53 protein-coding genes and 1 pseudogene (2 of these 54 only partly in view) are annotated in these 57,671 nt (G+C 72.8%); 24 read left to right on the top strand and 30 right to left on the bottom strand.

The annotated features are described in order from the left end of the window. Positions 1–902 carry the 3' portion of a lytic polysaccharide monooxygenase auxiliary activity family 9 protein gene (locus ACX27O_RS14300; protein ID WP_458939545.1) on the top strand. It extends 199 nt beyond the left edge of the window, so 902 of the gene's 1,101 nt are visible here — the last part of the coding sequence; its start codon lies beyond the left edge, outside the window; its stop codon occupies positions 900–902. Positions 903–953: 51 nt separating this feature from the next. Here ACX27O_RS14300 and hemQ read toward each other — a convergent pair whose 3' ends face one another. The 3 genes from hemQ to hemE are packed head-to-tail and all read right to left on the bottom strand — an operon-like array spanning position 954 to position 4,167. Further along, a complete protein-coding gene (hemQ, locus tag ACX27O_RS14295) occupies positions 954–1,655 on the bottom strand; it encodes a hydrogen peroxide-dependent heme synthase (RefSeq protein WP_030336238.1) in 702 nt (233 codons plus the stop codon). Further along, positions 1,652–3,064, bottom strand: coding sequence for a protoporphyrinogen oxidase (gene hemG / locus ACX27O_RS14290; protein WP_030336240.1), 1,413 nt, complete (start codon positions 3,062–3,064; stop codon positions 1,652–1,654). The genes hemQ and hemG overlap by 4 nt, the downstream gene beginning before the upstream one ends. A gap of 5 nt (positions 3,065–3,069) precedes the next feature. Continuing rightward, entirely contained in the window at positions 3,070–4,167 is a 1,098-nt protein-coding gene (gene hemE, locus ACX27O_RS14285) for a uroporphyrinogen decarboxylase (RefSeq protein WP_210862286.1), read from the bottom strand. Positions 4,168–4,315: 148 nt separating this feature from the next. Between hemE and ACX27O_RS14280 the strand changes: the two genes are divergently transcribed. The 5 genes from ACX27O_RS14280 (at position 4,316) to ACX27O_RS14260 (ending at position 10,875) form a co-directional block, all read left to right on the top strand. Continuing rightward, on the top strand, positions 4,316–4,888 hold the full coding sequence (locus ACX27O_RS14280; protein WP_030336243.1) for a DUF3000 domain-containing protein: 573 nt from the start codon (positions 4,316–4,318) through the stop codon (positions 4,886–4,888). Positions 4,889–4,983: 95 nt separating this feature from the next. Further along, a complete protein-coding gene (locus ACX27O_RS14275) occupies positions 4,984–6,303 on the top strand; it encodes a ribonuclease D (protein ID WP_357633751.1) in 1,320 nt (439 codons plus the stop codon). Positions 6,304–6,596: 293 nt separating this feature from the next. After that, positions 6,597–7,793, top strand: coding sequence for a thiolase family protein (locus tag ACX27O_RS14270; protein WP_030338108.1), 1,197 nt, complete (start codon positions 6,597–6,599; stop codon positions 7,791–7,793). Further along, on the top strand, positions 7,790–9,859 hold the full coding sequence (locus ACX27O_RS14265; RefSeq protein WP_210859902.1) for a 3-hydroxyacyl-CoA dehydrogenase NAD-binding domain-containing protein: 2,070 nt from the start codon (positions 7,790–7,792) through the stop codon (positions 9,857–9,859). Before ACX27O_RS14270 ends, ACX27O_RS14265 begins: the two co-directional genes overlap by 4 nt. 170 nt (positions 9,860–10,029) lie before the next feature. Continuing rightward, positions 10,030–10,875, top strand: coding sequence for a hypothetical protein (locus tag ACX27O_RS14260; protein ID WP_358128400.1), 846 nt, complete (start codon positions 10,030–10,032; stop codon positions 10,873–10,875). A 65-nt stretch (positions 10,876–10,940) separates the two neighbouring features. On the opposite strand, the gene ACX27O_RS14255 is transcribed toward ACX27O_RS14260, so the two are convergent. From ACX27O_RS14255 to ACX27O_RS14240, 4 genes are all read right to left on the bottom strand, one after another. Beyond that, positions 10,941–11,378, bottom strand: a complete 438-nt coding sequence (locus ACX27O_RS14255; protein ID WP_051708917.1) for a VOC family protein — start codon at positions 11,376–11,378, stop codon at positions 10,941–10,943. Further along, positions 11,375–11,782 carry a VOC family protein gene (locus ACX27O_RS14250; RefSeq protein ID WP_285793700.1) on the bottom strand — a complete coding sequence of 136 codons (408 nt, stop codon included), beginning with the start codon at positions 11,780–11,782 and terminating at the stop codon, positions 11,375–11,377. The genes ACX27O_RS14255 and ACX27O_RS14250 overlap by 4 nt, the downstream gene beginning before the upstream one ends. Before the next feature lie 162 nt (positions 11,783–11,944). Beyond that, positions 11,945–13,108, bottom strand: coding sequence for a sensor histidine kinase (locus ACX27O_RS14245; protein WP_051708918.1), 1,164 nt, complete (start codon positions 13,106–13,108; stop codon positions 11,945–11,947). Positions 13,109–13,163: 55 nt separating this feature from the next. After that, positions 13,164–13,832 (bottom strand): response regulator transcription factor, encoded by a 669-nt coding sequence (locus ACX27O_RS14240; RefSeq protein ID WP_030338119.1) that lies wholly within the window; start codon positions 13,830–13,832, stop codon positions 13,164–13,166. A gap of 142 nt (positions 13,833–13,974) precedes the next feature. On the opposite strand from ACX27O_RS14240, the gene ACX27O_RS14235 reads away from it, so the two are divergent. Beyond that, positions 13,975–15,126 (top strand): peptidase C39 family protein, encoded by a 1,152-nt coding sequence (locus ACX27O_RS14235; RefSeq protein WP_458939544.1) that lies wholly within the window; start codon positions 13,975–13,977, stop codon positions 15,124–15,126. Here ACX27O_RS14235 and ACX27O_RS14230 read toward each other — a convergent pair whose 3' ends face one another. Then, positions 15,127–16,404, bottom strand: coding sequence for an outer membrane protein assembly factor BamB family protein (locus ACX27O_RS14230; protein WP_156058035.1), 1,278 nt, complete (start codon positions 16,402–16,404; stop codon positions 15,127–15,129). After that, the gene (locus tag ACX27O_RS14225; RefSeq protein WP_210867075.1) at positions 16,401–17,699 is read right to left on the bottom strand and encodes an outer membrane protein assembly factor BamB family protein; all 1,299 of its coding nucleotides are present in this window, start codon (positions 17,697–17,699) and stop codon (positions 16,401–16,403) included. The genes ACX27O_RS14230 and ACX27O_RS14225 overlap by 4 nt, the downstream gene beginning before the upstream one ends. Positions 17,700–17,802: 103 nt before the next feature. Here ACX27O_RS14225 and ACX27O_RS14220 point away from each other — a divergent pair, with 103 nt between their 5' ends. Beyond that, positions 17,803–19,695 (top strand): hypothetical protein, encoded by a 1,893-nt coding sequence (locus ACX27O_RS14220; RefSeq protein WP_285794366.1) that lies wholly within the window; start codon positions 17,803–17,805, stop codon positions 19,693–19,695. Here ACX27O_RS14220 and ACX27O_RS14215 read toward each other — a convergent pair. Further along, complete coding sequence (locus ACX27O_RS14215; protein WP_285793696.1) at positions 19,692–21,482, bottom strand: hypothetical protein; 1,791 nt, start codon at positions 21,480–21,482, stop codon at positions 19,692–19,694. The two genes, ACX27O_RS14220 and ACX27O_RS14215, sit on opposite strands and share 4 nt — an antisense overlap. After that, positions 21,482–23,236 carry a glycosyltransferase family protein gene (locus tag ACX27O_RS14210; RefSeq protein ID WP_285794365.1) on the bottom strand — a complete coding sequence of 585 codons (1,755 nt, stop codon included), beginning with the start codon at positions 23,234–23,236 and terminating at the stop codon, positions 21,482–21,484. Before ACX27O_RS14210 ends, ACX27O_RS14215 begins: the two co-directional genes overlap by 1 nt. 443 nt (positions 23,237–23,679) lie before the next feature. Between ACX27O_RS14210 and ACX27O_RS14205 the strand changes: the two genes are divergently transcribed. Then, positions 23,680–24,873, top strand: coding sequence for a hypothetical protein (locus tag ACX27O_RS14205; protein WP_458939543.1), 1,194 nt, complete (start codon positions 23,680–23,682; stop codon positions 24,871–24,873). A gap of 229 nt (positions 24,874–25,102) precedes the next feature. Here ACX27O_RS14205 and dxs read toward each other — a convergent pair whose 3' ends face one another. The 3 genes from dxs to ACX27O_RS14190 form a co-directional block, all read right to left on the bottom strand. Next, entirely contained in the window at positions 25,103–27,049 is a 1,947-nt protein-coding gene (dxs, locus tag ACX27O_RS14200) for a 1-deoxy-D-xylulose-5-phosphate synthase (RefSeq protein ID WP_210866650.1), read from the bottom strand. Positions 27,050–27,187: 138 nt separating this feature from the next. Continuing rightward, positions 27,188–28,414, bottom strand: a complete 1,227-nt coding sequence (locus ACX27O_RS14195) for a class I SAM-dependent RNA methyltransferase (protein WP_458939665.1) — start codon at positions 28,412–28,414, stop codon at positions 27,188–27,190. 55 nt (positions 28,415–28,469) lie between these two features. Continuing rightward, positions 28,470–30,557 (bottom strand): APC family permease, encoded by a 2,088-nt coding sequence (locus ACX27O_RS14190; RefSeq protein WP_051708850.1) that lies wholly within the window; start codon positions 30,555–30,557, stop codon positions 28,470–28,472. A 164-nt stretch (positions 30,558–30,721) separates the two neighbouring features. Between ACX27O_RS14190 and ACX27O_RS14185 the strand changes: the two genes are divergently transcribed. Both ACX27O_RS14185 and ACX27O_RS14180 read left to right on the top strand, forming a co-directional pair. Next, positions 30,722–31,387 (top strand): potassium channel family protein, encoded by a 666-nt coding sequence (locus tag ACX27O_RS14185; protein WP_030337451.1) that lies wholly within the window; start codon positions 30,722–30,724, stop codon positions 31,385–31,387. 2 nt (positions 31,388–31,389) lie between these two features. Further along, positions 31,390–32,079 carry a potassium channel family protein gene (locus ACX27O_RS14180; protein WP_030337449.1) on the top strand — a complete coding sequence of 230 codons (690 nt, stop codon included), beginning with the start codon at positions 31,390–31,392 and terminating at the stop codon, positions 32,077–32,079. Positions 32,080–32,119: 40 nt separating this feature from the next. On the opposite strand, the gene ACX27O_RS14175 is transcribed toward ACX27O_RS14180, so the two are convergent. The 4 genes from ACX27O_RS14175 to dut all read right to left on the bottom strand — a co-directional run bounded on the left by ACX27O_RS14175 (position 32,120) and on the right by dut (position 34,548). After that, complete coding sequence (locus tag ACX27O_RS14175) at positions 32,120–32,803, bottom strand: DUF3159 domain-containing protein (protein ID WP_458939542.1); 684 nt, start codon at positions 32,801–32,803, stop codon at positions 32,120–32,122. Between the two features lie 25 nt (positions 32,804–32,828). Beyond that, entirely contained in the window at positions 32,829–33,209 is a 381-nt protein-coding gene (locus ACX27O_RS14170; protein WP_030337446.1) for an OB-fold nucleic acid binding domain-containing protein, read from the bottom strand. Positions 33,210–33,323: 114 nt separating this feature from the next. Then, positions 33,324–33,986: a DUF3710 domain-containing protein gene (locus ACX27O_RS14165; protein ID WP_030337444.1), complete on the bottom strand. Its 663-nt coding sequence runs from the start codon at positions 33,984–33,986 to the stop codon at positions 33,324–33,326. A gap of 25 nt (positions 33,987–34,011) precedes the next feature. Continuing rightward, positions 34,012–34,548, bottom strand: coding sequence for a dUTP diphosphatase (dut, locus tag ACX27O_RS14160; RefSeq protein ID WP_036412536.1), 537 nt, complete (start codon positions 34,546–34,548; stop codon positions 34,012–34,014). 84 nt (positions 34,549–34,632) lie between these two features. On the opposite strand from dut, the gene ACX27O_RS14155 reads away from it, so the two are divergent. Next, on the top strand, positions 34,633–35,166 hold the full coding sequence (locus ACX27O_RS14155; RefSeq protein WP_374224331.1) for a DUF3093 domain-containing protein: 534 nt from the start codon (positions 34,633–34,635) through the stop codon (positions 35,164–35,166). 75 nt (positions 35,167–35,241) lie between these two features. On the opposite strand, the gene ACX27O_RS14150 is transcribed toward ACX27O_RS14155, so the two are convergent. After that, positions 35,242–36,147, bottom strand: a complete 906-nt coding sequence (locus ACX27O_RS14150; RefSeq protein WP_358128393.1) for a hypothetical protein — start codon at positions 36,145–36,147, stop codon at positions 35,242–35,244. 115 nt (positions 36,148–36,262) lie between these two features. Further along, entirely contained in the window at positions 36,263–36,559 is a 297-nt protein-coding gene (locus ACX27O_RS14145; RefSeq protein WP_007075406.1) for a DUF4193 domain-containing protein, read from the bottom strand. Positions 36,560–36,992: 433 nt separating this feature from the next. On the opposite strand from ACX27O_RS14145, the gene ACX27O_RS14140 reads away from it, so the two are divergent. Beyond that, positions 36,993–37,505 carry a LytR C-terminal domain-containing protein gene (locus ACX27O_RS14140; RefSeq protein ID WP_030337437.1) on the top strand — a complete coding sequence of 171 codons (513 nt, stop codon included), beginning with the start codon at positions 36,993–36,995 and terminating at the stop codon, positions 37,503–37,505. A 19-nt stretch (positions 37,506–37,524) separates the two neighbouring features. On the opposite strand, the gene ACX27O_RS14135 is transcribed toward ACX27O_RS14140, so the two are convergent. Continuing rightward, the gene (locus ACX27O_RS14135; protein WP_210861505.1) at positions 37,525–38,343 is read right to left on the bottom strand and encodes an inositol monophosphatase family protein; all 819 of its coding nucleotides are present in this window, start codon (positions 38,341–38,343) and stop codon (positions 37,525–37,527) included. A 659-nt stretch (positions 38,344–39,002) separates the two neighbouring features. Here ACX27O_RS14135 and ACX27O_RS14130 point away from each other — a divergent pair. Then, entirely contained in the window at positions 39,003–40,613 is a 1,611-nt protein-coding gene (locus tag ACX27O_RS14130; RefSeq protein ID WP_030337433.1) for an RNA polymerase sigma factor, read from the top strand. Positions 40,614–40,858: 245 nt separating this feature from the next. After that, entirely contained in the window at positions 40,859–41,092 is a 234-nt protein-coding gene (locus ACX27O_RS14125) for a DUF7455 domain-containing protein (protein ID WP_030337431.1), read from the top strand. 285 nt (positions 41,093–41,377) lie between these two features. Here ACX27O_RS14125 and ACX27O_RS14120 read toward each other — a convergent pair whose 3' ends face one another. The 3 genes from ACX27O_RS14120 to ACX27O_RS14110 all read right to left on the bottom strand — a co-directional run bounded on the left by ACX27O_RS14120 (position 41,378) and on the right by ACX27O_RS14110 (position 44,202). After that, positions 41,378–43,111, bottom strand: coding sequence for a DEAD/DEAH box helicase (locus ACX27O_RS14120; protein ID WP_279519397.1), 1,734 nt, complete (start codon positions 43,109–43,111; stop codon positions 41,378–41,380). 169 nt (positions 43,112–43,280) lie between these two features. Continuing rightward, positions 43,281–43,943, bottom strand: a complete 663-nt coding sequence (locus ACX27O_RS14115; RefSeq protein WP_030337428.1) for a trimeric intracellular cation channel family protein — start codon at positions 43,941–43,943, stop codon at positions 43,281–43,283. A 40-nt stretch (positions 43,944–43,983) separates the two neighbouring features. Beyond that, a complete protein-coding gene (locus ACX27O_RS14110) occupies positions 43,984–44,202 on the bottom strand; it encodes a DUF3039 domain-containing protein (RefSeq protein ID WP_007456912.1) in 219 nt (72 codons plus the stop codon). A gap of 88 nt (positions 44,203–44,290) precedes the next feature. Between ACX27O_RS14110 and ACX27O_RS14105 the strand changes: the two genes are divergently transcribed. Next, the gene (locus ACX27O_RS14105; protein WP_030337427.1) at positions 44,291–45,226 is read left to right on the top strand and encodes a pseudouridine-5'-phosphate glycosidase; all 936 of its coding nucleotides are present in this window, start codon (positions 44,291–44,293) and stop codon (positions 45,224–45,226) included. Further along, a complete protein-coding gene (locus ACX27O_RS14100; protein WP_030337425.1) occupies positions 45,223–46,122 on the top strand; it encodes a carbohydrate kinase family protein in 900 nt (299 codons plus the stop codon). The genes ACX27O_RS14105 and ACX27O_RS14100 overlap by 4 nt, the downstream gene beginning before the upstream one ends. Positions 46,123–46,186: 64 nt before the next feature. Here ACX27O_RS14100 and ACX27O_RS14095 read toward each other — a convergent pair whose 3' ends face one another. Next, the gene (locus ACX27O_RS14095) at positions 46,187–46,546 is read right to left on the bottom strand and encodes a DUF3099 domain-containing protein (protein WP_458939541.1); all 360 of its coding nucleotides are present in this window, start codon (positions 46,544–46,546) and stop codon (positions 46,187–46,189) included. A 103-nt stretch (positions 46,547–46,649) separates the two neighbouring features. On the opposite strand from ACX27O_RS14095, the gene ACX27O_RS14090 reads away from it, so the two are divergent. Both ACX27O_RS14090 and ACX27O_RS14085 read left to right on the top strand, forming a co-directional pair. Continuing rightward, a complete protein-coding gene (locus ACX27O_RS14090) occupies positions 46,650–46,937 on the top strand; it encodes a hypothetical protein (RefSeq protein ID WP_124771959.1) in 288 nt (95 codons plus the stop codon). A 14-nt stretch (positions 46,938–46,951) separates the two neighbouring features. Next, positions 46,952–47,263, top strand: coding sequence for a hypothetical protein (locus ACX27O_RS14085; RefSeq protein ID WP_030337420.1), 312 nt, complete (start codon positions 46,952–46,954; stop codon positions 47,261–47,263). 3 nt (positions 47,264–47,266) lie between these two features. On the opposite strand, the gene ACX27O_RS14080 is transcribed toward ACX27O_RS14085, so the two are convergent. After that, positions 47,267–47,851, bottom strand: a complete 585-nt coding sequence (locus ACX27O_RS14080; RefSeq protein ID WP_358128416.1) for an HhH-GPD-type base excision DNA repair protein — start codon at positions 47,849–47,851, stop codon at positions 47,267–47,269. A gap of 95 nt (positions 47,852–47,946) precedes the next feature. Between ACX27O_RS14080 and ACX27O_RS14075 the strand changes: the two genes are divergently transcribed. Both ACX27O_RS14075 and dtd read left to right on the top strand, forming a co-directional pair. After that, complete coding sequence (locus tag ACX27O_RS14075; protein WP_458939540.1) at positions 47,947–49,431, top strand: DUF7782 domain-containing protein; 1,485 nt, start codon at positions 47,947–47,949, stop codon at positions 49,429–49,431. Next, positions 49,431–49,853: a D-aminoacyl-tRNA deacylase gene (dtd, locus tag ACX27O_RS14070; protein WP_030337416.1), complete on the top strand. Its 423-nt coding sequence runs from the start codon at positions 49,431–49,433 to the stop codon at positions 49,851–49,853. Before ACX27O_RS14075 ends, dtd begins: the two co-directional genes overlap by 1 nt. Before the next feature lie 123 nt (positions 49,854–49,976). Here the strand turns inward: dtd and ACX27O_RS14065 are convergent, their stop codons facing one another. Next, a complete protein-coding gene (locus tag ACX27O_RS14065) occupies positions 49,977–50,765 on the bottom strand; it encodes a sporulation protein (RefSeq protein ID WP_030337414.1) in 789 nt (262 codons plus the stop codon). A gap of 229 nt (positions 50,766–50,994) precedes the next feature. On the opposite strand from ACX27O_RS14065, the gene sigB reads away from it, so the two are divergent. Together sigB and ACX27O_RS14055 are read left to right on the top strand one after the other, a co-directional pair. After that, a complete protein-coding gene (gene sigB / locus ACX27O_RS14060; protein ID WP_030337412.1) occupies positions 50,995–52,011 on the top strand; it encodes an RNA polymerase sigma factor SigB in 1,017 nt (338 codons plus the stop codon). A 108-nt stretch (positions 52,012–52,119) separates the two neighbouring features. After that, entirely contained in the window at positions 52,120–52,527 is a 408-nt protein-coding gene (locus ACX27O_RS14055) for a VOC family protein (protein WP_210860333.1), read from the top strand. A 10-nt stretch (positions 52,528–52,537) separates the two neighbouring features. On the opposite strand, the pseudogene ACX27O_RS14050 reads toward ACX27O_RS14055, so the two are convergent. The 3 genes and pseudogenes from ACX27O_RS14050 to ACX27O_RS14040 all read right to left on the bottom strand — a co-directional run bounded on the left by ACX27O_RS14050 (position 52,538) and on the right by ACX27O_RS14040 (position 57,209). Further along, positions 52,538–55,122 (bottom strand): annotated as a pseudogene (locus ACX27O_RS14050) (bifunctional acetate--CoA ligase family protein/GNAT family N-acetyltransferase). Further along, a complete protein-coding gene (locus ACX27O_RS14045; protein ID WP_358128390.1) occupies positions 55,119–56,300 on the bottom strand; it encodes an acetoin utilization protein AcuC in 1,182 nt (393 codons plus the stop codon). The pseudogene ACX27O_RS14050 and the gene ACX27O_RS14045 overlap by 4 nt, the downstream one beginning before the upstream one ends. Before the next feature lie 48 nt (positions 56,301–56,348). Then, positions 56,349–57,209 (bottom strand): sulfurtransferase, encoded by an 861-nt coding sequence (locus tag ACX27O_RS14040; protein WP_458939539.1) that lies wholly within the window; start codon positions 57,207–57,209, stop codon positions 56,349–56,351. Between the two features lie 100 nt (positions 57,210–57,309). Here ACX27O_RS14040 and ACX27O_RS14035 point away from each other — a divergent pair, with 100 nt between their 5' ends. Next, positions 57,310–57,671 carry the 5' portion of a metal-dependent transcriptional regulator gene (locus ACX27O_RS14035; RefSeq protein WP_030337404.1) on the top strand. It continues 328 nt past the right edge of the window, so the window shows 362 of its 690 coding nt (coding positions 1–362); it begins with the start codon at positions 57,310–57,312; its stop codon lies off the right edge, out of view.

Here is a 57,671-nt window from a genome sequence, read left to right as displayed (position 1 = left end):
CCGAGGACCCGATGTGCTGGCAGGCCTGGCAGGCCGACCCGGCCGCCATGTGGAACTGGAACGGCCTGTTCCGCGAGGGCGTGGGGGGCAACCACCAGGCCGCCGTCCCCGACGGCCAGCTGTGCAGCGGCGGACGCACCCAGAGCCCCCGCTACAACGCGCTGGACACCGTCGGCGCCTGGAAGACCACGGCGGTGTCGAACAACTTCCGGCTGCGCTTCTTCGACCAGGCCAGTCACGGAGCCGACTACATCCGGGTGTACGTGACCAAGCAGGGCTTCAACTCCGCCACCCAACCGCTGGGCTGGGGCAACCTGGAGTTGGCGGGCCAGATCGGCAACACCCCGGCCTCGCAGTGGGACCCGGACACCGGTGGCGTCTCGATCCAGATCCCGGTCAGCGCGCCCGGACGCACCGGGCGGCACATCGTCTACACCGTCTGGCAGGCCAGCCACTTCGACCAGTCGTACTACCTGTGCAGCGACGTCGACTTCGGCGGCGGCTCGACCACCCCGCCGACGACCACTCCCCCGCCGACGACCCCGCCGCCCACCACCCCGCCGCCGACGACACCCCCGCCGACGACCCCGCCGCCGGCCGGTGCCTGCACGGCGACGTACCAGGTCACCGGTCAGTGGTCCGGTGGCTTCCAGGCCGACGTGAAGGTGACCGCTGGCGGTTCACCCACCCGGGGCTGGTCGGTCACCTGGAACTACGCCAACGGCCAGCAGGTCACGTCTTCGTGGAACGCGACGGTCAGCAGCAGCGGCACGCAGGTCACCGCGCGCAACGCCGCGCACAACGGCACCCTCGCCGCCGGAGCGAGCACCACGTTCGGATTCCTCGGCTCGTGGAACGGCAGCAACCCGGTTCCGCTGGTCTCCTGTACGACGACCAGTTGACCCCCGTCCGGCGCCGCACCCGGGCGGGGGTGCGGCGCCGGCCGGCGGGCGTCAGACCAGGCAGTTGACGATCTCGGCCACCGAGCGGCGGCGGCCGGTGTAGAACGGGACCTCTTCGCGGACGTGCCGGCGGGCGCCGGAGGCGCGCAGGTCCCGCATCAGGTCGACGATCCGGTGCAGTTCGTCGGCCTCGAAGGCGAGCATCCACTCGTAGTCACCGAGCGCGAACGAGGCGACAGTGTTGGCCCGCACGTCCGGGTAGCCGCGGGCCATCTTCCCGTGCTCGGCCAGCATCTCGCGCCGCTCGGCGTCGGGCAGCAGGTACCACTCGTACGAGCGGACGAACGGGTACACACAGATGTAGGCGCGGGCCTCCTCGCCGGCCAGGAACGCCGGGATGTGGCTCTTGTTGAACTCCGCCGGCCGGTGCAGTGCCATCTGCGACCACACCGGCGTCAGCGCCCGCCCCAGCGTGGTGCGACGCAACCGCAGGTACGCGTCCTGCAACGCGTCACTGGACGCGGAGTGCCACCAGATCATCACGTCCGCGTCGGCGCGCAGCCCGGAGACGTCGTACACGCCCCGGACCACCACGTCCTTGCCGGCCAACTCCTCGAAGAGGGACTCGACCTCGCCGGTGACGTTGTCCCGCAGCGACGGCAGCGGGGCGCTGGCCCGGAACACGGACCACATGGTGTAGCGGATGCTGTCGTTCAGCTCCCGCAACCGGGCCGCGTTGGTCTGCTCGGTCATCTCGCCGATCCTCCCAGTGCTGTGATGATCTCCTCGGCCGCCGTCTCGCCGGAGCGGACGCAGACCGGGATACCGACGCCGTCGTAGCCGGCGCCGGCGAGGGCCACTGTGGGGTGCGCGGCCCGCAACGCCGTCCGCGCGGCGGCGAGCCGGTCGGCGTGCCCCGGCGCGTACTGCGGCAGGGCCCCGCCCCACCGCTGCACGTGCCCGTCGACCGGGGCGGGTAGCGGGGTGCCGAGCACCGCCGACAGCTCGCGGTGCACGGTGGCCGCCAGGTCCGCGTCCGGGCGCTGAAGCTGCGACTCCTCGCCGTACCGGCCCACCGAGGCGCGCACCACCGCCAACCCGTCCGGCCGGCGCAGGTGCCCCCACTTGGTGGTGAAGAACGTCGCCGCCTTGATCAGCAACCCCTCGGTGCTCGGCACCAGGAAGCCGGACAGCTCGGGCAGGCGCGGCTGCGGCAACGCCATGGTGACCAGCGCGACGCTCGCGTAGTCCAACGCGCCGACGCCCGCCGCCACCGCCGGCGCCGCGCCGGCGAGCAGCCGGGCGGCCGGTCGCGCCGGCACCGCCAGCACCACGGCGTCCACGTCCACCAGCTCCGGGTCCCGGGTCGGGCCGACGGTGAGCCGCCAACCGGTGCCGGTCGCTGTCAGTTCACGCACTGCGGCGTCGCGCCGTACCGTCGCGCCGCTGGCCGTCACCGCTGCCTCGACCAGGGTGCTCAGCCCGCCGACCAGGGTGCCGAAGACCGGGGCGCCGGGCACCCGCGGCGCGGCGGCCTGCGCGGCCCGGACCGCGCCGACCAGGGTGTGCTCCACCCGGGCCGTCCGGGCCAGCGCCGGCATCGTGGTGACCAGGGACAGATCGTCGGCGCGGCCCGCGTACACGCCGCCCAGCATCGGGTCGACCAGCCGATCGACCACCTCGTCCCCGAAGCGGGACCGGACCAGCGCACCGACCGAGACGTCCTCGTCCGGCCCGACCAGCGGCCGGCCACCGTCGGTGTCGGCGTCCGCGGCCGGGCGGGCGACGGTGGCCACCCGATCCAGATCCCCGGGTACGCCCACCAGGGTGCCGCCCGGGATGGGGCGCAGCCCTCCGTCGACGACCAGCGCGGCCTGCCCCACCGTGGGGTGCACGATCCTCTCGGCCAGCCCGAGCCGGCGGGCCAACGCCACCGCCGCGCTCTCGGCGCCCGTCGGGTCGCGCATCAGGAACGACTCCGCGCCGAACTCCACCGGCTGACCGGCCAGTTCCCCGGTACGCAGCTTGCCGCCCAGCGCGCCGGACTGCTCGTACACGGTGATCTCGGTGCCGGCCGGTGCGCGGTCGCGCAAGCGGACCGCGGCGGCCAGCCCGGCGATCCCGCCGCCGACCACCGCCACCCGCCAGGGCTGCCGCGTCACGTTTCTCAGCCCTGGTCGGCTCGGCGGCTGGACAGTTCGTGCACCAGCGCGACCACCCGGGTCAGCACCTCCGGATCGGTCTCCGGCAGCACCCCGTGGCCGAGGTTGAAGACGTGCCCGGGGGCCGCCCGGCCCTGCTCCAGGATGCGGCGCACCTCGGCCTCCACGACCGGCCACGGCGCGAGCAGCACGCACGGGTCCAGGTTGCCCTGCACCGCCTTGTCCGGGCCGATGCGGCCGGTGGCCACGTCCAGCGGCGTCCGCCAGTCGACGCCGACCACGTCCGCGCCGGCCTCGCCCATCGCGCCGAGCAGCTCGGCGGTGCCCACCCCGAAGTGGATCCGCGGCACCCCGGCGGACGCCAACCCGCTCAGCACGGCTGTCGAGTGCGGCAACACGAAACGGCGGTAGTCGGCCTCGGAGAGCGCGCCGGCCCACGAGTCGAACAGCTGCACGGCGGACACCCCGGCCTCGATCTGCACCCGCAGGAACGCCAGCGTCACCTCGGCCAGCCGGGCGCAGAGCGCGTGCCACAGCTCGGGGTCGCCGTACATCAGAGCCTTGGTTTTCGCGTGGGTGCGCGACGGCCCGCCCTCGACCAGGTAGCTGGCCAGCGTGAACGGCGCACCGGCGAACCCGATCAGCGGGGTGTCGCCCAGCTCGACCACCAACTGCCGGACGGCCTCGTCCACGTACGGGACGTCGTCGCGGGTGATCGGGCGGATCCGCTCCACGTCGGCGGCGGTGCGGATCGGCTCGGCGACGACCGGGCCGGTGCCCGGCACGATGTCCAGGTCGATCCCGGCCGCGGCGACGGGCACCACGATGTCGCTGAACAGGATGGCCGCGTCCACCCCGTGCCGGCGCACCGGCTGGAGGGTGATCTCGGTGACCAGCTCCGGCCGGCGGCAGGACTCCAGCATCGGCACGCTCGCCCGGATCTCCCGGTACTCCGGGAGGGAGCGGCCGGCCTGGCGCATGAACCAGACGGGCGTGTGCGGGCCGGGGCGGCGACGACAGGCCCGGATGAAGGGCGAGTCGGCTGGTCCGCCGGGGCGTGGGTCTCCGTCTCGGGCGACAGTGCCCGTGGTGTCCGTGCTCATCGCCGCAATCGTGCCACGCCCACCAGCCCCAACCGGGTGGGGGTGAGAGGAAGGGCACCGTTCCTTACCCCCGAACCGGCGTGGGGGCCCTCGGTGAGCGTCGGCGCGCCGTCGAAGCGGCGGGCGGACGTCGGCATAGGCTGCCACCATGGCCCCCCCGATCGCGCTCCCGGAGACGTTCGCCCGCGCGGTCGCCGGGCTGCGGTCGGCCGCCCCCCGGCCGGAGATCACCCTGGAGGAGGTCGGCGCTCCCCAGCGGCTGGCCCCGTACGCGTTCGCGCTCTCCGCGACGGTGCTGCGCGACGACGACGAGGTGGCGACCGGTCGGCTGATCCTGCTGCACAACCCGGCCGGGCACGAGGCGTGGCAGGGCACCCTGCGGCTGGTCACCTACGTGACCGCCGAGTTGGAGGTCGACCTGGCCGCCGACCCGCTGCTGCCCGGGGTCGGCTGGACGTGGCTGACCGACGCGTTGGACGCCCAGGACGCCGGCCACCGCGCGATCGGCGGGACGGTGACGCAGACCATGTCGACCCGGTTCGGCGATCTTGCCGGGCCACCGACCATCGGTGACATCGAGATCCGCGCGTCCTGGACGCCGGTCGACGACGACCTGACCCCGCATCTGCTCGGCTGGTGCGCGCTGCTCGCCTCCACCGCCGGCCTCCCCCCGCCCGGTGTCACCGCCCTCTCCGACCGGCGTCCGGCCGGCGCGGCCTGATGGTCGGCATGCGGCTGGCAACTTTGCGGACACCTGGCCGACACACGCCGGACCGGCTGCACCCACCGGATCTCCGCGCGCACTAGGGTTGTCAGGTGACCGACGAACCACCCCTGCGCCGTCGGCCCACCGAGGAACTTCCGGGAAACGCGCCCCAGCACCCGCCGTCGGCCCAGCCGCAGCCGGCGGGCGAGGGGGCTGACCCGGCCGACGGTGGGCCAGTTCCGCTGACCGCCCCGCGTGACGGCACCCCCGATCCGGTGGCCGCCCCGGCCCAGCTCGCCGAGGTCGTGGCCCGCTTCGCGGCGGGCACCGGCCCGGTCGCCCTGGACGCCGAACGCGCTTCCGGCTACCGCTACAGCCAACGCGCGTACCTGGTGCAGCTGCGCCGGGCCGGTTCGGGCACGGCGCTGATCGACCCGCTGCCGCTGCCCGACCTCAGCGCGCTGGACGCGGTGATCGGTGAGGCCGAGTGGGTTCTGCACGCGGCCAGCCAGGATCTTCCCTGCCTGGCCGAGGTGGGGCTGCGCCCGCGCCGACTGTTCGACACCGAACTGGCGGCCCGGCTGGCCGGTTTCGAACGCGTCGGGCTGGCCGCGCTCACCGAGCAGCTGCTCGGGTTCACCCTGGAGAAGCACCACTCGGCGGCCGACTGGTCGAGCCGACCGCTGCCCGAGTCGTGGCTGACGTACGCCGCCCTCGACGTGGAGCTGCTCACCGACCTGCGGGACGCGCTCGACGCGGAGTTGACCCGGCAGGGCAAGTCGGCCTGGGCCGCGGAGGAGTTCGCCGCGCTGGTCCGCACCGGGGCCCGCCCGCCCCGGGTGCGCGCGGAGCCGTGGCGGCGCACCTCGGGCATCCACCGGCTGCGGGGGGCGCGGGCCCAGGCCCGGGTCCGCTCGATGTGGTACGCCCGGGACCAGATCGCGGCCCGGCGGGACGCCGCTCCCGGGCGGGTGTTGCCCGACTCGGCGATCATCGCCGCGGCGGAGCTGGACCCGAAGGACGAGAAGGCCCTGCTGACCCTGCCCGGCTTCGGTGGTCGGTCGGTCCGTCGGCTGGCCCGCACCTGGCTGGCCGCGCTCGACGACGCCCGGCAGCTGCCGGAGGATTCCCTGCCGGTCTCGCCGGCGGTGGAGGGCCCGCCTCCGCCGCACCGGTGGGCCGAACGGGACCCGGTGGCGGCGGGTCGGCTGGCCCGTTGCCGGGAGGTCGTGATCCGCATCGCCGGTGAGCACAACCTGCCGCCGGAGAACCTGATCACTCCGGACTCGATCCGCCGGTTGGCCTGGACCCCACCGGAGGAGATCACCCCGGAGTCGGTGGCGGAGACCCTGCGCGGCCTCAACGCCCGAGAGTGGCAGATCAACCTCCTCACCCCCGACCTGACCGAAGCCCTGACCCCCACCCCCTAACCCCACCCCCACACCCACCCCCCGAGCCCGGGTGATCATGAGGTTGACGGGCCTTTGGGAGATCCACAGCCCCGTCAAGCTCATGATCGCCGGAGGCTGGACGGGCGGGGGTGGGGTGGGGGGTTGGGGGGTTCAGGGGTGAGGGATGTGGGGTGGGCCACAGGTGGGGGTGGCGACGGGTTGGTTACTGGCGAGTAGCATTCGAGGGAAACGTGCCCGTGTCGGCGACCCTTGTTCGGTCCGGCGCGCCCTCCCGGCGCGACGGCCGGATCATGGTCGATTAGGAGGCTCAAGTGCCCCGTGAAGTTCGCGATGTCGTCTTCGTCGACGGCGTCCGTACCCCGTTCGGCAAGGCGGGTGGCATGTACGCCAACACCCGCGCCGACGACCTGGTGATCCGCTGCATCCGGGAACTGCTGCGTCGCAACCCGCAGCTGCCCCCGGAGCGGGTCGAGGAGGTCGCCATCGCGGCCACCACCCAGATCGGCGACCAGGGCCTCACCATCGGCCGCACCGCCGCCCTGCTGGCCGGGCTGCCCAAGACCGTCCCCGGCTTCGCCATCGACCGGATGTGCGCCGGCGCGATGACCGCCGTCACGACCGTGGCCAGCGGCATCGCCATGGGCGCGTACGACGTCGCCATCGCCGGTGGCGTGGAGCACATGGGCCGCCACCCGATGGGTGAGGGCGTCGACCCCAACCCGCGCATCGTCGCGGAGAAGCTCGTCGACCCGTCCGCGCTCGTCATGGGTGCCACCGCGGAGAACCTGCACGACCTGGTCCCGCACATCACCAAGGCACGCACCGACGCGTTCGCGCTCGCCTCGCAGCAGAAGACCGCCAAGGCGTACGCCAACGGCAAGCTCCAGGACGACCTGGTCCCGATGTCGATCCGCGACGCCGAGGGCGGCTGGGGTCTGGCCACCGTTGACGAGGCGCCCCGGGACACCTCGCTGGAGAAGCTGGGCACCCTGAAGACCCCGTTCCGCCCGCACGGCAAGGTCACCGCGGGCAACGCGGCCGGCCTCAACGACGGCGCCACCGCGAGTCTGCTGGCCGACGAGGCCACCGCCCGCGAGCTGGGGCTGCCGGTCGCCATGCGGCTGGTGTCGTTCGGGTTCGTCGGCGTCGAGCCCGAGGTGATGGGCGTCGGCCCGATCCCGTCGACGGAGAAGGCGCTGCGCCTGGCCGGGCTCAGCATCGACGACATCGGCCTGTTCGAGCTGAACGAGGCGTTCGCCGTGCAGGTGCTCGCCTTCCTCGACCACTTCGGCATCGCCGACGACGACGCGCGGGTCAACCAGTGGGGCGGCGCGATCGCCATCGGCCACCCCCTCGCCTCCTCCGGCGTGCGGCTGATGACGCAGCTGGCCCGCCAGTTCGCCGAGCACCCCGAGGTCCGCTACGGCCTCACCGCGATGTGCATCGGCATCGGCATGGGCGGCACTGTCATCTGGGAGAACCCGCACTGGACGGAGGGCAACAAGTGAGCACGCTCGCCGCATCGAACGAGGTCGTCACCCGGGCGCTGCTGCGCCAGGTGAACGTACCGGGGCTGGACCGGCCGGCCGCCCTGATCACGCTCGACAACGGCTTCGACCACACCAAGCCGAACACCTTCGGGCCGGGTGGGCTGGCCAGCCTGGACGAGGCGATCACCGCCGCGCTCGCCGCCGACCCGGCGTTCATCGCGGTCACCGGCAAGCCGTACATCTTCTGCGTGGGCGCGGACATCGTCGGCCTGCCGCAGCTCGCCGACCGCGCGCAGGCGCTGGAGATCGGCCGGCTCGGCCACCGGGTCTTCGCCCGGCTCAAGGACAGCACGGTGCCCACGTTCGCGTTCGTCAACGGCGCGGCGATGGGCGGCGGCCTGGAGCTGGCGTTGCACTGCCATTACCGGACGCTCTCCGGTGGGGCGGCGGCCCTGGCCCTGCCCGAGGTCTCCCTCGGCCTGGTGCCCGGCTGGGGCGGCACCCAGCTGCTGCCGAACCTGATCGGCATCCCCGCCGCCACCCAGGTGATCATCCAGAACCCGCTGATGCAGAACAAGATGCTCAAGCCGAAGCAGGCTGCCGAGCTGGGCATCGCGGACGTGCTGCTGGAGCCGGCCGACTTCCTGGAGCGGTCCCTCGAATGGGCCTCCGGTGTGGTGCGCGGCCAGGTCACGGTGACCCGGCCCGAGGTCGACAAGGACATGTGGGCGGGCGTGCTCTACTTCGCCCGGGAGACGCTGAACCAGCGGCTGCACGGCGCGGTTCCGGCCGCGTACAAGGCGCTGGACCTGCTGGAGACGGCGAAGGACGGCGACTTCGCCGCCGGCACCGCCGCCGAGGACGAGGCCCTCGCGGACCTGGTCTTCTCCGAGGAGCTGCGCAGCGGCCTGTACGCCTTCGACCTGGTGCAGCGGCGGGCCAAGCGCCCGGCCGGTGCACCGGACAAGGGCCTGGCCCGCACGGTCACCAAGGTCGGCATCGTCGGTGCCGGCCTGATGGCCAGCCAGCTGGCGTTGCTGTTCGCCCGCCGCCTCCAGGTGCCGGTGGTGATGACCGACCTCGACCAGTCCCGGGTGGACAAGGGCGTCGGCTACGTGCACACGCAGATCGAGAAGGCCGTCACCAAGGGCCGGATGGACAAGAACACCGCCGCCAAGCTGTACGGCCTGGTCAGCGGCACTGTCGACAAGAGCGCCTTCGCGGACGCCGACTTCGTCATCGAGGCGGTCTTCGAGGACCTGGGCGTCAAGAAGCAGGTCTGGGCCGAGCTGGAGAAGATCGTCTCTCCGGAGGCGGTGCTCGCCACCAACACCAGCTCGCTGTCGATCACCGAGATGGCCGCCGAGCTGGAGCACCCGGAACGGGTGGTCGGCTTCCACTTCTTCAACCCGGTGGCGGTGCTGCCGCTGCTGGAGATCGTCCGGGGTGAGCGCACCGACGACGCCACCCTCGCCACCGCGTTCGCGGTCGGCAAGCAGCTGAAGAAGTCCAGCGTGCTGGTCAAGGACGCCCCGGCGTTCGTGGTCAACCGGCTGCTCACCCGCTTCCTGGGCACCGTCTTCGCCGCCGTGGACGCCGGCACCCCGCTGGACGTGGCGAACAGCGCACTCGACCCGCTGGGCCTGCCGATGCGCCCGCTCGCCCTGCTCCAGCTGGTCGGGCCGGCCGTCGCGTACCACGTGGGCGGCACCCTGCACGCCGCGTACCCGGACCGGTTCGGGGTCAGCGAGAACCTCAAGCGGATCGCCGACTCGGGTCAGCCGATCGTCGTCGACGACCAGGTCAACGAGGACGTCGCCAAGCTGCTCGTGGTCGGTGACCAGCCGCTGACCGCAGAGCAGGTACGGCAGAACGCGCTCGACGCGCTCGCGCAGGAGATCCGGCTGATGCTGGACGAGGGTGTGGTCGCCGAGGCGCAGGACATCGACCTGTGCATGATCCTGGGCGCCGGTTGGCCGTTCCACCTGGGCGGCGTCACGCCGTACCTGGACCGGACCGGCACCTCCGAGCGGGTCACCGGGCAGCGGTTCCTGCCGCGCGGCGCGGCGAGCCTGCCGGCCTGACCGATCGCAGTACCACCATCGCGGTGGTCGGACCGTCCCTCGTGGACGGGCCGGCCACCGCGACCGTTTGTGATCAGCGGACCGTCGGACGGGGGTCTGCGCAGGGTCAACGGCGGGCTCCGCAGCGGGTTAAGATCACGCGTTTTGCACCCCCATCTTGGAGCTGACTGATGTCTCAGCCGCCGGCCAATCCCTACGGCCCGCCGCACGATTCCCCCGACCCGTCGCAGCAGCCGGGCCAGCAGTCTGGCGGTTGGCCGCCGCCGCAGCAGCAGGGACAGCCGCAGCAGCCCGGTGGGTTCCCGCCCGCGCAGCCCGGTGGGTTCCCGCCCGCACAGCCGGGCGGCTTCCCGCCCGCACAGCCCGGTTTCCCGCCCGCGCAGCCGGGCCAGCCGTACGGTGACCCGAACCTGGCCGGCGGCCCGCCCCCGGCGAAAAAGTCCAACGTCGGCAAGATCGTGCTGATCGTGCTGGCCGTGGTGCTGGTGCTCTGCCTGGGCGGCGCGGCGATCATCTGGTTCGTCGCCAAGGGGCCGGTGAACGACGTGCTCGACGCCAGCAAGACCCGGGTGGTCGCGCCGGCCACGCTCGCCGGCCGGCCGAAGCTCACCAACCCGGAGCTGGAGGCGGCCGCCGAGCAGGCGGTCAGCGGGATGAAGACGGCGGCGGGGAACGAGACGAGCACTGTCGCGGCCTTCTACGGCGACCCGACGAAGCAGGACCTCGTGATGATCGCGGGCATGTCCGGGCTGGTGGCGGACCCGAAGAAGGAACTCGACGCCTACGTCGACGGGCTGTCCAAGCAGCTGACCGTCAACGAGATGACGGCCGTCGACGCCGGCCCGCTCGGCGGTGAGGCGCGCTGCGGCGACGGGAACGCCGAGACCGTGCCGTTGGGCATCTGCGTCTGGGCCGACCGGGGCAGCCTGGGCCTGATGGTGATGTACTTCAAGTCCGCCGACCAGGCCAAGGCCGAGTTCACCGCGATCCGGGGCCAGGTCGAGCAACAGTCCTGAGCCGTACGAGACAGTGGGCCCCGGCCACCCCTGCGGTGACCGGGGCCCACGCCGTACGTCGACTGTCAGGCCGGTTCGGCGACCTCCGACGCGGCCAGCGCTGCCGCCGCGGCCCGCGCCGCTGCCGCCGCCGCCCGCTCGGCCGCGTTGCCGAGCACACAGAACTCGTTGCCCTCCGGGTCGGCGAGCACCACCCAGCCACCGCCGGTCGGGCTGACCCGGTCGGCGACGAGCGTCGCGCCGATGCCGAGCAGTCGCTCGACCTCCTCGGCGCGGGTCCGGTCGGCGGGTTGCAGGTCAAGGTGCAGCCGGTTCTTCACCGTCTTGCCCTCGGGCACGGCGATGAACAGCACCTCCGGGCCGCCCGGCGGCAGGAGCATCGCCTCCGGGTCACCGGGGAAGTCGTCGGGCTGCCGGGGGCAGTCGAACACCTGCGCCCAGAAGCCGGCCAGCGCGTACGTGTCGGAACAGTCGATGCTGATGTTGTGGATCGTCGAGCTCACTGGTGGTCCTCCACGGTGGTGATGGCGACACGTTCGCCGGCGCTGCGGAGCACGCAGAACTCGTTCCCCTCCGGGTCGGCGAGCACCGCCCAGCCCGTTCCGTCGGCAAGCCGTCGGTCGGCGACCATCGTGGCCCCGAGGCCGAGCACCCGCTCGACTTCCTCGTCCCGGGTCCGGTCGACCGGTTCCAGGCAGATGTGGACCCGGTTCTTGGTCACCTTCTCCTCCGGCACCTCCTGGAAGAACAGGTGGGGGGTGGTGCCGCCCGGCGGCACCACTGCCGCCTCCGGATCACCGGGGGCGTCCTCGTCGTGCCGGGCGTAACCGAGCACCGCCGACCAGAAGCCGGCCAGGGCGTACGTGTCGTGACAATCGAAACTGATGTTGCGGATCCGTGGATACACGGGTGGTCCTCCATGTTCGGATGAGGACGCTCCGCCGCCCGGAGTCAGCCTGCGAAGACCAGGGGTGCGGAGCCTTGACTGGTGGACATCGACGCACCCCCCTTCACTCTCTGAGCTGACTCGGTGATCTTGCCAGCGGGTGAGCGTCGCGCGCAACCCCGTTCAGCCGGCGGCGGGCACCGCCGGGGTGTCCGCCGACGGCAACGTCACCGTCACCTCCAGACCACCGCCGGGCTGCGCGACCACCCGTACGGTGCCGCCGTGCGCGTCGCAGACCGCCCGGACGATGGACAGCCCCAGACCGGACCCGCGAGCGCCGGTGCGTTCCCGGCCACCGCGCCGGAACGGCTCGAACAGCCCCGGAACGTCGGCCTGGTCCACCTCGAAGCCGGTGTTGCCCACCACCAGCCAGGACCGTTCGCCGTCGGTGCCGGTGCGCACCCACAGCCGGCCGTGCAGGTGGTTGTAGCGGACCGCGTTCTCGATGAGGTTGCCGGCCAACCGGTCCAGCAGGCCGGGGTCGCCGACGACCGGCGCCGGCTTCAGCGACGTCTGCACCCGCAGGCCGATCCGTTCCACCTCGCGGCGCATCGCCGACAGGGCGTTGGCGGTGCCGGCGGCGAGGTCGCACTCCGTCCGCCGACCCAGCCGCCGACCGGCCTGTGCCTCGCTGCGCGCCAGCACCAGCAGCGCGTCCACCAGGCTGTTGGCCCGCTCGGAGGCGTCCCGGACCACAGTCGCCATCCGCCGGTACTCGGCGGCGTCCGCCTCGTCGTCACTGAGCGTCACGTCGATCTCGGTGCGCATCACGGCGAGCGGGGTACGCAGCTCGTGCGAGGCGTTCGCCACGAAACGTTTCTGCGCCTCGAACGCGGACGCGATCCGGTCCAGCATGTCGTCGAACGTCTTCGCCAGCTCGGCCACCTCGTCGTCGGCGCCCGAGTAGCCGATCCGCTGGTCCAGGGTCGCCTCACCGAGCCGCTGCGCGGTCGCGGTGACCTGGTGCAGGGGGCGCAGCGCCCGACCCGCCACCGCGTACGCCCCGGCCACCCCGACCACGCTGATCGCCAACAGCGCCACCAGGCCCTTGGCCAGCAGCTCCCCCGAGGCGGCGTCGACCAACTGCCGCTGCCACTCGCCGGCGTCCAACTCCCGGCCGTCGGAGAGCAGCACTGTCGTGCCGGGCACCAACTCGTCGGTGGGGCGCAGCGCGTCGCGGACCAGCAGCCACGCCAACAGCACCAGGATCGCTCCGGCGCCGATCAGCAGCACCCCGTTGAGCACTGTCAACCGCAACCGCAGGGTGGGCCGCAACCGGCGACTCACCGTGCCACCTCGGTTCGCGACTGCGGGGCTCGCACACCCGGCTCACTCCTCGCGCTCACAGATTTACCTCGGCGGTGCGGTAGCCAGCGCCGACCACCGTCTCGATCAGCGGCGGGTCGCCGAGCTTCTTGCGCAGGGTCATCACGGTGACCCGGACGATGGTGGTGAACGGGTCGGTGTTGGCGTCCCAGACCCGTTCCAGCAACTCCTCACTGGAGACCACCGCGCCGCGCGCCTTGAGCAGCTCACTGAGCACCCCGAACTCCTTGTTGGTGAGGTCCACCGGCACTCCGGCGCGGGTGGCCACCCGGCGGGCCGGGTCGAGCACCAGGTCGGCCAGTTCGAGCACCGGCGGCGCCGCCGGGGTCGCCCGCCGGCCCAGCGCCTGCACCCGGGCGACCAACTCGTCGAAGGCGAACGGCTTGGGCAGGTAGTCGTCCGCGCCGAGCTGCAACCCCTCCACCCGGTCGGCCACCGTGCCGCTCGCGGTGAGCATCAACACCCGGGTCAGCGCACCGGAGGCCGCCAGGTCCGCGCAGATCTGATCGCCGTGCACGCCGGGCAGGTCGCGGTCGAGCACCACCACGTCGTACCGGGTGACGAAAGCGGCCTCGTGGCCGGCGTCGCCGTCGTACGCCACGTCGACGGCCATCCCCCGCTTGCGCAACCCGCGCGCGATCGCGTCGGCGAGGTTGCGCTCGTCCTCGACCACCAGTACCCGCATCCCGGCCTCCTCGCTGCTGACCACCGACAACCTAGTGCCGCCCGGCAACCATCGTCCCCCGCCGCGGGCACCGGTCGGCGTTGCGGGCCTCCGCCGCGTACGCGATGCTGGCCGGCGGCACCGAGCGACGGACGGACCTGGCATGACCACTGCGGCACCGACCATCCGGCGGGACATCGCCTACCGGGGTTTCCACCTGCCGGCCGACACGGCCACCGGCAGCGGCGACGGCCTGCGCGCCGGTGATCGGGGCCTCACCCTCGACGGCGGTGACCAGCGGGGCACCTGGACGTCGCCGCCGGTGCCGGTCGGCTTCGCCGTCGCCGAGGTGGTGCCGTCCTGGACGGCGGACACCCCGGACGGCTGTTGGATCGAGGTCGACCTGCGCGGTTGGCACGCCGACGCGCCCAGCACCGACTGGTACCGGCTGGCCCGCTGGGCCGCCGGCGACCACACGGTACGGCGCACGTCGGTGCCCGGCCAGCGTGACAGCGTCGCCCGGGTCGACACCGACACCCTGATCGTCACCGGGGCGACGGTCACCGGTTGGCAGGCGCGGGTGACCTTGTGCCGGCCCGCCGGCAGCCCGACCGGCCCGGTGCTGCGCAGCGTCGGCGCGGTCGCCACCGGGCCGACCTCGACCGACCAGCGGCACGAGCGGGAACCCGCCTCGACCGCCGCGCGTGGGATCGTGCTGGACGTGCCCCGCTACTCGCAGCGGCTGCACGCCGGCCAGTACCCGCAGTGGGGTGGTGGCGGCGACTCCTGGTGCAGCCCCACCTGCACCTCGATGGTGCTCGCCTACTGGGGCGCGGAGCCGACACCGGACCACTACGCCTGGGTGCGGCCGTCCGGTCCCCGACCGGTGGTGGTGCACGCCGCCCGACACTGCTACGACCACGCGTACGCCGGGGCCGGGAACTGGCCGTTCAACACCGCGTACGCCGGCCTGCACGGGGTGGACGCGTTCGTCACCCGGCTGCGGTCGCTGGTCGAGGCGGAGGCGTTCATCGCCGCCGGCATCCCCCTGATCGTCTCCGCCGCGTTCCGGGCCGGCGAGGTGCCGGGGCTCGGGTACGACACCGGAGGGCACCTGATGGTGCTGGTCGGCTTCACCGCCGACGGTGATCCGGTGCTCAACGACCCGTACGCCCCGGACGACGACGCGGTCCGCCGTACCGTGCCTCGGCAGGGGTTCGAGGCGGTCTGGCAACGCGGCAGCGGCGGGGTGGCGTACGTGGTGCGACCCGCGTCGGTGCCCCTGCCCCCGTCGCCGGCCCAGGCCAACTGGTGATCAGTCGGTCAGTTTCCAGAGCTGGTACGAGCCGGGCGCGGCGACACTGCACACCAGGTAACCGGTGACCGCCTGACAGTCCCCGGTGGCACGGGGCAGCACGTCCACGACCCGCGTCTTCGCGGCGCCGACGTCCAACTCGCCGACGAGCACCCCACCGTCGGGATGCCGGCGGATGCCGACCAGCCGGCCGACACCGAGTTGGTACAGCTCCCACCGGCCCAGGTCGGCCAGCTGCCGGCCGGTCAGCGCGTCGAGCACGATGTACTGCTCCAGCGGCCCGATGCCGCTGATGTTGGCCATCAGCCGGCCGTCGGTCGGCCAGGCCCACCCCCACCGGCTGCTGCGCCAGCGCACCTCGCCGGTCGCCGGGTCGAGCGCCTGCAGCTCGTTGTTGCCGGTGCGCAGGCACAGGACGGGGCCACAGTCCAGCGTGAAGTCGACGTTGACCCGGGTGCGGGTCCAGCGTCGGTCGAGCCGGTCCAGTCCGTACGCGGTGACCGCGCCCGAGCCCCTGTCGACGGCCAGCAGCAGGTCGTCTATCAGGTCCAGTCCGATCGGACCACGGTCGGGCGGGCGCAGGTCGGCACGGGCCAGCACCGCCCCGGTGATCGCGTCGCGTACCTCGACCGGCCCGTCCAACTGGTTGAGCACCACCCGGTCCACTCCGCGCTCGTCGCCCCGCACTGTCACGTCGGCGGTGACGCCCGACAGCTGCCAGCGCACCGTGCCGCAGCACGGATCGATCGCGCGCACACTGGACGGTTCGGTCTCGCCGCCGCTGCGCAGCAGCAGGTTGCCGTCGGTCAGCTTGGTGACGGTGCCCGGCTGCTGCCAGCGGTACGCCCCGGTCGCCCGGTCCAGGGCGATGGTGCGGGTCTCCCGACCCTCCGGGCCGATCTCGTACCCGGTGGTCAGCAGCATCCCGTTCAGCGACGTCATACCCCAGTACCGGGCCTCCGCCGACAGCGGCACCTGCCAGACCGGCTCGCCGTCGGGCAGCCGGTACGCGGCCAGCCGCCCCTGCCGCCTCGGGCTCGTCGGCTCCATCACCAGCAGTAGGTCTCCATCGATCATGACGTCGGATCCGGGCCTGGCCGGCAGCGTCACCGGGGCCGGGCGCGACGGCGTCACCGCGCCGGCGGCGAGCGTGACCAGGGCGAGCAGCACGACCAGCGCGCAGCGCAACGTGCGACCGTGGGCGCGGGGCGGGCGGGGCAGCGGGTCCGGGTCCGGGCCGTGCCGCAGCTCGCCGAGGTCGATCACCGAGTCGCTCACCGCGTCAACCTCCACAGGGCGGTCGTGCCGTCCAGGCGCTGGCAGAGCAGCACCGGCAGGGACGCCTGGCAGCTGCCGGCGATGCCGGGCAGCACGTCGACGATCCGCGCTCGGCCGGCCACCAGGTCGAGTTCGGCGACGACCATCCGACCGTCGTCGCCCCGCCGTACGCCGACCAGCGGGTCGTCGGCGTCGAGCACGGGCATCAGGCTCCACCCGCCCAGCTCGGTCCGTACCTGCCCGGTCGCCGCGTCCCGCACCGCGTACCCCCGGCCGGGCACTGCCATCAGCAGCCGGCCGGACCGGACGTCGGCCAGCACGTCCTGGCCCGGTTCCGACCAGCGCACCGCGCCGGTGGCCGGATCGAGCACCTGGAGGCCGCCGGTCTGCGGGACCGCGCAGAGCAGACCGCCGCAGTCGAGCACGTGCGACACCAGCGTCACCTCGGCCGTCCACAATGGTGCCAGGTCGGCCAGCGCGAAGCTCACCAGCCGGGTGCTGCCGGGCGGGACGAGCAGCAGCAGCTCGTTGACGACCTGCACCCGCTGGTACGCCGAACGGTCACCGGGCAGCGTGTCGATGCTGCGCAGCAGGTGGCCGCTGCCGGCGTCGTGCACCTGCACCTCGCCGGTCGGTTGCAGGAGCACGAAGCGGTCGACCTGGCCCGCCGGGTCGTGGTGGTAGGTGGGGTTGGCGGCCGGCGGAATCGGCACCGACCAGAGCACCCGGCCGGTGTCGGGCGCGACCCCGCTCACCGCGCCCGACCCGTCCTCCCGACCGTCGGTCAGCAGCAGCCCACCGTCCGCTGTCGGTTGCAGCGACCCCGGATGCTGCCAGCGTTGCCGGCCGGTCACGGCGTCGAAGGCGGTGGTCTGGAACACCCGGTTCGGGGCGCTGACCGCCGTGGCCAACACCAACCCCCGCTCGATGCGGACGTCGAGGTAGTCACCGGTGCGGGCCAGCGGCGCCTGCCACCGCCGTCGCACGGCGGCGCCGGCCGGTGCCGGCTGGGCGTACGCGCTCAGGTACCGGTCACCGTCGGGTATCGGCGGATCGACCACGAAGACGCTCTCCGCGGCCAGGTACGCCGTGGCCGTCCGGGACGCCGGCACCACACTCACCGTGCGCTGCGCCCACGGGGCGGCGGCGGCCAGCACCACCAGGCTGAGCAGCAGCACCGTCGCGCCCTGCAGCGGGCGAGCGGCGGCACGCGGGCCGCGGATCGACGGCGCCGACGGGGGCTCGTCCCGAATCTCACCCAGCTCGATGATCGACAACGACCGTCCTTCCGTCACCAGGTAAGGCTGGCCGACGGGTCACCGTCCGGCAAACCGACCGTCAGCGCACCGGCCCGGCAAAAGCGACGGAACCCCGCCTGTACGATGGCGCGTCGTGGCTGTGCCGGTGGTAGACCCTTCGCTGAATCCCCTGACCGACGCCGACCCGGCCGAGGTGGAGCCGACACGGCGGCCTCGGCGCCGTCCGGCCCGAACCGACCTGTTGGCCCTCGGAGCCTATGTGCTGCTGGGCGTCTTCGTCTGCCTCAACTACTGGGGTGACGTCAACGGCCGGGTCTCCTCGCACCTGCCCACCGATCACAGCTGGTTCGAGTGGTTGTTCGCGCACGGCGCGTACTCGGTGCGCCACCTGGAGAACCCGCTCTTCACGGCCCGGCAGAACGCCCCGGACGGGGTGAACATGATGGCCAACACCTCGCTGCTCGGGGTGACACTGCCGCTGGCCCCGCTGACCATGCTGCTCGGTCCCCAGGTGATGTACGCGCTCTATCTGGGTGCGGCGCTGGCGGCCACCGCCGGCACCGGGTACTGGATGCTCTCCCGCCACCTGGTGCGCTCCCGGGCGGCGGCGTTCGTCGGCGGCGCGTTCCTCGGCTTCGCGCCGGGAATCATCCACCACGCCAACGGCCAACCGAACTTCGTGTCCAATTTCCTGCTCCCGCTGATCGTGGTGCGGGTGCTCACCCTGGCCGAGCCGGGCCGGTGGCGGCGCAACGGGCTGGTGCTCGGGGCGCTGGTGGCGTACCAGATCTTCATCAACGAGGAGATGTTGCTGCTCACCGCGCTGGCCTGCCTGGTCATCGTGCTCGCGTACGCCGTGCAGCGGCCGCGGGCCACCCGGGCCGCTGCCGGCACGTTCCTGGCCGGGCTCGGCGTGGCCGGTGGGCTGGCCCTGGTGCTCACCGCGTATCCGATCTGGTTCCAGTTCAACGGCCCGCAGTCCTACCGGGGCCTGCAGGGCGGCGTGTTCCACAACTGGGGCGAGGACCTGGTCGCCTTCGTCACCTTCGCCCGGGACACCTGGGCCGGTAACCCGGAGGTGGAGAAGACCATCGGCCTGACCGAGCAGAACACCTGGTTCGGTTGGCCGCTGGTGCTGCTCTCGCTGGTGGCTCTGGTGCTGCTGGTGCGCCGGTCGCTGGCCGCGCGGATCGTCGCGGTGCTCATCGTGGTGTTCAGCGTGGCCGCGATCGGGCCGTGGGTGCGTTTCAACGGTGTGGAGACCGACATTCGCGGCCCGTGGTCGTACGTGTCGGACGACCTGCCGCTGGTCGAGATGATGATGCCGACCCGGTTGACGCTGGTGGTCGCCGCCGCGGTGGGCGTCCTGCTCGCGTTGACCTGGGACGCCGCGTACCGGCAGGGACGCCCGGTGGCCGACCGGCCGAGGGTGCCGGCCCAGCGCGCGGGCGACGCGGCCCCGGCGGCGTCCGCCGACGAGCCGGCCGCGCCGGTCGCCGCGCGCCGTCGGTGGCTGCGCCCGGTGGGGTACGCGGCGGTCGCCCTCGCCGTGCTGCCGCTCTTCCCCCGGCCGCTGCCCGCCCAGCAGATCGACCCGCCGCCGCACTTCATCAGCGCGGGCGGCTGGCGGCCGTACGTGCCGGCGGGCCGGACCCTGGTGCCGGTGCCGATCCCCAGCAACGTGCACGGCCTGCCGACGCTGCGCTGGAGCGCGCTGACCGGGCAGGAGTTCCCTGTCCCGGGCGGCTACTTCATCGGCCCGAACGAGCTGGGCGAGGGGGTCTTCGGCGCGCCGAACCGACCGACCAGCTCGCTCATCTACTCCACCATGGACAAGGGCGCGGTTCCGGAGCTGACCGACGAGAACCGCCGCCAGGCCATCGAGGACCTGCGGTTCTGGCGGGCGTCGGTGGTGGTGCTCGGGGCACACCCGCGCGAGGCGGTGCTCCGCGAGCTGGTCACCGGCCTGATCGGGCCGCCGCAGCGGGTCGACGACGTCTGGGTCTGGGACGTCCGCCCGCTGGTGGGTTAAACGCGCTCCCGCACGTCCCACACCCACCCGCCGTCGACCGGCCGACCCGGGCCGAGCAGGTCGTCGACAGTCCGGCGGACCGGGTCGCCGTGCTCCAGCTGACCGAGGACGACCACTGCCGCCCGCCAGTGCCGCAGGTCCTCGATGGCCTGTCGACGGTCGGCGTCGCTGAGCGGTGGCACCGCGCCGGTCTCGGCCACCCGGCGCAGCAGCACCGAGGTGGGCCGGTCCGGCGCGCCCCAGCGGGCCGTCGGGTCGTCCGGGCCACTGGGGCCGATGAAGTAGCCACCAGGCGCGGGGAACGCCAGACCGGTACGGGCCGACCAGAGCATCACCGGGCTGCGCCCGGCACCGGTGACCGGTGGCACCGCGACCACCGTCCGGCCGGGCGGCACCAGCGCACGCCAGTCGCCGTCGGCGACGAACGCCGGCACCGGCGCGACCGGCACCACCCGGATCGGCGTCGGCGCCAGGGGCAGCAGCGCGGCGGCCACCGCCCCGGCCCACAGCAGCCGTACCGGCAACCCCGGCGCGGGCGCCGGGTGCGCGGCGCGGACCCGGTCCACCGAGAGCGCCACCAGCACACCCAGCACCGGTACGCAGACCAGCGCGAACCGGGCCGGCACCGCGAGGTCGAGCAAAGGCAGCTCCGCGACCAGTCGGTACGGCCCCGGAAGGCCGGTGGCGTTGCCGTTCAACCGCACCGTCGTCCCGAGCGAGAGCAGGGCGAAGACCACGGCGCAGCCGGCCAACGCCCGGACCAGTGCCCGTCGCCACAACCAGATCACGATCACCACGGCGAGCACCAGCAGACCCGGGCCGAAGAACGAGTTCTCCTCGGTCGGGTTCGGCGAGAGCAGCCCCGGCAGCCAGTCGTCGCCCAGCACGGTCTGCCGGGCCGACGCGGTGAACGAGGCGACGTCCAGCTGGAAGCCCTGCGTGGCGAACGCCATCCCGGTGTAGTGCTGCGGACCGTGGAACTGGAACCACAACGGGTACGCCAGCGGAACCGCCGCCACGCCGGCCGCCACCGCGAGCCGACCGAAGAGGGCCGGCGCGTGCCGCCGCGCGGCAACCCGGTCGGCGAGCGCGTACGCCAGCGCGAAGACCCCGGCCGCGAGCACCAGGAAGACCAGCACCTCCTCGCCGATGAAGACCTGCCAGACGAGCAGCAACCCGAGGCCGACGCCGGGCCGCCACACGTCGTCCCGTGCGACGCCCGAGGCGGGCCGGAACACCAGGGCGAGGATCGCCGGCACCAGGAACTGCGCGGCGATGTGCAGGTGGGCGCCCGCCTGAGCGACCATGCCCGGGGCGAAGCCGCAGATCAGCCCACCCACCGCAGCCGCGGCCCGGGTGCCGACCAGCCGACGGCGCAGCAGCACGTACCAGGCGACGGCCGTCCCCGCGAGGCAGCAGACGACCGCCACGCAGAACGCCACCTGCGAGCCGAGGAGCAGTGTGACCGGGGTGAGCGGGACGCCCAGGCCGAGCACCGAGGTGTTCGCCATCAGGTTCACCCCGTCGGGCGCGTTCAACCCCGTACTGAAGAGCGGGTTCTCCCCCGCGACCACCGCATGGGCCGCGTGGGCCAACATCCACTCGAAGAGGATCTGGTCACCCGCCTGGTGGAACAACCGCCACGGGTGACCCCACTGCCCGCTCGTCACCACCACCGCGAGGCCCAGATAGCCGGCCACCACCAGCGCGTCCCGAAGCCAGGCCGGACGGGACGTGCCGACCGTCGCCGGCGACAGGGGGTTCGGGGACGTCGTCCCGGCGGTCATCAGACCGAACGGTCGCTGAGCGCCCGGACGTCCCAGACCCAGACATCCAGCTCCTGGCGGCCCGGGCCGACCAGCTCCTCGACCGTCCGCCGCAGCGGCTCGGCGTTCTGCTGCCGCACCGGCAGCACCAGGATCGCCGCCCGCCAGTGCCGCAACTCGTCGGTGAAGCGCCGACGCTGCCGGTCGTCGAGCTTGGGCGTACGCCCGGTGGTCGCCACCTCCTCCAGCATCTGGCCCACCCCGCTGGGGCGACCGCCGAACCGGCCCGGGTCACCGGTGTTGCCGTTGCGGGGCGCGAGGAAGTAACCGCCGGGGATCTTGAAGTCGAGGTTGGTGGCCGCCGCCCAGCGCATGCCGTGCGTGTTGCCCATGCTGGGCACCGGGATCGGCACCAGCGTCTGATCCGGCCCGACGTACGCCCGCCAACGATCGGCGGTGATGAAGTCCGGCACCGGGGGCCGGGAGACCATCCGCAGCGGCATCGGTGCGATCGGCAGCAGCGCGAAGGCCAGGCCCGCGGCGGTGAGCACGCGGACGGTACGGCGGTCGGCCGGGCGCAGCGCCCAGGCCCGCTCGACGGCGAGAGCGAGCAGCAGACCGATCACCACGCTGGTGATCAGACCGAACCGGGTCGGCACCACCGCGTCGAGCAGCGGCAGATGGACCAACCACTCCCACGGCCCCGTGATCAGCTCCCGGTCCCACCAGGAGACCCGCTCTCCGAGGGAGAGCACGGCGAAGAACAGGCCGGTCACCGCGAGCGCCCTGACAATCAGCTCCCGGCGCAGCCAGACCACGATGCCGATGGCGAGCATCGACAGGCTCCAGCCGAAGAAGGCGTTCTCCTCGGAGTAGTTCGGCGCCAGGTTGGCGTTGGCTCGCTGGTTGCCGCCGAGGGTAGGAGAACCGGGGGCGAAGAAGGCGGCGATGTCGTTGCCGTAGTCCTGCACCGCGTCGCTGAGCCCGTGGTAGGCCATCGGCCCGGCGAACTGCACGTAGAGCGGGTACGCCAGCAGCGCCCCGGCCAGCAGCGCGCAGGTCAGCACGCCGGCGCCCAGCGGCCGCCACGCCGCCCGCCACCGGGCCGGCTCCTGGGCGAGCACCGCCAGCAGGAAGACACCGCAGGCCAGAGCCGTGAAGAGCAGGATCTCCTCGTTGATGAACGCCTGGATGGTGACCAGCACGGCGAGCAGCGCCCCGTCGCGAACCGGCCTACCGGAGCGGGTGAGCACCAGCACCCGCCACACGATGAACGGCAGCAGGAACTGACTGATGATGTTCGGATGCCAGCTGGCGTGCGAGAGCATCGCCGGCGAGAACCCGCAGAACCAGCCGCCGACCGCCGCCGCCAGCGGGGTGCGCACCAGGTGGCGGGAGAGCATGAGGTACCAGGCCATGGCGGTGCCGGCGAGGCCGAGCGTGACCAGCACCACGAAGGAGACCGCCGGTCCGAAGAGCAACGTCACCGGGACCATCGGGATGCCCAGCGCCAGCACCGCCGTGTTGGCCATCAGGTTGACGCCGTCGGGGTAGTTGAACTGCTCGGTGTAGAACGGGTACTCGCCGTGCAGCACCACGCGTACCGAGTGGGCGAGGAAGAACTGCACCTGAGCCGGGTCACCGGTGTAGAGCGAGGCCACCCGGCCGGACGGGTCCAGCCAGATCCGGCTGGTCACCCAGAGCGCGGCCAGCAGAAACAGCCCGCCCACCGCCAGGTGCTGCCGCCGCCGGGTCCACCGCACCCCTGTCGACACCGCGCCCCCGGCCGGCGCTTCGGGCTCGGCCGGAACTTCGGGCGCTGCCGGTGTTCCAGGCTCTGCCGGCGCCTCGGACTGTGCCGGCGCTTCGGGCGCTGCCGGCGCGTCGGGCTTTGCCGGTGTTTCGGGCGCTGCCGGGGTCTGCGCCGGGTCCGTGGTGGGGGCGGTCAGCGCGGGCGGGCCGGTCAAACGGCCGACAGGTGTGCGGTAACTCACCAGGTCGGCGGAGTCGGCTGCCGCCTCCGTGTGCGGCGCGGGCAGGGCGCGGGACTCGGCAGGCGTCACAGTCGGCGGAGTCTACCGGAGCAACCAAAACGCCCTAAAGCCCCGGTGGTGTCCATTGTGGCGGATCGGGTGACGGCCACCTGAGGCACCGCACCGGACATCTCGTACTATGGCGCTTTCCGACAGCGACGGCGAGGCGATCGGGGGCGGGCCAGGTGACTCCAGGCCGTCGGTACGGCAGGACGCTTCCCGTCCTGCTGAGCGCGCTGCTGGCAAGCACGGCCTGCGGTCCGGTGGCCGAGCGGAAGCCGCAGGACCTGCGGGTCGGGTACGACAGCCTGGACGGCGCGCTGACGGTGTGGCCGCCCCGCGGCGACCTCTCCGGCGACGCCGCGGCGACCGCGGCGGTCACCGCCGCCGTGCGGGACTGGCGGTCGCCGGCCGACGACCGCGCGCACCTGCCCTCGTCCGGCATCCTCTTCTCGGGTCGCGTCGACGGCGCCCCGGTGGCGCTGGTGGCCGCCGACGTGCCCGGCGAAAGCGCCTCCTGGCTGCTGCAACTGACTCGCGAAGGTGACCGGTACGAGGTCACCCGGGCCGCCGAGTACACCGACCCCGGTTACCTCGTCTACTCCGACGTGCTGCCCGTGCAGACGACCGGCGGCCGGCGCTACCTGGTGTCGGCGCGGGTGCAGACCCTCCTCGGGCCGCAGGACCGGGCGCTGACCATCGCGGACGGCCTCAGCGCACCGGTCGATGTGCCGTCCTGCACTGCCGTCGGCGTGACCGCGACCCTGCGCACCACGGAGTCGCTGCCCCGTGGGCGGGCCGCCGACCGGCTGCTCGACCTGGGCACCGGCACCGCCGATCCCCGTTACCCGCTGGTCCGCGACGAGTCCGGCACCGGCCGGCGTGCGCTCACCGGTCTGGACACCTGCGCGCTGGCCGGCGACCGGGGCCCGTTCGGCAGCATCCCGCGCCGGATCGGCGACCGGGACGCCCCACGCTCGGTGCCGACCTCCTGGCCGATGGCGAAGCTCACCGTGCGCTCGCTCGGCGAAATCGCGCTCGGCGGCGGCGAGGCGGCCGAGTTGCAGCAGCTCAGCTGGGACACTGACGCCGGCGCGATGACGGCGGTGATCTACCGACCGGCCGACGGGAGCGCAGCGGTCGTCTCACCCGCCGACCGGGCCACCCCGTTGCAGGCCTACCAACTGCCGGTGCCCGGCCAGCCGCTGGTGGTGTTGAGCTGGCGGCCCACCCGGGACAGCTCGCTGTCCGTCCCGCCGGGCACTCCCCTGCTGGTCGAGCGCCCCGGCCTGGCGGTCATCCCGACCCCGTCGCGCTCCCAGACCTACAGCCTCGCCAACAACGACAAAACCCACTACCGCTCAATCTCCCCCCGCTAACCCCACCCCACCCCACCCCACCCCACCCCGCCTCCCTTACCCCCCCCACCCCCTCGCCCCCTCTCCCGCCCCGCGATCTTGCACTTTCTGCGGCGACAAATCGGGGCTCAAGGGGCATTACGTCAACCGAAAGTGCAAGATCGACGAGCAGGACGAGGGCGAGCAGGACGAGGGTGGGTAGACGCGACGGCGGGCGCCCCGTGCGGCGGCGCCCGTCGTCGTGTGCGGGTCAGTTCTGTGCGGCCGCGTCGCTGGCGGTGAGGCGGTCCGGGGTGGCGTCCAGGCTGGAGATCCAGCCGGTGACGTCGCGGGCCACGTCCTGGGCGGTCAGGCCCAGGTCGGCGAGGATCTGCGCGCGGGTGCCGTGCGGGTGCCACTCGGCCGGCACACCCAGGTCCTTGAGCGGCACCCGGACGTCGGCGTCCCGCATCGCCTGGGCGAGCGCGTCACCCACACCGCCGACCCGGACACCGTCCTCGACGCTGACCACGAGCCGGTGGCGGGCGGCCAGGTCGACCAGCTCCGCCGGGACCGGACGCACCCAGCGCGGGTCGACGACGGTGACCCCGTAGCCCTGCTCGGCGACCCGGGCGGCCACCTCCATGCCCAGTTGGCCGAAGGAGCCGACGGCGACGAGCAGCACGTCGGTACGGGCGGACTCGGCCAGCACGTCGACCGGGCCGACCCGGCGCAGCGCCGGCAGGTCCGCGGCGACGGTGCCGGTCGGGAACCGCACCACTGTCGGGCCGTCGTCGACGGCCAGCGCCTCGCGCAGCTCCTCGCGCAGGGTGGCGGCGTCGCGGGGTGCGGCGATCCGCAGCCCCGGCACCACACCGAAGACCGACATGTCCCAGATGCCGTAGTGGCTGGGGCCGTCCGGGCCGGTGATGCCCGCCCGGTCCAGCACGAAGGTCACCGGCAGCTTGTGCATCGCCACGTCCAGCAGGACCTGGTCGAAGGCGCGGTTGAGGAAGGTGGCGTAGACAGCGACCACCGGGTGCAGCCCGCCGAGCGCCAACCCGGCCGCCGAGGTGGCGGCGTGCTGCTCGGCGATGCCCACGTCGTACACCCGCTCGGGGTACTTGCGGGCCAGCTTGGCGATGCCGGTCGGCTCGGCCATCGCGGCGGTGATGCCCACCACGTCCGGACGCTCGTCGGCGACGGCGAGCAGCTCGTCGGCGAAGACGTGCGTCCACTTCACCGCCGGGGCGGCCAGCAGCGCGCCGGTCTCCACGTCGAAGGCGCCGCCGGGGCCGTGCAGGCAGTCCGCCTCGTCCTCCTCGGCCGGGCGGTAGCCGTACCCCTTGCGGGTGACGGCGTGCACGATCACCGGGCCGCCGAAGTTCTTGGCCGCGCGCAGCGCCGCCTCGACCGCCGCCACGTCGTGCCCGTCCACCGGGCCCACGTACTTGATGCCGAGGTCCTCGAACATGGCCTGCGGGGCGACCGCGTCCTTGATGCCCTTCTTGACGGCGTGCAGCACCTCGTACATCGGCTTGCCGACGAGCGGGGTGGAGCCGAGGGCGTCCTTGACGGTGTCGAGGACCTTCTCGTAGCCGGGGTTGAGGCGCAGTGAGGAGAGGTGGTCGGCCAGGCCGCCGATGGTCGGCGAGTACGACCGGCCGTTGTCGTTGACCACGATGACCAGCGAGTTGCCGGCGGTGGCGATGTTGTTCAGCGCCTCCCAGCACATGCCGCCGGTCAGGGCGCCGTCGCCGACCACCGCCACCACGCTGCGCGCCTCGCCCCGCAGGGCGTACGCCTTGGCCAGGCCGTCGGCGTAGGAGAGCGCGGTGGAGGCGTGCGAGTTCTCGATGAGGTCGTGCTCGCTCTCGGCCTGGCTGGGGTAGCCGGAGAGGCCACCGCGCTGGCGGAGCTTGTCGAAGCCGGCCTGACGCCCGGTAATGATCTTGTGTACGTACGCCTGGTGGCCGGTGTCGAACAGGAGCCGGTCCCGGGGGGAGTCGAAGACGCGATGCATGGCGAGCGTCAGCTCGACCACACCGAGGTTGGGCCCGACGTGCCCGCCGGTACGGGACACCTTGGTGATCAGGAAGTCCCGGATCTCGGCGGCGAGGACGTCCAGCTCCTCGCCGGACATCCGCTTGACGTCCTGCGGACCGCGAACCGTCCCCAGCAGCCGGCCGTGGTTGGCCGTGTCCTCTTCAACACTCATGACCGGAGAGTCTATCGGCCGCCCGGTACTCCGCAGCTCGGCCCGAGCCCCGGCCACCCCGGCCGGGCGGGGAGTTGGCGGCTGAGCAACCGGTCAGGCGCCGGCCGGCGATCCTCGGGTGGCCGGCGACACTCCCGCTCAGGCCGGCGGGAGCAGCAGCCCGACCTGCTCGACGTGCTGGGTCATCGGGAAGAGGTCGAAGCCCCGCAGCGCCGCCAGCCGCCACCCGAGGTCGGCGAAGGTGCGCACGTCCCGGGCGAACGCCGCCGGGTCGCAGGCCACGTACGCGACAGCCCGGGGGCCGGCGGCGGCCAACGCGCGGACGACCGGGGCGCCGGCGCCGGAGCGCGGCGGGTCGAGCACCACCACGTCGACCGGGCCGGTTATCCGTCGGCGGGCCAGCGCGGTCTCCACCCGGGCCGCGACCACCTCGACGGTGGGCAGGTCGGCGAGGTTCTCCCGGGCGGCGGTGACACCCTGCGCCGCCGCTTCGACAAGCGTCACCCGCCCGGTCGCGCCGACCCGTGCGGCCAACCCGGCGGCGAACAGCCCCGCACCGCCGTAGAGGTCCCAGGCGGTCTCGCCCGGCTGCGGGTCCAGCATCTCCAGCACCGCGGTGGCGAGGGTGTCCGCCGCAGCCGGGTGCACCTGCCAGAACGCGGACGCGGGCAGCGTCCAGTCCCGTCCGGCGGCGACCTCGCGGACCTCGGTCGGGCCACTGACCGGGGTGGGCACCCCGTCGCGCAGCTCGCTGACTGTCACGTCCCCTCCGGTGCTGGCGACGGTCTCCACCGCCTCGGCGGCCGGCCAGCGCGCGCCGGTGGGGGTGAGCACCGGCAGCTCCTGGATGGCCGGGTGGGCGATCCGGCACCTGTCGATCGGCACCACCTCGTGCGAGCGGTGCTTGAGCAGTCCGGCCCGGTCCGCGCCGTCGACCGCGTAACGGACCCGGGAGCGCCAACCCAGCAGCCCGCCGGGCAGCGCCTCGACCCGGACGCCGAGCCGGTCCAGTTCGACGTCGGTCAGCCCGCCGAGGCGGACCAGCTGTTCGCGCACCACGGCCGTCTTCCAGGCCAACTGTGCGGCCGGGGCGACGTGTTGCAGGTCGCAGCCACCGCAGGCGCCCGGCTTCGCGTACGGGCAGGGTGGCTCGACCCGGTCCGGTGAGGGGTCCAGCACTGTCACCGCGTCGGCCCGGACGAACCCCTTGTGCACCTCGGTGACCTCGGCGATGACCCGCTCACCCGGCAGCGCGTGCCGGACGAAGACCACCTGCCCGTCCACCCGGGCCACACAGTGCCCGCCCGGGGCGACCGCGTCGACGGTCAGCTCGACCCGGTCCGCCTCGGCCAGGCCCCGCTCCAGGGCCGAGGAACCCGACGCCGACGGCGTCCGAGGTGTCGCGGTCCGACTGCCCGGCTCAGTCACTGGTGTTCCCCCTCGTCGCACTACCTCCGCGCTGCTCACCCTCGCCGGACGGCGCGGCGACCACCGGCGGCACGGCGACCGGCGGCGGGACGGCGCTGCGCGGCCCGCGCGCCGGGGTCCGGGACAGCGTGGCGTCCAGCCGGTCCAGGTTCTTGCTCGCCGTCGACGCGAGCTGCCACGGCACGCTGACCACCATCACCCCCGGTTCGAAGAGCAGCCGGCCCTTGAGGCGCAGCGCGCTCTGGTTGTGCAGCAGGTTCTCCCACCACCGGCCGACCACGTACTCCGGAATGAACACGGTGACCACGTCGCGGGGCGACTTGCGGCGGGTGGAGGCGACGAAGTCCAGGATCGGCCGGGTGATCTCCCGGTACGGCGAGTCGACAACGGTGAGCGGGATCGCCATCTCCCGGCGCTCCCAGTCGGCCTGCAGGTCCCGGGTGTCCGACTCGTCGACGTTGACGGTCACCGCGGTCAGCGTGTCCGGTCGGGTGGCGCGGGCATAGGCGATGGCCCGCAGCGTCGGCTGGTGCAGCTTGCTGACCAGCACGATCGCGTGGTTGCGGGCGGGCAGCACGGCGCGGCCCTCATCCGGCGGCGTCAGCTCCACGGCGATCCGGTCGTAGTGCCGGCGGATGGCCAGCATCAACACGTAGATCACCGCCATCGCGGCGATCGCGATCCACGCGCCGAGCAGGAACTTGGTGATCAGGACGATCACCAACACCGCGCCGGTCAGGCCCGCGCCGAACGTGTTGATGGCCCGCGACCGGTGCATCCGGCGGCGCGCCTCCGGGTCCCGCTCGGTACGCAGGTGCCGGTTCCAGTGCCGGATCATGCCGGCCTGGGAGACGGTGAACGAGACGAACACCCCGACGATGTAGAGCTGGATGAGTCGGGTCACCTCGGCCTGGAAGCCGACGATCAGCACGATCGCGAAGAGGGCCAGGAAGACGATGCCGTTGGAGAACGCCAGCCGGTCACCCCGGGTGTGGAACTGCCGGGGCAGGTAGCGGTCCTGGGCGAGGATCGAGCCGAGCACCGGGAACCCGTTGAACGCGGTGTTGGCGGCCAGGAACAGGATGAGGGCGGTCATCCCGGCCACCACGTAGAGCAGGATCGACCCGGACCCGAAGACCGTCTCGCCGAGCTGGGTGGTGACCGTCTTCTGCACGTACCCCTCGGGGCCGGCGACGATCTGCAGGCCCGGATCCTCGACGAACTGCAGGTGGGTCAGACGGGCCAGCCAGATGATGCCGACCAGCATGCTCACCGAGATGCTGCCGAGCAGCAGCAGGGTGGTGGCGGCGTTGCGGCTCTTCGGCGCCTTGAACGCGGGCACCCCGTTGGAGATCGCCTCCACGCCGGTGAGCGCGGCGGCGCCCGAGCTGAACGTCCGCAGCAGCAGGAAGATGAGCGCGAAACCGGTCACACTGTGCTCGGCCTGGATGACCAGGTCGGCGCTCGGCGCGCGGAGCTCGTCACCCAGCACGAAGACCCGGAACAGCCCGGTGAGCAGCATCCCGCCCATCACGATGACGAAGCCGTAGGTGGGGATGGCGAACGCGGTGCCCGACTCGCGCAGACCGCGCAGGTTGACCGCGCTCAGCAGGACCACCGCGCTCACCGCGATCAGGACCTTGTGGGTGGCCACGAACGGCACGACCGAGCCCAGGTTGGCCACCCCGGAGGAGACCGACACCGCCACCGTGAGCACGTAGTCGACGAGCAACGCGCTGGCCACCCCGACGCCGAACTTCGGACCCAGGTTGACGGTGGCCACCTCGTAGTCACCACCACCGGACGGGTAGGCGTGCACGTTCTGCCGGTAGCTGGCCACCACGGTGAGCATGACCACGACCACGGCCAGGGCGATCCACGGCGAGAAGACGTACGCGGAGGCACCGGCGATGGACAGGGTCAACAGGATCTCGTCGGGCGCGTACGCGACGCTGGACAGCGCGTCGGAGGCGAAGACGGGAAGCGCGATGCGCTTCGGCAGGAGGGTGTGCTGCAGCCGGTCGGACCGGAACGGTCGACCGAGCAGAAGCCGCTTCAGCAGCGAGGTGGGACTGGCCACGAACGCCAAGGGTACGACCACCACGGCGGGGGCGCGGGGGTGGGCGATCACGGCCGCTCAGCACGGCGGGGTACGGTCGGTCCCCGCTCGCGACCGGGACGTGGCAGGCTCGCACTCGGAAGGCCACCGGCAGCGGGAGTGGTGCGCACCTTGGGAGGGACAGCGTGCACGTCGTGATCATGGGGTGTGGTCGGGTCGGGTCGACCCTCGCCCACAGCCTGGAGTCCCGAGGGCACTCGGTGTCGGTGATCGACCAGGACGCCGACGCCTTCCGCCGGCTCGGCCCCGACTTCGCCGGGATCACGGTGACCGGTGCCGGTTTCGACGGCGAGGTGCTCCGGCAGGCCGGCATCGAACGCGCTGACGCCTTCGCGGCGGTGTCGAGCGGCGACAACTCCAACATCATCTCGGCCCGGCTGGCCCGCGAGACGTTCGGCGTGTCCCGGGTCGCCGCCCGCATCTACGACCAGCGCCGGGCACAGGTCTACGAGCGGCTGGGCATCCCCACCGTGGCGACGGTGCGGTGGACGGCGGACCGGATGCTGCGACACCTGGTGCCGGAGGGCAACGTGGAGATCTTCCGCGACCCCACGAGCACCGTGTCGATCGTCGAGGTGCCGGTGCACAAGGACTGGATCGGTCGACCGGTGCGGACCCTGGAGGAGGCGGCCGGAGCGCGGGTGGCCTACCTGATCCGCTTCGGCATCGGCACGCTGCCCACCGGCTCCACCGTCCTGCAAGAGGGTGACCAGGTGTTCATGCTGGTCAGCGACGACATCGTGGCGACGGTCACGTCGGTGGCGGCGACGGCGCCGGAAGGAGGGCACTGACCATGCGAGTCGCCATCGCTGGCGCGGGCAACGTGGGCCGCTCGATCGCCCAGGAGTTGATCGACAACGGCCACCAGGTGATGCTGATCGAGCGCCAGCCCAAGATGCTGCGCCCGGACCGGGTGCCGGACGCCGAGTGGGTGCTGGCCGACGCGTGCGAGCTGACCAGCCTGGAGGAGGCCGACGTCGCCGGGTGCGACGTCGTGGTCGCGGCGACCGGCGACGACAAGACCAACCTGGTGCTGTCGCTGTTGGCCAAGACCGAGTTCGCGGTGCCCCGGGTGGTCGCCCGGGTCAACCGGGCCGAGAACGAGTGGCTGTTCACCGAGCAGTGGGGCGTGGACGTCGCGGTGAGCAAGCCGCGGGTGATGGCCGCACTGGTCGAGGAGGCGGTCACCGTCGGCGACCTGGTCCGGCTGATGACCTTCCGGCAGGGTGAGGCGAACCTGGTCGAGATCACCCTGCCGCCGACCGCCCCGTACGTGGGTCAACCGATCCACGCGGTGCCGCTGCCCCGTGACTCCGCGCTGGTGGCGATCCTGCGCGGCAAGCGGGTCCTGGTGCCGAGCCCGGACGACCCGATCGAGGCCGGCGACGAGCTGATCTTCGTCTGCACCGCCGAGGTGGAGGACGACGTCCGCGCGGTGATCCTCGGGGCGGACAGCGTCGAACGGACCCGCGGCTCCCGCTGACCGCAGGGCCGCAGTGAGCGGCCGGGTGGCCCGGCCTCGCTCAGGCGCTGGGCAGCGGGGCCGGCGACGACTCCCGGGTGACCCGGCGAACCGTCCAGACCGTGATCAGCAGCAGCAGCGCGTACGGCGGGTAGCCCAGCGCCAGCCGGGCCACACCCAGCGCGGTGTCCTGGTGGGCCAGGTAGAGCCCGGCCTGCACGCCCACCTTGGCCAGCCAGACCACACCCCAGAGCACTGTCAGCTGGGTGAAGGCGCGGACCAGCTTCGGGTCGCTGCGCCACTCCGAACGGCCCTTGGCGACCAGCACCGACCAGATCCAGCCCACCAGCGGCTGCCGGATCGCGGCCGAGATCAGCAGGGCCACGCCGTACCCGATGCCGTAGAGGATGCCGGGGAGGTAGAAGTCACGTTCGTTGCCGGTGCGCCACGCGATGGCCGCGCCGACACCGACACCGAAGAGCCCGTTGACGGCGTGCCGGACGGGCCGGCGTTGGGCCAACCGCACCCCGGCGATCAGCACCGCGACGGAGACCGAGGCGATCACCGCCGGCCGCAGCTCGCCGATGATGTTGGCGAGGACGAAGACGACGACCGGGATGCTCGACTCGACCAACCCGCGCCAGCCGCCGAGCTGGTCGGCCATCTGCTCGGCGATCGTCGGCAGCCGCTCCTCGTCCTGAGGGCCCGTCTCGGGCTGTGCCGCCCGGTCCTGTCCCGTCGTCATCGCCGGCCTTTCGTCCGCAGTGTCGTCACTTGGGCGAGTCCAGCTCGTAGTAGGGGTTGTAGATGACCTTGCGGTCGTCGCGCACCGCCACCCGGCCACGGGCGGTCAGGTGCCGGCCCGGCTCGATCCCGGCGATGTGCCGCCGACCCAGCCAGACGAGAGTGACCACGTCACTGCCGTCGTACAGGTCGGCCTCAAGGGTGGGCAGGTTGGTGCGCGGGGTGTAGACCACGGTGCGCAACCGACCGGCGACCGAGACCATCTGCCCCCGGGAGCACTGCTGGGCGGGGATCCCGCCACACTCGGCGCTCTCCCGACGCAGCTCCTGCGCCTCGATCTCGGCCTCGCTGGCGGTGAACCTCTGCAGGATGCGCCGCAGCGACACCCGGCTCTCGTCGGCCGTCATGACCTCCGCGTCACCCTCTCCACGCTCGCCGTTCCCGGCCGGCCCCGGCGGCGCCGGAACCGTCCCGCCAGCGTACGCCGACGGGGCTTGTTCCGGCGGGCCGGTGCGCGCGGGTCAGACCTGACGCGGTGCGGCGGCGGCGTCGTCCGCCTCGGCCGCGGCCTGGTCGGCGACCTCCCGAGGCAACCGCAGCGGCAGCGGCTCGCGGACCGGCTTCGCCTCCTGCCCACGGTCGACCACCAGGCCGTCCAGGCACTCGACGAGCGGCCCGCCCAGGGCCGGGTCGGTGGCCACCGGGCCCTGGAACACGCCACGGACCATCCAGCGCGGCCCGTCGATTCCGACGAACCGCAGGTTCGTGGTGCCGTCCGGGGTACGCACCTGGGCGTGCAGCTCCGGGCCGTACTCGCCGGCGACCTCCTGCGCGCTCGCGCCGTCGCGGAGCAGCGACTGCCGGATCTCCTCGCGCACCTCGTCCCAGATCCCCTCGGACCGGGGGGCGGCGAAGACGCCCAGCTGGAGCGCGTTGTCGCCGTGCACCAGCACCACCTGCTGGATCACACCCTGCGGGTCGGCCTGCACCCGCACCTCGACGTCGGCGATCGCCGGGATGTGCAGGCTGCCGAGGTCGAGGCGCTGCACGTCGTCGTAGCTCTCGGAGATGTCGTACGGGCCGCGCTCCAGCGTCGGCGCCGCATCGCCCTGGTCCGGGACCTGGGTAACCCGCTCGTCACGGGTCTGCCGCTCGGCGTCGGCCCGCTTTCGGGAGAAGATCACTGCGCCTGCCCTCCGCTGTTCACACTCACCCTGCCACCTCTTCCGTCTGCCCGCGGCCCGGCTCGCTCGGCCGCCGCTCGACCCGGTCCTGACCCGTCGGCGACGGCACCAGCCCGGCGTGCCCACCGGTGGACCCGTGCCCACCGGTCCCACGCCGGGACGCGGGCAGCTCGACCACCGGCTCGAACCGCGCCCGTGCGACCTGCTGGACCACGAGCTGCGCGATCCGGTCGCCGCGGGAGATCTTCGCCGGCACATCCCGATCATGATTGATCAGGTTGACCAGGATCTCACCCCGGTAGCCGGCGTCGACCGTACCGGGCGCGTTGAGCACCGTCACGCCGAGCCTGGCCGCCAGACCGGAGCGCGGATGGACCAGGCCCACGTACCCCTCGGGCAGCGCGATGGCCACCCCGGTGGGCACCAGAGCACGACCACCGGGCGGCAGCTCCACGTCCGCGGCCGCCACCAGGTCGGCCCCGGCGTCGCCGGGATGGGCGTACGTGGGCAGCGGCAGCTCGCTGTCGAGCAGCTGCACGGGCACGGGTACGACGTCGGTCACGGGTCCCCTCTTCCGTCCGGTTCGCGGGGTGACCCTGCCATCCTGCCGGTTCGTCGCGCCGCCGTGCGCCGTACCCTCGCAGGAGTGAGCATGTCGTCCTCCCCGTCCGCCGATCAGCCGCCCGTCGCCGCCCGTGCGGCGTACGCCGAGCGGCTGGATCTGCCCTGGTGGCTGTGGCTGGCCGGGCTGGTGGCCGCCGCGTTGCTGGCCGTCGAGATCTGGATGGGCGCCTCCGGCGTCCGCGCCTGGCTGCCGTTCGTCGTGCTGGTGCCGCTCACCGCGGCCGGGCTGTGGTGGCTGGGCCGGATCCGGGTCGGGGTGGCCGATGGCGAGCTGCGGGTGGACGACGCCCGCCTGCCGGTACGTTTCGTGGCCGACGTGGTGCCGCTGGACGTGGCCGGCCGACGTGAGGTGCTCGGCGTCGGCGCGGACCCGCTCGCCTTCGTGGTGCAGCGACCATGGATCGGTGGCGCCGTGCAGGTGATCCTCAACGATCCGGCGGACCCGACCCCGTTCTGGGTGGTCAGCACCCGCCACCCGGTCGAGCTGGCCGAGGCGGTGCTGGCCGCGCGGGACGCGCTGGCGCTCCCCGGTCCGACGGCGCGCGAGCCGGGCTGATCCGACGGCCGGAAGGCCCGTTCAGCCGGACGGCCAAGGCCCGCTCAGCTGCCGGCCTGGACGGCCAAGGCCCGCTCAGGTGCCGGTCGGCGGACCCGGCAGGGCAGCCGGCGGCGCGGGCCGGGCGATGCCCCGCCGTCGCAGGTCCAGCTGGAGCTGCTCGGCCATCTGCTGGGTGGCCCGCCGGTTGAGGAAGCTGGCCACCGCCGCACCGGTCAGGAACGGTCCGAGCGTGGTGAGGTTGCGACCGAACCGCCGCAGCAGCATCTCCCGCAGCTCCTTGCGGGCCGCGGTGCCGAGCACCGCGCCCACTCCCACGCCGGGCACCATCGGGTTGACGCCGCGCTGGGTGGCCCAGGAGTGCACCAGGGCGACCGCCCGTTGGGTGCCGGCGTCCGGCAGCGCCACACCGTGCAGCTCGTGCAGCTCGCCGACCAGTTTCAGCTCCACCGCCACCACGGCGACGGTCTCGGCGGCGAGCAGCACCGGGGCGGAGAGCAGGGTCGGTGCGACCGTCCACTCGACGGCGGCGACGCCCCCTCCGGCCGCGCCGATCGCGGCAGTGGTCCGGGACGCGTTGCGGACGAGCCGGTCGGCGATGGCACCATCGTCCAGACCGGGAAAATGCCGACGCAGGGTGTCCAGGTCCCGTACCGGGACGTGCGGGGCGATCTCGGCGACTGTGTCGACCATCCACCGCACTGCGGCACGCGGCTTGAACAGGTCGGAGATGCCCCGTGCGCGGGCCTGCCCGACCATCCGGGTCAGCAGTTGGCGGCGACGGGCCGGCTCGATGTCGTCAGCTGTCAGCGCCGCGACGGTGGCACCGAGGTCGCTCGCACCGCCGTCAGTACCGAGGTCGCTCGCACCGCCGTCGGCGCCAGGATCATCCGCGCCACCAGGGGCCCTGACGTCACTCGCGCCACCGGTGGCGCCGAGGCCGTCCGTGCCGCCATCGGTGGTGCCGCCTCGATCGCTCATCGGACCTCCCGGTGCTGTGGCTACCCGCTACGAGTCAAGCAGGTACCCACCGCTGACGCATGCCTACACCGGCAGCGGCGGCCCCGTTCCGGAGGCCGCCGCCGTGTCGTGGTTGTCAGACGCACTCGCGGCAGATCAGCTCGCCGTTGCGCTCGACCGCCAGCTGGCTACGGTGGTGGACCAGGAAGCAGCGGGCGCACCTGAACTCGTCCTGCTGCATCGGAAGCACCTTGACCGTGAGCTCCTCGTCGGCCAGATCGGCACCGGGCAGCTCGAAGCTCTCGGCCACCTCGGCCTCGTCGACATCCACCGCGCCCGACTGTGAGTCGACGCGCCGTGCCTTGAGCTCTTCCAGGCTGTCCTCGCCGAGGTCGACCTCGTCGCGACGCGGGGCGTCGTAGTCGGTGGCCATCGGTTTCACTCTCCCATATCGATGTTGTCGCTTCCGGTTGTAACGCCGGACGACGCTGTTTCGGTTCCGCTGGCCGGCCACCACTTGTGTCGGGCACCCGACCCGAGGACCGAACGGGTCGAGCTCGCTGGGGCGACTCCCCTGCGAGCGCGGAACCTTACCCCCCCTTGGGCGAGGCATGTATACCGCCCTTGCGGCTGAGATGTACGCCCCCGCACGCGAAGTTGTTCCCAATGTGATTCAGGCGACACGAAGATAGGGGTAGTAGTACCCGGTTCGCGGTCGCCGCGCCGGCATGTCGGGCTGTTTCCACGCGACGGCCGGACAACCGTTAACCTCAGCGGCGTATTCGACGGCCGGCGGCCTGAGCGATCGTTCCTGGCCGTCACCACCCACCTGAGGTTCGGGGAGTGCCCTGATGAGTTTTGCGCGCGTGCGAGCACTCGTCGTCGTCGGCCTGTTGGCGGTCATCGCCCTGGTCTTCGTCGTCGTCGCCGTGGTCCGCGACAGCCAGGGCAACGCGGGCACCGCGGCGGGTTGCCCCGAGGGTTGGCCACTGGCGGATCTGACCCTGCGCGAGCGCAAGGACGTCAAGATCAACGTATTCAACGCCACAGACCAGCCCGGCCTCGCCCACACCGTCGCCGACGAGTTCAGCAACCGACAGTTCCAGGTCAAGAAGACCGGGAACGAAAAGAAGGTCGACAGCGTCGCGGTGCTGCGGTTCGGCCCGAAGGGCGTCGGTTCCGCGCACCTGCTCCAGGCGTACTTCCTCAACAACGCCGTGCCGGGCTACGACCCGAAGCGCACCGACGACACCGTGGACGTGGTGCTGGGCAACCGCTTCCAGCAGCTCGCCACCACGACCGAGGTCAACCAGTCCCTCGGCGACTCGGGCCCGCCGGTGGCGCCCAAGGGCTCCTGCCCGTCCCCACCCGCCAAGTGACGGCGTAACCGCCCCGGCGTCAGGGACCGCCGGACGCGTCCAGGGCGGCCAGCCGATCGTGCAGCGGCGCGAAGAGCGCGGGCGGGGCCGCGACCACCAGGTCCGGCCCGGGCGGTCGACCGGCCAGGCCGGCGACCCGAACCCCCGCCTCGGCGGCCACCAGCCCGCCCGCCGCCAGGTCCCAGGCCGCAAGACCCTTCTCGAAGTACGCGTCGAGGCGCCCCTCGGCGACCAGGCAGAGGTCCAGCGCGGCGGCGCCGAGCCGACGGATGTCCCGCACGTGTGCGATCAGCCCGGCGACCACCCGCGCCTGGTGCGCCCGGCGGGCGGCGTCGTAGCCGAAGCCGGTGCCGACCAGCGCCTGCCCCAGGTCGACCTCGGCGGAGCAGCGCAGCCGGACGCCGTCGCGCCAGGCACCGCCGCCGGCCGTGGCGGTCCACTCCTCGCCGGTGCTCACGTTGCGCACGACGCCGGCGACCACCACCCCGTCCACCTCGGCGGCCAGCGAGACCGCCGAGTGCGGCAGCCCGTACAGGTAGTTCACGGTGCCGTCGATCGGGTCGACGATCCAGCGCACCCCGCTGCGCCCCGCGTCGGAGGTCCCCTCGCCGTACTCCTCGCCGAGCACCGAGTCGTCCGGGCGGAGCGCGGCCAGCGCGTCGAGGATCTGCCGCTCCACCGCCCGGTCGGCGGCGGTGACCACGTCGGTGACGGTGCTCTTGGTGGCGGCCACGACGACCCCCTCGGCGCGCATCCGGTACGCGGTGTCCGCCGCGTCCCGGGCGACCTCCAGCGCGATGGCCAGCAGCTCCGACGGCGGCGTAGCCGAGTTGGTCATGATTCGCCTCTTTCCGCACGCCGGGTGCAGGTGGGTGGAACTGGCGACCCGGCTTCCGAAGATCATCGTTCCCCACGCGGTGCGACGGCACCAGACCGGGATGTTTGCGCAGGGCATCCCCCTGCGGGGCCACCTGGCCCACAGGCGCGGATTGACCGGGCCAACCTCAGCAAATATGCCCCTTTAGGTTGGTAATGTCGCTTAAGTGCCTACCGCCCCGTCCGTGCTCAGCTCGCAACCGTTGCCCAACCGCGACCTGGTGGGGCCACCACCGGCCAGACCGCCGGTGGTCCCGGTGATCCCCGCCGGCACCCTCGCCACCACCGCACCGACCGCGTACCCGCTGCTCAGGCGGCGGTTCGGACACGATCTGCGCACCGCCGGGCTCGACGACGGGCGCCCTTCGCCGGCCACGCGGCTATCATTACCGCGAAGCCAACATCTCCGCCGCGCTGACGGTCCCCACCGGCGGTACGCGGTGCGGAGCAGGATGATCGCCGCAGACGGCGTTACAATTCACCCCTGCCCACGCGGCACGGACCGCCGATCACCGGCCGGACCGTGACACGGGGGTCCCTCAACCACATCGCCCGGCACGGTAACCCTCGCTGCGCTGGACGAACACGCCGTGCCCGCTCTTCGCCTCCGGAAGGTCATTCGTGACAGAACCCCGCCAGCCCGGCGCCGACGTTCGCTCGCTCACCGACACCCTGATCGCCCACGCGCAGAGCGCCGGTGGCCAGCTCACGTCGGCCCAGCTCGCGCGCACCGTCGAGTCCGCCGAGGTGACTCCGGCCCAGGCCAAGAAGATCCTGCGGGCGCTCTCCGAGGCGGGAGTGACCGTCGTGGTGGACGGCTCGGCGAGCACCCGTCGCCGCGTCGCCGCGGCCCGCTCGACCACGCCGGCGTCCCGGGCCACCACCGCCAAGACCACCAAGAAGGCAGCCGCGCCGGCCCCGAAGCAGGCGCCCGCCGCCGACGACGCCCCGTCGACGCCGGGCCCGCGCAAGGTGGCCGCCCGCAAGGCGACCGGCACCGCCGCCGAGGCCGCCGCGGCGACGCCAGCGAAGGCGACCCGGTCGACCCGAGCCACCAAGGCGACGGTGGCAGCGGCTGCCGGAGCCAAGCCGACCAAGGCCGCCGGCAAGGCCAAGGGCGAGGGCGCCGAGGGCGAGATCGACCCGGAGGAGCTGGCCGCCGCGATCGAGGATGTGGTGGTCGAGGAGCCGGCCGAGCTGGCCCAGGCCGCCGAGACCGACGCCGCCGCCTCGGCGACCGACAACGACTTCGAGTGGGACGACGAGGAGTCCGAGGCCCTCAAGCAGGCGCGACGTGACGCCGAGCTGACCGCCTCCGCCGACTCCGTGCGGGCGTACCTGAAGCAGATCGGCAAGGTTCCGCTGCTCAACGCCGAGCAGGAGGTGGAGCTGGCCAAGCGGATCGAGGCCGGGCTCTACGCCGCCGAGCGGCTGCGGGCCGCCGACGAGGGCGAGGAGAAGCTCGTCCGGGAGATGGTCCGTGACCTGGGCTGGATCTCCCGGGACGGCGAGCGGGCCAAGAACCACCTCCTGGAGGCGAACCTCCGACTGGTGGTGTCGCTGGCCAAGCGCTACACCGGCCGTGGCATGGCCTTCCTCGACCTGATCCAGGAGGGCAACCTCGGCCTGATCCGGGCGGTCGAGAAGTTCGACTACACCAAGGGCTACAAGTTCTCCACGTACGCCACCTGGTGGATCCGACAGGCCATCACCCGAGCAATGGCCGACCAGGCCCGCACCATCCGCATCCCGGTGCACATGGTCGAGGTCATCAACAAGCTCGGCCGCATACAGCGTGAGCTGCTCCAGGATCTGGGCCGCGAGCCCACCCCGGAGGAGCTGGCCAAGGAGATGGACATCACACCCGAGAAGGTGCTGGAGATCCAGCAGTACGCTCGGGAGCCCATTTCACTGGACCAGACCATCGGCGACGAGGGCGACAGCCAGCTCGGCGACTTCATCGAGGATTCCGAGGCCGTGGTTGCGGTCGACGCGGTTTCCTTCTCGCTCCTGCAGGACCAGCTCCAGCAGGTGCTGCAGACGCTCTCCGAGCGTGAGGCGGGTGTGGTACGTCTGCGCTTCGGCCTGACCGACGGCCAGCCTCGGACGCTCGACGAGATCGGCCAGGTCTACGGGGTGACCCGGGAGCGGATCCGGCAGATCGAGTCCAAGACGATGTCGAAGCTGCGTCACCCGTCCCGGTCGCAGGTCCTCAGGGATTACCTGGACTGAGCGGGTTTCGTCAACCCAACGTGTCGTTTTGATCACCTGGTGTGCAACACCAGATGGTGATCGTCCGGATGCACGAATGTGATCGTTGACGTGGCACCCTGGGTGCACGGCACACTGTCCCTTCCAGGTGTGACCTCGGTCCCCCGCGGGCACACAGGGAAGGCAGTGCCTAGTAAGGGTGTTGCACGATAGGTGAGCAACGACCGAAGAGATTGTTCATCGGTGACGACCAGAGGAGGAAGGCGATGACCCCGACCCTCACGCCGCCGCCCGAGACGGTGGCGCCCCCAGCCGCCGATGAACGGTGCGACCGCTGCAATGCTGCCGGGAAGCTCCGGATCACTCTGGCGGGTGGGAGCGAGCTGGTGTTCTGCGGGCACCACGCGAACAAGTACGCGGAGGATCTCGTGAAGATCACCGAGCGGTTCGCAACGGAGCCCGATTTCAGCTGGCGTGGCGCCGATCTGATGGCGAACTAAATCCGCAAACCGACATAGCCGGCCGGAGGCACCCAGAGGGTGCCTCCGGCCGGCTTTTCGGTCCAAACGTGCGTCGGGCATCCGCGCCGCCTCGGGCAGGCGACCCTCAGCGGCGGCAGGGCACGGTGATCCACTCGGTTTCACGGAAGTCGCGCTGTCCACCTCGCGCGGACACCACGTTTTTCAGGGAACCGAGTTGATCAAGCAGCCAGCCCGGCCCGGCGCCAGCCAGCCCGGCCCCAGCCAGCCCCAGCCCGGCCCGGCGCCTGCCCGGCGGCCGGCGCGCTAGAGGGTCTGCACGGTGGCGATGCGTTCCTCAAGCTGCTCGATGGTGGCCTGGGCGCTCGGCGGGCCGCCGCAGAGCCGACGCAGTTCGGCATGGATCTTGCCGTGCGGCTGGCCGGTGCGGTGGTGTCGGGCGGCCACGAGGGCGTTCAGTTGACGCCGGAGCGCCACCCGACGCTGGGCGGCGCTCATGGGTGCCGGTGGCGCCGCGGTGGGCGCAGCGGCCGGCTCAGCGGCCCTGTCGGCCGTACGACGGCGTTGGGCGGCCAGCTGTGCGGCCTGCCGCTTGGTCAGCAGCAGCGACACCTGGTCGGCGGTGAGCAGGCCGGGCAGGCCGAGGTACTCCTCCTCCTCGGGGGTGCCGGCCTGGGCAGCGGTACCGAACGACGCGCCGTCGAAGATCACCTGGTCCAGCTCGGCGGTGGCCGAGAGCGCCGCGAACCGCTTCTCCAACTCCCCGCTGGCCTGGTCGTCGCGCTGCGCACGTTCCAGCAGGTCGTCGTCGAAACCGTCGGCTTCCTTGGGTTTGCCGAGGACGTGGTCGCGCTCGGTCTCCATCTCGCTGGCCAACCCGAGCAGGTGCGGCACGCTGGGCAGGAAGACCGACGCGGTCTCCCCCGGCCGGCGGGCCCGCACGAACCGGCCGATCGCCTGGGCGAAGTAGAGCGGCGTACTGGCGCTCGTGGCGTAGACCCCGACCGCCAGTCGCGGGATGTCGACCCCTTCGGACACCATCCGCACCGCGACCAGCCAGCGCTGCTCGGACGCCGCGAACGTCGCGATCCGGGCGGACGCGCCCTGGTCGTCGGAGAGCACCACGGCGGCCTTCTCGCCGGTCACCTGCTCGATCAGCTTGGCGTACGAGCGGGCGGTCTGCTGGTCGGTGGCGATGATCAGACCACCGGCGTCGGCCATGCCGGCGTTGCGCAGCACGGTGAGTCGGGCGTCGGCGGCCCGCAGCACCTGCGGCATCCAGTCACCGGCCGGGTCCAGGGCGGTACGCCACGCCTGCGCCACCAGGTCCTGGGTCATCGGCTCACCCAGGCGCGCCGCCAGCTCCTCCCCCGCGTTGGTACGCCAGCGGGTCTCCCCGGAGTACGCCAGGAAGAGCACCGGCCGGACCACGCCGTCGCGCAGGGCGTCGGAGTAGCCGTACACCGAGTCGGCGCGGGAACGCAGGAGCCCGTCCCCGCCCCGCTCGTAGCTGACGAACGGGATCGGGTTGTCGTCGGAGCGGAACGGCGTCCCGGTGAGCATCAACCGGCGTACGGCGGGTTCGAAGGCGGCCTTCACCCCGTCGCCCCAGGACCGGGAGTCGCCGGCGTGGTGGATCTCGTCGAGGATGACCAGGGTGCGCCGGGTCATGGTGCGCCGCCGGTGCACCTGCGGCGCCATGCCCACCTGGGCGTAGGTGACCACCGCGCCGTGGAAGTCGGCGGCGGAGTGCAGGTCGGCGTTGCGGAAGGCGGCGTCGAGCTGGATGCCCACCCGCGCCGCGGCCTCGGACCACTGGTTCTTCAGGTGCTCGGTGGGCGCGACCACGGTGACCGCCTCGACGGTGCCGTCGCCGAGCAGTTCCGCAGCGATCCGCAGGGCGAAGGTGGTCTTGCCGGCGCCCGGCGTGGCGACCGCCGTGAAATCCTCGCTGCGCCGCCGCAGGTACTCCACCAGGGCCTTGCGCTGCCAGGCGCGAAGTGCCGGGAACGTCTCAAGCACCGGCGTCCGGGCTGCCACGCGAAGCTCCTCTCCGACCGCACGACGGCGGACCCCGGGCGAGGGCCACGAGTATCCGCCGCCCATGAAAACGCCTCCGCGCAGAAGCTGCCGCGAAGGCCGACTCAGCATAACCAGCGCGGGCGGTGCGGCCCAGGCGACGCCACGCTGGTCACATCTCTCGACCGCCTCACCACTCCCGGTCGGTGCGCGGATCCGCCCCGTCGGCGCGCGGCGGGCGCAGCCGGGCCACCGGCGCGGACCAGCGTCGACGCAGCGCGATCAGGCGCAGCCCGAAGACCAGGACGGCGGCGGCGGTGAGCGGTGCGGGTCCGGTCTGCCCGGTGGCGTACAGCAGCACCACCAGGATCGCGCCGGCCAGCGCGGCCAGCGCGTAGATCTCGCGGCGCAGCACGACCGGGATCTCGGCGGTGAGCAGGTCCCGGCCGAGCCCGCCGCCGATAGCGGCGAGCATGCCGATCAGGCAGGCTCCGACCGCCGGCACCCGGGCGTCGAGCGCCTTGAGCGTGCCGGTGACGGTGAACAGCGCCAGACCGGCCGCGTCCAGCACCAGCACTGTCGTCCGCAGTCGGGTCAGCTGGGGGTGCAGCCAGAAGACGGCGAGCGCGGTGATCGCGGCGGTGGCCGCGTACCGCCAGTCGGCGAAGGCCAGCGGTGGCACCTCGTCGATGACCAGGTCCCGCAGGATTCCACCGCCGAGGGCGGCCACGAAGCCGACGAACGCGATGCCGAACAGGTCCAGTCGCTTGGCCACCGCCGCCGAGGCCCCGGAGGCGGCGAACACCGCCACCCCGGTCAGGTCGGCGACGAGCAGGGCGGTGGAGGTGGTCACCGCCGCAGGCTACGTCGCCGGCCGGAGCGCCGGCCGAGGTTCACTCGCGGTACGAGTCGTAGATCTCCTTGCACTTCGGGCAGACCGGGGAACCGGGCTTGGCCGCCTTGGTGACCGGGAAGGTCTCGCCGCACAGAGCGACGACGAAAGTGCCCATGACGGCGCTCTCGGCGATCTTCTCCTTGCGGACGTAGTGGAACATCTCGGGACCGGTGTCGGCGTCCTTCAGCTCTGGACGCTCGAGAACCTCTGTGCTCACGTCTGCACCTCCGACCGTCAAGTTTGGCAGGTCATCACGGCCGGGTCCACTTGAGGCCGGTCGAGGCACCACCCCGTACGGTGCCCGTGTGACTGACTTTCGCATCAGCTACGGCACCCCCGTCGCCGAAGCCCTGCGCGACGGCCGGCCCGTCGTCGCCCTGGAGAGCACCATCGTCTCGCACGGTCTGCCCCGGCCGGAGAATCTGCGGGTGGCCCGGGAGATCGAGCGGACCGTTCGGGACGCCGGGGCCGTTCCGGCCACCATCGGGATGATCGCCGGCGAGCTGGTGGTCGGCCTGGACGACGCGCAGCTGACCCGGCTGGCCACTGTCGACGGCGTGACCAAGCTCTCCGTCCGCGACCTCGCGGTGGCCGCCGCGACCGGTGCTGACGGCGCGACAACGGTGGCCGCGACCAGCGCGGTGGCCGCCGCCGCCGGCATCGGCGTGTTCGCCACCGGCGGGCTGGGTGGGGTGCACCGGGAGGCCGCGCACACCTTCGACGAGTCGGCGGACCTGGTCACCCTGGCGCAGACCCCGATCGCCGTGGTCTGCGCCGGGGTCAAGTCGATCCTCGACGTGGGCGCGACGCTGGAGCGCCTGGAGACCCTTGGGGTAGCGGTGGTCGGTTACCGCACCCGCCGGTTCCCCGGCTTCTACCTCACCGACGCCGGCTTCGACCTGGACTGGTCGGTGGACTCGCCGGAGCAGGTCGCCGCCGTGCTCGCCGCCCGCGACGGGCACGCCGTGCACACCGGCGGGCTGCTCATCGCCAACCCGCTGCCGGTCGATGAGCAGCTCGACCCGGAGCTGCACGACCGGACGCTCACCGAGGGTCTGGCCCTGCTGGAGCGCGACGGGATCACCGGCAAGGCCGTCACGCCGTACCTGCTCGCGCACTTCCACTCGTCGACCGAGGGCGCGAGCCTGGCGGTGAACGTGCGGATCATCCTGCGCAACGCCGACCTGGCCGCGCGGATCGCGGTCGCCTCGGCGGCCCGCAGCACCGCCGTCCCGGCATGACCCGACCGGCCCGGGTGCTCGTCGTCGGGGACGTGATCACCGATGTGGTCGCCGTGCTGTCCGGGCCGCTCGCCGCCGGTTCGGACACCGGGGCCGAGATCAGTCTCGGCGGTGGCGGGCAGGCGGCCAACACCGCCGCCTGGGTCGCCGCGCAGCGGGTGGACGTCACGCTCGTCGGCGCTGTCGGCGACGACGACGCCGGGCGGGACCGGGTGGCCGAGCTCGACCGGGCGGGCGTCGACTGCGCGATCGAGCGGGTCGAAGGGGTTCCGACCGGCACGGTCATCGTGTTGGCCGCCGACGACGAGCGCACCATGGTCAGCCAGCGGGGCGCGAACCTGCGGTTGAGCGCCGCGCACGTCGAGCGGGCCCTCGCGGCGGCGCCCGACGCGGGGCATCTGCACCTGTCCGCGTACACCCTGCTGGACGCCGAGTCGCGCGGTGCCGGACTGCGGGCGTTGGCCGCCGCCCGCGAGCGCGGGCTCACCATCAGCGTCGACGCGGCCTCCGCGGCGCCGTTACGGCGGGTCGGTGCGGCGGCGTTCCTGAGTTGGGTACGCGACATCGACCTGCTCCTGGTCAACGCGGACGAGGCCACCGTGCTGGCCGGCGGGCTGGAACCGGCGGCGCAGGGGCGGGTGCTGTCGGCGACGGCTCGGCGGGTGGTGGTGAAGGGCGGCGCGGCCGGCGCGGTCTGGGTCGACCGCACCACGCCGGTCTGTGTGGCGCCGGCCCGTCGGGTGGCGGTGGTGGACGTCACGGGCGCGGGCGACGCCTTCGCGGCCGGTCTGCTCACCGCGTGGCTCGCGGGCGCCACCCCGGCCGCGGCGTTGAGCCGTGCCACCGATCTGGGCGCGCTGGCCGTCTCCACAGCCGGCGCCCGGCCACAGGCCTAACGGCCGGCGCGCGGCCACCGGCGTGGTACGGCCCGGACCGGGCGAACCCTGGCCCGCTCGCGGGTCAGGGTTCGACGTCGATGACCTTGTGCGGGCGCTCCTCGGAGGTGAGGCTCATCGGCGGGGTGTCGTCCTGCTGGCGGGGGTGGAACCGGTTGGCCAGCCGATGCTCTTCCTTCGGCGGCCGGTCGTTGGCCAGCAGCACGGCCAGCCAGGGGATGAGCACCATGCCGAGGCCGCACAGCGGCAGCCAGAGCCAGAGCAGTGGGGCGTTCGCACCGACCAGGATCGCGCCGACGATGATGCACAGCACCCGGATGCCCATCATGAGGACATAGCGGCGCTGGCGACTGTTGAGCTGATCGTCCTGGCTGCGCGAGGCGTCGGTGATCAGAATCGGCTGGTACGCCTGACGCTTCACCATGGACCTCCTCGAGGGGGTTACGCCTCATCCTGTCACCGCAGGCCCGTGATCAGCGAACTTCGAGTCATCCCGTCGCGTGTTACGTGCGTGGTACGCTCCCGGCGTGGGCAGCAGGTTCAGCTTCACCGACGAGGCGTTGGCCAACCTGAGGGTCTACGACGTCACACCCGGGGAAGTCTGGGAGGCGCTGCACAGCGCCCGACGGGTCATCCGCCATCTGGGTGACGACGTGATGGTGGTCTACGCCGCCGCCCGCCGGGGCCGCCGACTGGCCGTGCTGCTCGCCGAAGCCGATGGCACCGACAACGACTGGGACATCCTCTCCGCCCGCGAGCTGAGCGACGTCGAGTCCAAGCGCTACGACGAAGCCGTACGGAGAGACCGCCGATGAGGGGGGCCGTGACGATGCACCGTAACGACGCGACCAAGCAGTTCCACGGCGGCGACGACCGGATCGCCGACCTGATCGACGAGAGCCCGGCGGTGGACCTGCCCACCCCCGACACCGACGTGCCGATGGTGAGCCGCTCGGTGCGGCTGCCGCTGGACACCTACGAGCGGGTCCGCGCCGCCGCCGACGCCCGGGGCATCGGGGTCACCACGCTGATGCGCCAGTGGATCGAGGCCGGCCTGGCCGACCTGGACGACTCGGCGACCGTCTCGCTGGCCGACGTCCGGCGCGCGCTGGCCTCGCTGGCGCACCCCACCGCAGCCTGAGGGTCATCCCCCCGCAGCCTTGGCCGCCGCCTTCATCTGCTGCTTGAACTCCCGCACCCGGCGCAGCGAGTCGGCGTCGGTGACGTCGGCCACCGACCGGTACGCGCCCGGGTCGCCGTAGTCCCCGGCCGCCTTCCGCCAGTCCTGCGGGGTCACCCCGAACCGCTTGCCGAGCAGGGCCACGAAGATCTGCGCCTTCTGCTTGCCGAAGCCGGGCAGCGCGGCGACCCGGCGCAGCAGTTCCGGCCCGTCCGCGACCTCCGCCCAGAGCAGCGCCGCGTCACCGTCGTAGCGCTCCACCAGCACCTGGCAGACCTCCTGCACCCGAGCCGCCATGGCCTTCGGGAACCGGTGCAGCGCGGGCGGCTGGGCGAAGAGCGCGACCAGCGCCTCCGGGTCGTACCCGGCCAGCTCCGCCGCGTCCAGGTCGTGACCGAGCCGCTGCGCCAGCACGTACGGCGAGGAGAACGCCTTCTCCATCGAGACTTGTTGATCAAGGACCATGCCGACCAGCAGGGCCAGCGGGCTGCGCTCCAGCAGCCGGTTGGCCTCCGGGTCGATGGGCAGTACGAGCGTCATGCGGACCATCCTGCCCGGCGCACCGATCCGGGTGGACACCGACGCTCCGACAGCTACCGGCGGGTGACGCTGACCCGGGACGCACCGGGAGGCAGGATGTCGGGGTGGACGAACACGACATGCTGCTCTCCCCCGCCGGCGTCGACGCGCTGCGGACCGCGCTGACCCGGACCGGTTTCACCAGCCACGGCATCGCCGAGCGGCTCGGCGCGCAGGCGACCGCCGCGGTCTCCCGCAACGACTACCGGGCCGCGCTGCGCGCCACCGAGGACGGCGACCCGCTGGACACCCTGATCCGGGTGTTCATCTGCGACCAGACCGAGCCGGAGGCGGCGGTGGCCACCGCGCTCGCACCGCTGAGCGTGGCCGAGGCCCTGGCCGGCGGGCTGGTCGAGCGGTACGGCGCCGGCCTGCGCGCCGGCGTCGACCTGGAGCCGTACGGGGAGGACTGGTGGGTGCTCGCCGACGTCCCGGCCAGCGCCCGCCCGGGTCGCCCGCTGCACGCCGAGCACGTCCTCGGCATCGGCGGGGCCACCCACACCCTGATCGGCGCGACCGTGCGCCGGCCGGTCGACACCGCACTGGACCTGGGCACCGGCTCCGGCGTCCAGGCCCTGCACCTGGCCACCCACGCCAGGTCGGTGACCGCCACCGACCTCTCGGAGCGGGCGCTGCGCTTCGCCGCGACCACCGCCGCCCTCAACGGTCAGGACTGGGAGTTGCTCCGCGGCGACCTGGTCGCCCCGGTGGCCGGCCGACGGTTCGACCTGGTGGTGAGCAACCCACCGTTCGTGGTCGGCCCGGGCACCACCACGCACGTCTACCGCGACTCCGGGCGGGTCGGTGACGCGATCGGCGCCGAACTGGCCGCCGCCGCCCCGGGCCTGCTCACCGAGGGCGGCACCATGCAGTACCTGGCGAACTGGGTGCACGTCGCCGGCGAGGCGTGGGACGAGCGGGTGGCCGGCTGGTTCGTCGGGACCGGCCTGGACGCCTGGGTGATCCAGCGCGAGGTGGCCGACCCGATGGCGTACGTCGACCTGTGGCTCACCGACGTCGGCGAGACCGCCGACCCGCAGCGGATGGCCGCCTGGCTGGACTGGTTCGACGCGCACAAGGTGGAGGGAATCGGCTTCGGCATCGTGTCAGTGCGCCGGGGCGGACACGCCGACCCGGTGGTCCGGGTGGAGGACCTGCGCCAGCGGGTGCAGCCACCGCTGGGCGACCAGGTCGCCGCCTGGTTCGACCGCCAGGACTTTCTCCGGGTACGCGACACCGAGGCGTTGCTCGCCGAGCGCTACCGGGCCGCCGAGGGCCTCCAGCTGCGACAGGAGGCCACCATGGGCGACGAGGGTTGGGGGGTGGACCGGCAGGTCCTGGCGATGCCGCACGGCCTGCGCTGGACCGAGGAGATCGACCCGCTGGTGCTGGCGCTGGTGGGTGGCGCGGACGGCCGACTGCCGCTGCGTGACCAGCTCGCCCTGCTCGCCGCCGCACACGACGTGGAGCCCGACGAGATGGCCGAGGCCGCCGGCCCGATCGTGGCGCACCTGGTGGAGCGGGGCTTCATTGAGCCGGTGAGCGCCTGATGCGCGCGGTGGTGCAGACCGTCGGGCAGGCCAGCGTGACGGTGGACGGCGAGGTGGTCGGCGCGATCGAGAACGGTCTGCTGGTGCTGCTCGGGGTGACCCACACCGACACCGAGCAGACCGCCCAGACGATGGCCCGCAAGGTGCACGAGGTGCGCATCCTGGACGGTGAACGGTCCGCCGCCGACACCGGCGCGCCGATCCTGGTGGTCAGCCAGTTCACCCTCTACGGCGACGTCCGCAAGGGCCGCCGCCCGAGCTGGACCGCCGCCGCCCCCGCCGAGGTGGCCGAACCGCTGGTCACGGCGGTCGTGGAGGCGTTACGGCAACGCGGCGCCAAGGTGGAGACCGGCCGCTTCCGCACCCACATGCTGGTCGAGAGCACCAACATAGGCCCCCAAACCCTCCTCCTGGACCTCTGACCCGCACCCCACCCTCAGCCCGCCGAGCCCGGTGATCAAGAGGTTTGCGTCAAACCACGGGCAAAATCTGACGCAAACCTCTTGATCACCGCAGAGAAGCGGCCGGGAGGGGGTGGGTTGGGGTTAGGAGAAGAGGCCTCGGCGGGTCAGGGACTGGCGGAGCCAGTTGTCGAGCTCGGCGGTCCAGTCGGTGCGGTCGGCGGTGGCGTGGTCGACAGTGAACCGGCCGAACGCGTCGCGGCCCTCGGTGAAGACACCGCCGCGCTTGTCGACCTCCAGCACCACCTGCATCTGCTGCGCGTCGGCGATGAAGGTGACCTCCAACTGGTTGATCGAGCGGGCGTACTGCGGCGCAGGATTGAACTCGATCTCCTGGTAGAACGGCAACGTCTGGCGTACGCCGTAGATGTGACCACGCTCCACATCGGCGCGGGCGAACCGGAAGCCCAGTCGCAGCAGCGCGTCCAGCAGTCGCTCCTGTGCCGGCAGCGGGTGCACCACCACGGCGTCCAGGTCACCCTTGTCGACCGCGCGGGCGACCTCCAGCTCCGTACGCAGGCCCATCGTCATCCCGTGCAGGTGCTGTCCGTACAGCTCGGTGACCGGTGTCTCCCACGGCACGTCGAACCGGAACGGGATGTCGTAGCGCTGCCCCGGCTCCAGCCGGAACGCGCCGGTGACCTGCTGGCGGTGGAACTCCTGACTGGTGTCGTAGTCGTTGTCGCCGCTCTCGACCTCGACCCGGGTGACCAGGCCGAGGGTGACGTGGTCGATGTCGACCTGATGGTCACCGCCGAGCACCTGGATGCGGCCCTCCAGCTGGCCGCCGGGGCGGCAGTTCGGGTTGGCCAGCACCGTCTCCACCGACGGACCGCCGACGCCCATCGCCTTCATGAGCCGCTTGAAGACCACACCGTCCTCCTCTGTCGTTCTCGGCCGACCAGCGGTGGCCGGCCGTCCGCAACGTAGCCGGGCCGGGCAACCACACAGCGGGACGACACACCGCACCAGCGATCCGACCCAATTCCTGTCGGGTGCCCGATCGCCTCACTCCCGTTTTACGCCCCGCCCGCCAAGCTGTTGTCACACCGGCACCACTGGGCCGGGCACACGGCACAGATGTGGAAACGGGGAGACAGAGATGGTCCTGCAGATGACGGAACACCGGACGCGCCCGACCACCACGATCGACACTGACGGGGCCCCCGAGACCCTTGCCGACCTGGACGCCACCGACGAGCGCGGCATCTCCACCGACCTGGTCCGGGCCTACCTCAACGGGATCGGCCGGACCAAGCTGCTGACCGCCGCGCAGGAGGTCGACCTGGCCCGGCGCATCGAGGCCGGCCTGTTCGCCGACGAGAAGCTCGCCACCTGCATCCCCGTCTCCGCGGAGCTGCGAGCCGACCTGGAGCTGATCGTCGCGGAGGGTCGGGCGGCCAAGGACCACCTGTTGGAGGCGAACCTGCGGCTGGTGGTCAGCATCGCCAAGCGCTACACCGGCCGGGGCATGGCGTTTCTCGACCTGATCCAGGAGGGCAACCTCGGCCTGATCCGGGCGGTCGAGAAGTTCGACTACGCCAAGGGCTACAAGTTCTCCACGTACGCCACCTGGTGGATCCGACAGGCCATCACCCGAGCAATGGCCGACCAGGCCCGCACCATCCGCATCCCGGTGCACATGGTCGAGCAGGTCAACCGGATGGTCCGGGCCCGCCGCGAACTGGCGGTGACGCTGGGCCGCGAACCGACGGTCGCCGAGGTCGCCCGGGCGCTGGAGATCCCCGAGATCCAGGTCATCGAGCTGATCTCCTACGACCGGGAGCCGGTCAGCCTGGACCAGGCCGTCGGCGACGACGGTGAGAGCGCCCTCGGCGACTTCGTGGCCTCGGTGGACCCGCGCACCGAGCCGGGCGACGCCGCCGCCCAGGGTGAGCTGCGCAACGAGGTCAGCATCGTGCTCTCCACCCTGTCCCAGCGGGAGCAGGCGGTCATCCGCCTCCGGTTCGGCCTGGACGACGGCCGGCAGCGCACCCTGGACGAGGTGGGCCGCGAGTTCGGCCTGTCCCGGGAGCGGATCCGCCAGATCGAGAAGGTCACGCTGTTGAAGCTGCGCGCCCCGGAGCGGGCTCAGCGCCTGGAGGCGTACGCCTGCTGACGCACCCGGTTCCCACGAAAGGCCCCGGCGGTTCGCCGGGGCCTTTCGTGCTGTCGGGGTGTTTGACTGGGACACCGATCCGCGACCGACGAGGCGAGGAGAGCAACGATGAACTGGACGCTTGAAGTGGTGATCGTGCCGGTCTCCGATGTGGACCGGGCGAAGAAGTTCTACGCCGACCAGCTCGGCTTCACGGTGGACCACGACACGGTGATCAGCGACGAGGCGCGCATCGTCCAGTTGACCCCGCCCGGCTCCGGCTGCTCGATCGTGATCGGTAAGGGTGTCGTCCCGGAGATGCCGCCCGGCTCACTCAAGGGCCTGCAACTGGTGGTGCCCGACCTGCGGCGGGCCCACGAGGAACTGCTCGGGCGAGGTGTGGAGGTCAGCGACATCCAGGTGGTCGGTCAGAACCCCCGGCCGGTCCCGGACCCACTGGACAATGTCGGCTTCGTCTTCTTCGCCGACCCGGACGGCAACACCTGGGGCGTCCAGCAGATCTCCAGCCGCGCCTGAGCGGGCACGCTCACAGGCGGCGGGGGCCGGTGTCCGGGCGGGCGACCACGCCACCCACCCCCAGCTGGGCGTGCAGGACCGAGAGGCCGTCCGGGCGGGCGAGCACCGGGTTGAGGGTCAGCGACCGCACCCGGGGCTGCTCGTCGGCGAGCTGACCCACCCGCAGCAGCAGGTCGACCAGGGCCGCCCGGTCGACCGGCGCGGCCCCCCGGTGCCCGCGCAGCAGCGGCGCGGCCCGGGGTTCGTCGACCAGCTCGGCCGCGTCCCGGTCGGTCAGCGGCACCGCCCGCCAGGCTCGATCGCCGAGCAGTTCGGTGGCGACCCCACCGAGGCCGAACCCGACCACCGGCCCGAACGCCGGATCTTCCACCACCTCCACCACGCAGGCCACCCCGGGCGCGACCATCGGCTGGACCAGCGCGTCCGCGCCGAAGGTCGCCGCCAGGTCGGCGTACGCGCGACGGAGGGTCGGCTCGTCGGGCAGGTCGAGCCGGACCGCGCCGAGGTCCAGCCGGTGCCGCAGCCCGGGGGCGGCCGCCTTGAGCGCCACCGGGAAGCCCAGCCGCGCCGCCGCGTCGACCGCCGCGTCGACCGAGTCGACGGACACCGAGGCCACCACGTCGATGCCGTACGCGGCCAGCAGCGCACCCGCGTCGGCGGCGTCGGCCCGCAGAGCGGCCTGCGCGGCGGCGCGGTCGAGACCGGGCAGCTCCGGCGTCACCCCGGGCGGGCGACGAAGCCACTCGGCGTACCGGTGCGCGCGGGCGAGCGCGCGGACCGCCTCCTCCACGCCGCCGTACGCCGGCACCCCCGGCGGCAGCCGCCCGACCAGGAACGTCGCCACTGTCGGCTTGCCGAGCGCGAGGGCGTCCGGCAGTGCGGCTGTCACGTCGGCGTCCACAGCGGTGAGCTGGCCGGGAAGCGGCGGGGCGAAGACCACCACCAGGGCGTCCACCCGGTCGTCGGCGGCCGTCTCGGCGAGCGCGGCGGCGAACTCGGCGGCACCCGCGCTCGGCCCCACGTCGCGGGGGTAGCCGTCGGCGACGGTGAGGCCCTGCCCGACACAGGCGGTCGCGGCCAGCCCGGTGAGGGCGGAGGAGTTGCCGACCACACCGACCCGGCCGCCGGCCGGCAACGGCTGGTTGGCGAGCAGCACACCCACGTCGAGCAGCTCCGGCACGGTGTCCACCCGGATCACCCCGGACTGGGCGAAGAGCGCTGCCACCGCCACCTCGTCCGGCCCGGCGGCGTCGCCGACCCCGGGCGGGCGGGCCGGCGAGGCGAGCGCGACGACCGGTTTGGCGCGGCCGATCCGTCGGGCCAGCCGGGCGAACTTGCGGGGGTTTCCGAAGGTCTCCAGGTAGAGCATGATCACGTCGGTGCCGGTGTCGTCCTGCCAGTACTGCAGGAGGTCGTTGCCGGAGACGTCGGCCCGGTTGCCGGCCGAGACGAAGCTGGACAGCCCGAGGCCGCGCCGGTCCGCCTCGGCGAGCAACGCCACCCCGAACGCACCGGACTGACTGAAGATGCCGACCCGACCGGCCGGCGGCAACGCCGGGGCGAGAGTGGCGTTGAGGCGTACCGTCGGGTCGGTGTTGGCCACGCCGAGACAGTTCGGGCCGACGACCCGCATGCCGGCGGCGTGCGCCGCGCGGACCAGCGCGCGCTGCGTGGCCGCGCCCTCCGGGCCGGCCTCGGCGAAGCCGGCCGAGATGACCACCAGGCCGTGCACCCCTGCGGCGGCGGCGTCGGCGACCACCGCTGTCGCCGCCTCCGGCGGGACCGCCACCACCGCCAGGTCCACCGGGACGCCCGCGTCCACCGCTGAGGGGTACGCGGGAAGGCCCGCCACTGTCGACGCGCTCGGATGCACCGGCACCACCGCACCGGTGAACCCGCCGTCGCGCAGGTGCCCGAGCACCGCCGCGCCGACGCCCTGACCGGTGGCGCTGGCCCCGTAGACGACGATGCCGCGCGGGGCGAGCAGTCGGGCGATCGAGCGGGCCTCGGTGCGGTGTTCCCGGCCGCGCTGCACCTCCAGGCTGGCCTCGGTGGGCGCGATGGGGAAGCTCAGGTGGACCACGCCGTCGGCGTACTCGCGCTGGACCTGGTAGCCGAAGTCGGCGAAGACCCGCAGCATCGTCCCGTTGGCCGGCAGCACCTCCGCGACGAAGCTCATGATGCCGTTGCGGCGGGCCGCGTCAGCCAGGTGCTCCATCAGCACCGAGCCGATGCCGCGACCCTGGTAGGCGTCCTCCACCACGAAGGCCACCTCCGCCTCGGGAGCCTGCGGGCCGAGGCGCTCGTACCGGCCCACAGCGACGATCTGGTCGGCGGCCAGCACCACGAACGCCTCCCGGTCGTGGTGGTCGACGGTGACGAAACGGATCAGATCCCGCTCCGGGATGCGCGGGTACGGCGAGAAGTACCGCAGGTAGCGGGTGCGCTCGGAGAACCGGCTGTGCATCGCCACGATGCCGGGCGCGTCAGCTGGCTCGATCGGTCGCAACTGGACGGTGCTGCCGTCGCTGAGCAGCACGTCGACCGGATGGCCCACGGTCGTCACCGGAACAGCCCTCCCCCGGCCCGGCTCAGTCCCGCGGATCGTGCGGGTCGAGCCCGAGCAACGGGAAGACCGTCTTGCGGGTGGCCGCGATCGCCCGGTCCACCGCGTTCGGCTCGCCGGTCGGCTGCCACGGCTCGTACGACGGGTCGGCGTCGTCGGTCATCCGCAGCGGCACCTCCCGGCCCAGCTGCCGGGAGGCGACCAGGTCCCGCCACGCGGGTGGGGTGAGGGTGGCCGGGTCGATCGGATCACCGGTGGCCACCGCCAACAGGTGGGTCCAGGCCCGGGGCACCACCTCGACGAGGGCGTACCCGCCGCCGCCGGTGGCCACCCACCGGCCGTCACACAACTCGTCGGCCAGCGCCCGCATCGCCAGGTAGGTGGCCCGCTGCCCGTCGACAGTCAGGTTCAGGTCGGCGAGCGGATCCAGTCGGTGCCCGTCGGCGCCGCACTGACTGACCAGCACCTGCGGGCGGAACGCGCGCAGCACCGACGGCACGATCGCGTGGAACGCGCGCTGCCAGCCGCTGTCGTCGACACCCGGCGGCAACGGCATGTTGACAGCGGTGCCCTGCGCGCCCGGCCCACCCGTCTCGTCCGGGAAACCCGTGCCCGGGAAGAGCGCCAGCGGGGTCTCGTGCACGCTGACCGTCAGCACCCGCGGGTCGTTCCAGAAGATGTCCTGCACCCCGTCGCCGTGGTGCACGTCGACGTCCACGTACGCGACCCGCTCGGCGCCCAGGTCGAGCAGCCGGGCGATGGCCACCGCCGGGTCGTTGTAGACGCAGAAGCCGGCGGCGCGGGCGCGCATCGCGTGGTGCAGCCCGCCGGCCACGTTCACCGCCCGGCGGGCGTCGCCGCGCCAGACCGCCTCGGCGGCGGCCACCGTCGCGCCGGCGATGAGCGCGCTGGACTCGTGCATCCCCTCGAAGACCGGGTTGTCGGAGGTGCCCAGCCCGTAACCGGCGAAGAGCGGGTCACGCGGCGCGTTGCGTACCGCGGCGAGGTAGGCCGGCTCGTGCACCCGGGTGAGCAGTGCGTCGTCGGCGGGCTCCGGCTTGACCACCCGCACCCCTGGCCGATTCAGGATGCCCAGCTCGCGGGCGAGCGCGAAGGTCAGTTCCACCCGGACCGGGTCGAGCGGATGGTCACCCATGTCGTAGGCGAGCAGCGACTCGTCCCACACCACCACCGTGTCGTCGGACATGAGCCCATCGTCGCACGAGGACGGGCGCCGGCCCACCGCACGCGCTGGTCAGTGGCCTGGTGTCGACCCGGAGGCGACCGGCCGGGCCGGGTCGGCCACCCAGTTGCTCCACGATCCAACGTAGAGCGCGGCGTCCGTGCGACCGGCCAGGTGCAACGCGAGCACCGCCTGCGCGGCGGTCACCCCCGAGCCGCAGTACGCCCCGACGGCCCGCCCCCCGGTCACCCCGGCTTCGGCGAACCGCTCGCTCAACACCTCGGCGGCCGGGAAGCGGCCGTCCGGCCCGACGTACTCCCCGGCGGGCAGGTTCGCCGCCCCCGGCACGTGCCCGGCCACCGGGTCGATCGGTTCGACCTCGCCCCGGTAACGCGGCGCCGCCCGTACGTCGAGCAGCACGGCGTCGTCAGCGGCGGCCAGCGCGGCGGCCTGTCCGGCGTCCAGCACCGGGAGCTCACCGGGGCGCACCACGACGTCACCGGGGCGTGCGGCGGGCGCGTCGGTGGAGACGGGCCGGCCGGCGGCGACCCAGGCCGGGTAGCCGCCGTGCAGCAGGCGCACCGAACGGTGCCCCGCCCAGCGCAGCGTCCACCAGGCCCGCGCGGCCGCCAGGCCGTCGCCGCCGTCGTACACCACCACGGGGTGACCGGCGCGGACGCCGGCGGCCCGCAGCGCCGCCTGCAACGCGGCCGGGTCGGGCAGCGGGTGCCGACCGCCGGCGCCGGGGGGCCCGCAGAGCGCGGTGTCCAGGTCGACGAAGACCGCCCCGGGCAGGTGGCCGGCGAGGTAGTCGTCGCGGCCGGGCGGGCCGACGAGCCGCCAGCGCACGTCGAGCAGGGTGGGCGGATCGGCCTGGTCGAGCTCGGCGACGAGGGTGTCGACCTCGACCAACGGCTGCTGGGTACCGGACATGGCGACCATCCAACACCATTCGCGGAGACGGCACGCGGTTCGGCGGCGGTCGCCGGCCCGCCACCGAGGTAGCATCGTGCACCGGAGGGCCGCTGACCTTATGAAGTCTCACGACCTGGTCGACACGACCGAAATGTACCTGCGCACCATCCTTGAACTGGAAGAGGAGGGGGTGCCACCGCTGCGTGCCAGGATCGCCGAAAGGCTGCAGCAGAGTGGCCCCACCGTGAGCCAGACCGTCGCCCGGATGGAGCGTGACGGCCTGCTCACCGTCGAGGGAGACCGGCACCTGACGCTCACCCCCCAGGGGCGCGGCAGCGCGGTGTCGGTGATGCGCAAGCACCGCCTCGCCGAGCTGCTGCTGGTCAACGTCATCGGGATGCCCTACGAGGAGGCCCACGAGGAGGCCTGCCGCTGGGAGCACGTGATGAGCGACGCGGTGGAGAAGCGGGTGTACGACCT

It is taken from the genome of Micromonospora sp. SD19 (assembly GCF_054462275.1).
The sequence above is the reverse complement of the archived record's forward strand: the minus strand, read 5'-3'. Positions and strand labels throughout refer to the sequence as shown.

Coding starts and splice junctions, on each gene's coding strand:
- ACX27O_RS14280 (WP_030336243.1), top strand. CDS start 4,316: ATGGCCCCCCCGATCGCGCTCCCGGAGACGTTCGCCCGCGCGGTCGCC.
- ACX27O_RS14175 (WP_458939542.1), bottom strand. CDS start 32,803: ATGACGACGGGACAGGACCGGGCGGCACAGCCCGAGACGGGCCCTCAG.
- dxs (WP_210866650.1), bottom strand. CDS start 27,049: ATGAGTGTTGAAGAGGACACGGCCAACCACGGCCGGCTGCTGGGGACG.
- ACX27O_RS14100 (WP_030337425.1), top strand. CDS start 45,223: ATGACCCGACCGGCCCGGGTGCTCGTCGTCGGGGACGTGATCACCGAT.
- ACX27O_RS14125 (WP_030337431.1), top strand. CDS start 40,859: ATGACCCCGACCCTCACGCCGCCGCCCGAGACGGTGGCGCCCCCAGCC.
- ACX27O_RS14080 (WP_358128416.1), bottom strand. CDS start 47,851: ATGGTCCGCATGACGCTCGTACTGCCCATCGACCCGGAGGCCAACCGG.
- ACX27O_RS14145 (WP_007075406.1), bottom strand. CDS start 36,559: ATGGCCACCGACTACGACGCCCCGCGTCGCGACGAGGTCGACCTCGGC.
- ACX27O_RS14180 (WP_030337449.1), top strand. CDS start 31,390: ATGCGAGTCGCCATCGCTGGCGCGGGCAACGTGGGCCGCTCGATCGCC.
- ACX27O_RS14135 (WP_210861505.1), bottom strand. CDS start 38,343: ATGACCAACTCGGCTACGCCGCCGTCGGAGCTGCTGGCCATCGCGCTG.
- ACX27O_RS14240 (WP_030338119.1), bottom strand. CDS start 13,832: ATGCGGGTACTGGTGGTCGAGGACGAGCGCAACCTCGCCGACGCGATC.
- ACX27O_RS14085 (WP_030337420.1), top strand. CDS start 46,952: ATGCACCGTAACGACGCGACCAAGCAGTTCCACGGCGGCGACGACCGG.
- ACX27O_RS14095 (WP_458939541.1), bottom strand. CDS start 46,546: ATGGTGAAGCGTCAGGCGTACCAGCCGATTCTGATCACCGACGCCTCG.
- ACX27O_RS14215 (WP_285793696.1), bottom strand. CDS start 21,482: ATGACCGCCGGGACGACGTCCCCGAACCCCCTGTCGCCGGCGACGGTC.
- dtd (WP_030337416.1), top strand. CDS start 49,431: ATGCGCGCGGTGGTGCAGACCGTCGGGCAGGCCAGCGTGACGGTGGAC.
- sigB (WP_030337412.1), top strand. CDS start 50,995: ATGGTCCTGCAGATGACGGAACACCGGACGCGCCCGACCACCACGATC.
- ACX27O_RS14150 (WP_358128393.1), bottom strand. CDS start 36,147: ATGAGCGATCGAGGCGGCACCACCGATGGCGGCACGGACGGCCTCGGC.
- ACX27O_RS14040 (WP_458939539.1), bottom strand. CDS start 57,209: ATGTCCGGTACCCAGCAGCCGTTGGTCGAGGTCGACACCCTCGTCGCC.
- ACX27O_RS14235 (WP_458939544.1), top strand. CDS start 13,975: ATGACCACTGCGGCACCGACCATCCGGCGGGACATCGCCTACCGGGGT.
- ACX27O_RS14055 (WP_210860333.1), top strand. CDS start 52,120: ATGAACTGGACGCTTGAAGTGGTGATCGTGCCGGTCTCCGATGTGGAC.
- ACX27O_RS14170 (WP_030337446.1), bottom strand. CDS start 33,209: ATGACGGCCGACGAGAGCCGGGTGTCGCTGCGGCGCATCCTGCAGAGG.
- hemQ (WP_030336238.1), bottom strand. CDS start 1,655: ATGACCGAGCAGACCAACGCGGCCCGGTTGCGGGAGCTGAACGACAGC.
- ACX27O_RS14260 (WP_358128400.1), top strand. CDS start 10,030: ATGTCTCAGCCGCCGGCCAATCCCTACGGCCCGCCGCACGATTCCCCC.
- hemE (WP_210862286.1), bottom strand. CDS start 4,167: ATGAGCACGGACACCACGGGCACTGTCGCCCGAGACGGAGACCCACGC.
- ACX27O_RS14045 (WP_358128390.1), bottom strand. CDS start 56,300: ATGTCCGACGACACGGTGGTGGTGTGGGACGAGTCGCTGCTCGCCTAC.